Annotated in this window: 50 protein-coding genes (1 of these 50 only partly in view); 19 read left to right on the forward strand and 31 right to left on the reverse strand. The window is 72.8% G+C overall.

All coding sequences use genetic code 11. The features are described 5' to 3' along the window. Positions 1-1,058, forward strand: the 3' portion of a protein-coding gene (locus ACFYXE_RS15470; protein WP_389312660.1) for a threonine aldolase family protein. The gene continues 136 nt to the left of window position 1, outside the view; the window shows 1,058 of its 1,194 coding nt (coding positions 137-1,194); its start codon lies beyond the left edge, outside the window; it ends in the stop codon at positions 1,056-1,058. Here the strand turns inward: ACFYXE_RS15470 and ACFYXE_RS15475 are convergent. Beyond that, positions 1,015-1,260 carry a hypothetical protein gene (locus ACFYXE_RS15475; RefSeq protein WP_361171081.1) on the reverse strand — a complete coding sequence of 82 codons (246 nt, stop codon included), beginning with the start codon at positions 1,258-1,260 and terminating at the stop codon, positions 1,015-1,017. The genes ACFYXE_RS15470 and ACFYXE_RS15475 overlap by 44 nt on opposite strands. Before the next feature lie 341 nt (positions 1,261-1,601). On the opposite strand from ACFYXE_RS15475, the gene ACFYXE_RS15480 reads away from it, so the two are divergent. Then, positions 1,602-2,708, forward strand: coding sequence for a DUF5937 family protein (locus tag ACFYXE_RS15480; RefSeq protein WP_389312661.1), 1,107 nt, complete (start codon positions 1,602-1,604; stop codon positions 2,706-2,708). A gap of 35 nt (positions 2,709-2,743) precedes the next feature. Here the strand turns inward: ACFYXE_RS15480 and ACFYXE_RS15485 are convergent, their stop codons facing one another. Together ACFYXE_RS15485 and ACFYXE_RS15490 are read right to left on the reverse strand one after the other, a co-directional pair. Then, positions 2,744-3,415 carry a response regulator transcription factor gene (locus tag ACFYXE_RS15485; RefSeq protein WP_361171087.1) on the reverse strand — a complete coding sequence of 224 codons (672 nt, stop codon included), beginning with the start codon at positions 3,413-3,415 and terminating at the stop codon, positions 2,744-2,746. Between the two features lie 53 nt (positions 3,416-3,468). Further along, complete coding sequence (locus tag ACFYXE_RS15490) at positions 3,469-4,671, reverse strand: sensor histidine kinase (protein WP_361171090.1); 1,203 nt, start codon at positions 4,669-4,671, stop codon at positions 3,469-3,471. A 106-nt stretch (positions 4,672-4,777) separates the two neighbouring features. Between ACFYXE_RS15490 and ACFYXE_RS15495 the strand changes: the two genes are divergently transcribed. Next, positions 4,778-5,788, forward strand: a complete 1,011-nt coding sequence (locus tag ACFYXE_RS15495; protein ID WP_389312663.1) for an SAM-dependent methyltransferase — start codon at positions 4,778-4,780, stop codon at positions 5,786-5,788. 21 nt (positions 5,789-5,809) lie between these two features. Here ACFYXE_RS15495 and ACFYXE_RS15500 read toward each other — a convergent pair whose 3' ends face one another. After that, complete coding sequence (locus ACFYXE_RS15500) at positions 5,810-6,973, reverse strand: NADH-quinone oxidoreductase subunit D (RefSeq protein WP_361171096.1); 1,164 nt, start codon at positions 6,971-6,973, stop codon at positions 5,810-5,812. Positions 6,974-7,060: 87 nt separating this feature from the next. Here ACFYXE_RS15500 and ACFYXE_RS15505 point away from each other — a divergent pair, with 87 nt between their 5' ends. Beyond that, positions 7,061-7,570 carry a PH domain-containing protein gene (locus ACFYXE_RS15505; RefSeq protein WP_389312665.1) on the forward strand — a complete coding sequence of 170 codons (510 nt, stop codon included), beginning with the start codon at positions 7,061-7,063 and terminating at the stop codon, positions 7,568-7,570. Next, positions 7,567-9,006, forward strand: a complete 1,440-nt coding sequence (locus ACFYXE_RS15510; protein WP_389312667.1) for a PH domain-containing protein — start codon at positions 7,567-7,569, stop codon at positions 9,004-9,006. Before ACFYXE_RS15505 ends, ACFYXE_RS15510 begins: the two co-directional genes overlap by 4 nt. 95 nt (positions 9,007-9,101) lie before the next feature. Here the strand turns inward: ACFYXE_RS15510 and ACFYXE_RS15515 are convergent, their stop codons facing one another. The 4 genes from ACFYXE_RS15515 to ACFYXE_RS15530 all read right to left on the reverse strand — a co-directional run bounded on the left by ACFYXE_RS15515 (position 9,102) and on the right by ACFYXE_RS15530 (position 12,948). Continuing rightward, positions 9,102-10,280, reverse strand: a complete 1,179-nt coding sequence (locus ACFYXE_RS15515; protein ID WP_389312669.1) for a hypothetical protein — start codon at positions 10,278-10,280, stop codon at positions 9,102-9,104. A 163-nt stretch (positions 10,281-10,443) separates the two neighbouring features. Continuing rightward, a complete protein-coding gene (locus tag ACFYXE_RS15520; protein WP_389312671.1) occupies positions 10,444-11,415 on the reverse strand; it encodes an ABC transporter substrate-binding protein in 972 nt (323 codons plus the stop codon). A gap of 127 nt (positions 11,416-11,542) precedes the next feature. Further along, positions 11,543-12,223, reverse strand: a complete 681-nt coding sequence (locus ACFYXE_RS15525) for an ABC transporter permease (protein WP_389312673.1) — start codon at positions 12,221-12,223, stop codon at positions 11,543-11,545. Next, a complete protein-coding gene (locus ACFYXE_RS15530; protein WP_389312675.1) occupies positions 12,220-12,948 on the reverse strand; it encodes an ABC transporter permease in 729 nt (242 codons plus the stop codon). Before ACFYXE_RS15530 ends, ACFYXE_RS15525 begins: the two co-directional genes overlap by 4 nt. 158 nt (positions 12,949-13,106) lie before the next feature. On the opposite strand from ACFYXE_RS15530, the gene ACFYXE_RS15535 reads away from it, so the two are divergent. Further along, entirely contained in the window at positions 13,107-14,264 is a 1,158-nt protein-coding gene (locus tag ACFYXE_RS15535) for a betaine/proline/choline family ABC transporter ATP-binding protein (protein ID WP_361171114.1), read from the forward strand. A gap of 43 nt (positions 14,265-14,307) precedes the next feature. Here the strand turns inward: ACFYXE_RS15535 and ACFYXE_RS15540 are convergent, their stop codons facing one another. Continuing rightward, positions 14,308-15,426, reverse strand: a complete 1,119-nt coding sequence (locus tag ACFYXE_RS15540; protein ID WP_389312677.1) for an alpha/beta hydrolase — start codon at positions 15,424-15,426, stop codon at positions 14,308-14,310. 251 nt (positions 15,427-15,677) lie between these two features. On the opposite strand from ACFYXE_RS15540, the gene ACFYXE_RS15545 reads away from it, so the two are divergent. The 6 genes from ACFYXE_RS15545 (at position 15,678) to ACFYXE_RS15570 (ending at position 20,743) form a co-directional block, all read left to right on the forward strand. Next, complete coding sequence (locus tag ACFYXE_RS15545; protein ID WP_389312679.1) at positions 15,678-17,498, forward strand: phosphatidylglycerol lysyltransferase domain-containing protein; 1,821 nt, start codon at positions 15,678-15,680, stop codon at positions 17,496-17,498. A 30-nt stretch (positions 17,499-17,528) separates the two neighbouring features. Then, positions 17,529-18,401, forward strand: a complete 873-nt coding sequence (gene folP, locus ACFYXE_RS15550) for a dihydropteroate synthase (protein WP_389312681.1) — start codon at positions 17,529-17,531, stop codon at positions 18,399-18,401. Further along, entirely contained in the window at positions 18,398-18,985 is a 588-nt protein-coding gene (locus tag ACFYXE_RS15555) for a nuclear transport factor 2 family protein (protein ID WP_389312683.1), read from the forward strand. Before folP ends, ACFYXE_RS15555 begins: the two co-directional genes overlap by 4 nt. Positions 18,986-19,209: 224 nt before the next feature. Next, entirely contained in the window at positions 19,210-19,569 is a 360-nt protein-coding gene (gene folB / locus ACFYXE_RS15560) for a dihydroneopterin aldolase (protein WP_150217102.1), read from the forward strand. Continuing rightward, a complete protein-coding gene (gene folK / locus ACFYXE_RS15565) occupies positions 19,566-20,177 on the forward strand; it encodes a 2-amino-4-hydroxy-6-hydroxymethyldihydropteridine diphosphokinase (protein ID WP_389312686.1) in 612 nt (203 codons plus the stop codon). Before folB ends, folK begins: the two co-directional genes overlap by 4 nt. A gap of 77 nt (positions 20,178-20,254) precedes the next feature. Further along, positions 20,255-20,743 (forward strand): DUF3180 domain-containing protein, encoded by a 489-nt coding sequence (locus ACFYXE_RS15570; protein WP_361171132.1) that lies wholly within the window; start codon positions 20,255-20,257, stop codon positions 20,741-20,743. A 65-nt stretch (positions 20,744-20,808) separates the two neighbouring features. Here ACFYXE_RS15570 and ACFYXE_RS15575 read toward each other — a convergent pair whose 3' ends face one another. From ACFYXE_RS15575 to dacB, 7 genes are all read right to left on the reverse strand, one after another. Beyond that, a complete protein-coding gene (locus ACFYXE_RS15575) occupies positions 20,809-21,831 on the reverse strand; it encodes an aldo/keto reductase (RefSeq protein WP_389312689.1) in 1,023 nt (340 codons plus the stop codon). 115 nt (positions 21,832-21,946) lie between these two features. Continuing rightward, on the reverse strand, positions 21,947-22,552 hold the full coding sequence (gene folE, locus ACFYXE_RS15580) for a GTP cyclohydrolase I FolE (RefSeq protein WP_361171138.1): 606 nt from the start codon (positions 22,550-22,552) through the stop codon (positions 21,947-21,949). Between the two features lie 143 nt (positions 22,553-22,695). Further along, on the reverse strand, positions 22,696-24,717 hold the full coding sequence (ftsH, locus tag ACFYXE_RS15585) for an ATP-dependent zinc metalloprotease FtsH (RefSeq protein ID WP_361171141.1): 2,022 nt from the start codon (positions 24,715-24,717) through the stop codon (positions 22,696-22,698). A 184-nt stretch (positions 24,718-24,901) separates the two neighbouring features. Beyond that, a complete protein-coding gene (gene hpt, locus ACFYXE_RS15590) occupies positions 24,902-25,462 on the reverse strand; it encodes a hypoxanthine phosphoribosyltransferase (RefSeq protein WP_150175769.1) in 561 nt (186 codons plus the stop codon). Positions 25,463-25,516: 54 nt separating this feature from the next. Next, a complete protein-coding gene (gene tilS, locus ACFYXE_RS15595) occupies positions 25,517-26,554 on the reverse strand; it encodes a tRNA lysidine(34) synthetase TilS (protein ID WP_389312692.1) in 1,038 nt (345 codons plus the stop codon). A 234-nt stretch (positions 26,555-26,788) separates the two neighbouring features. Then, entirely contained in the window at positions 26,789-27,910 is a 1,122-nt protein-coding gene (locus ACFYXE_RS15600) for a zinc-dependent metalloprotease (protein WP_361171152.1), read from the reverse strand. 148 nt (positions 27,911-28,058) lie between these two features. Then, on the reverse strand, positions 28,059-29,546 hold the full coding sequence (gene dacB, locus ACFYXE_RS15605; protein ID WP_389313629.1) for a D-alanyl-D-alanine carboxypeptidase/D-alanyl-D-alanine-endopeptidase: 1,488 nt from the start codon (positions 29,544-29,546) through the stop codon (positions 28,059-28,061). Between the two features lie 133 nt (positions 29,547-29,679). Here dacB and ACFYXE_RS15610 point away from each other — a divergent pair, with 133 nt between their 5' ends. Then, positions 29,680-30,171: an inorganic diphosphatase gene (locus ACFYXE_RS15610; protein WP_361171204.1), complete on the forward strand. Its 492-nt coding sequence runs from the start codon at positions 29,680-29,682 to the stop codon at positions 30,169-30,171. Positions 30,172-30,292: 121 nt separating this feature from the next. After that, positions 30,293-31,966 carry a threonine/serine exporter ThrE family protein gene (locus tag ACFYXE_RS15615; protein ID WP_389313632.1) on the forward strand — a complete coding sequence of 558 codons (1,674 nt, stop codon included), beginning with the start codon at positions 30,293-30,295 and terminating at the stop codon, positions 31,964-31,966. Positions 31,967-31,995: 29 nt separating this feature from the next. Here the strand turns inward: ACFYXE_RS15615 and ACFYXE_RS15620 are convergent, their stop codons facing one another. After that, on the reverse strand, positions 31,996-32,688 hold the full coding sequence (locus tag ACFYXE_RS15620) for a DedA family protein (RefSeq protein ID WP_389312694.1): 693 nt from the start codon (positions 32,686-32,688) through the stop codon (positions 31,996-31,998). Positions 32,689-32,851: 163 nt separating this feature from the next. On the opposite strand from ACFYXE_RS15620, the gene ACFYXE_RS15625 reads away from it, so the two are divergent. Beyond that, on the forward strand, positions 32,852-33,217 hold the full coding sequence (locus tag ACFYXE_RS15625; RefSeq protein ID WP_361171158.1) for a YbjQ family protein: 366 nt from the start codon (positions 32,852-32,854) through the stop codon (positions 33,215-33,217). Between the two features lie 49 nt (positions 33,218-33,266). Here ACFYXE_RS15625 and ACFYXE_RS15630 read toward each other — a convergent pair whose 3' ends face one another. From ACFYXE_RS15630 to ACFYXE_RS15650, 5 genes are all read right to left on the reverse strand, one after another. Beyond that, positions 33,267-34,028: a MerR family transcriptional regulator gene (locus ACFYXE_RS15630; protein ID WP_389312696.1), complete on the reverse strand. Its 762-nt coding sequence runs from the start codon at positions 34,026-34,028 to the stop codon at positions 33,267-33,269. Between the two features lie 109 nt (positions 34,029-34,137). After that, on the reverse strand, positions 34,138-34,779 hold the full coding sequence (locus ACFYXE_RS15635) for a PadR family transcriptional regulator (protein WP_389312698.1): 642 nt from the start codon (positions 34,777-34,779) through the stop codon (positions 34,138-34,140). A gap of 71 nt (positions 34,780-34,850) precedes the next feature. Continuing rightward, the gene (locus ACFYXE_RS15640) at positions 34,851-35,399 is read right to left on the reverse strand and encodes a DinB family protein (protein ID WP_361171167.1); all 549 of its coding nucleotides are present in this window, start codon (positions 35,397-35,399) and stop codon (positions 34,851-34,853) included. A gap of 176 nt (positions 35,400-35,575) precedes the next feature. After that, positions 35,576-37,033, reverse strand: coding sequence for an aldehyde dehydrogenase family protein (locus ACFYXE_RS15645; RefSeq protein WP_389312700.1), 1,458 nt, complete (start codon positions 37,031-37,033; stop codon positions 35,576-35,578). Positions 37,034-37,108: 75 nt separating this feature from the next. After that, positions 37,109-37,972 (reverse strand): helix-turn-helix domain-containing protein, encoded by an 864-nt coding sequence (locus ACFYXE_RS15650; protein WP_389312702.1) that lies wholly within the window; start codon positions 37,970-37,972, stop codon positions 37,109-37,111. A gap of 303 nt (positions 37,973-38,275) precedes the next feature. Here ACFYXE_RS15650 and ACFYXE_RS15655 point away from each other — a divergent pair, with 303 nt between their 5' ends. Beyond that, entirely contained in the window at positions 38,276-38,764 is a 489-nt protein-coding gene (locus ACFYXE_RS15655) for an ATP-binding protein (RefSeq protein WP_389312704.1), read from the forward strand. A 64-nt stretch (positions 38,765-38,828) separates the two neighbouring features. Here ACFYXE_RS15655 and ACFYXE_RS15660 read toward each other — a convergent pair whose 3' ends face one another. The 4 genes from ACFYXE_RS15660 to rpmG all read right to left on the reverse strand — a co-directional run bounded on the left by ACFYXE_RS15660 (position 38,829) and on the right by rpmG (position 41,251). Continuing rightward, positions 38,829-39,068, reverse strand: coding sequence for a DUF397 domain-containing protein (locus tag ACFYXE_RS15660; protein WP_223775964.1), 240 nt, complete (start codon positions 39,066-39,068; stop codon positions 38,829-38,831). Positions 39,069-39,522: 454 nt separating this feature from the next. Then, positions 39,523-40,707 carry a GTP-binding protein gene (locus tag ACFYXE_RS15665; RefSeq protein ID WP_389313634.1) on the reverse strand — a complete coding sequence of 395 codons (1,185 nt, stop codon included), beginning with the start codon at positions 40,705-40,707 and terminating at the stop codon, positions 39,523-39,525. Positions 40,708-40,763: 56 nt separating this feature from the next. Next, positions 40,764-41,081: a type B 50S ribosomal protein L31 gene (locus ACFYXE_RS15670; RefSeq protein WP_389312707.1), complete on the reverse strand. Its 318-nt coding sequence runs from the start codon at positions 41,079-41,081 to the stop codon at positions 40,764-40,766. A 5-nt stretch (positions 41,082-41,086) separates the two neighbouring features. Further along, positions 41,087-41,251, reverse strand: a complete 165-nt coding sequence (rpmG, locus tag ACFYXE_RS15675; RefSeq protein WP_361171182.1) for a 50S ribosomal protein L33 — start codon at positions 41,249-41,251, stop codon at positions 41,087-41,089. 331 nt (positions 41,252-41,582) lie between these two features. Here rpmG and ACFYXE_RS15680 point away from each other — a divergent pair, with 331 nt between their 5' ends. Then, positions 41,583-42,053: a hypothetical protein gene (locus ACFYXE_RS15680; RefSeq protein ID WP_389312709.1), complete on the forward strand. Its 471-nt coding sequence runs from the start codon at positions 41,583-41,585 to the stop codon at positions 42,051-42,053. Positions 42,054-42,231: 178 nt separating this feature from the next. On the opposite strand, the gene ACFYXE_RS15685 is transcribed toward ACFYXE_RS15680, so the two are convergent. From ACFYXE_RS15685 to ACFYXE_RS15695, 3 genes are all read right to left on the reverse strand, one after another. Further along, positions 42,232-45,036 carry an FUSC family protein gene (locus ACFYXE_RS15685; RefSeq protein ID WP_389312711.1) on the reverse strand — a complete coding sequence of 935 codons (2,805 nt, stop codon included), beginning with the start codon at positions 45,034-45,036 and terminating at the stop codon, positions 42,232-42,234. A gap of 100 nt (positions 45,037-45,136) precedes the next feature. Next, entirely contained in the window at positions 45,137-46,294 is a 1,158-nt protein-coding gene (locus ACFYXE_RS15690) for a DUF2786 domain-containing protein (RefSeq protein WP_389312713.1), read from the reverse strand. Between the two features lie 408 nt (positions 46,295-46,702). After that, positions 46,703-47,683: a DMT family transporter gene (locus ACFYXE_RS15695; RefSeq protein WP_389312715.1), complete on the reverse strand. Its 981-nt coding sequence runs from the start codon at positions 47,681-47,683 to the stop codon at positions 46,703-46,705. Positions 47,684-47,722: 39 nt separating this feature from the next. Here ACFYXE_RS15695 and ACFYXE_RS15700 point away from each other — a divergent pair, with 39 nt between their 5' ends. Further along, positions 47,723-48,253 (forward strand): MarR family winged helix-turn-helix transcriptional regulator, encoded by a 531-nt coding sequence (locus ACFYXE_RS15700; protein WP_389312717.1) that lies wholly within the window; start codon positions 47,723-47,725, stop codon positions 48,251-48,253. Positions 48,254-48,283: 30 nt separating this feature from the next. Here ACFYXE_RS15700 and ACFYXE_RS15705 read toward each other — a convergent pair whose 3' ends face one another. After that, positions 48,284-49,126 (reverse strand): nitrilase-related carbon-nitrogen hydrolase, encoded by an 843-nt coding sequence (locus ACFYXE_RS15705; protein WP_361171194.1) that lies wholly within the window; start codon positions 49,124-49,126, stop codon positions 48,284-48,286. Between the two features lie 883 nt (positions 49,127-50,009). On the opposite strand from ACFYXE_RS15705, the gene ACFYXE_RS15710 reads away from it, so the two are divergent. Beyond that, positions 50,010-51,731 (forward strand): bifunctional 3'-5' exonuclease/DNA polymerase, encoded by a 1,722-nt coding sequence (locus ACFYXE_RS15710; RefSeq protein ID WP_389312719.1) that lies wholly within the window; start codon positions 50,010-50,012, stop codon positions 51,729-51,731. Positions 51,732-51,860: 129 nt separating this feature from the next. Here ACFYXE_RS15710 and ACFYXE_RS15715 read toward each other — a convergent pair. Continuing rightward, the coding region (locus tag ACFYXE_RS15715; protein ID WP_389312721.1) for an AAA family ATPase at positions 51,861-54,310 on the reverse strand (2,450 nt) is incomplete at its 5' end.

Genomic DNA, 54,310 nt, shown 5'->3' on the forward strand with positions numbered 1-54,310 from the left:
TGCACGTGCCGCTCACCGAGCGCCTGTCGGCGCTGGCGGCCGCGGCCGGGCAGGTCGCGGGGCCGGACGACCCCTGCGACATCTACGGCGACGCCGTCGTGGCCGACCTGGAGGCGGAGGTCGCGCGGCTGCTCGGCAAGGAGGACGCGGCGTTCTTCCCGACCGGCACGATGGCGCAGCAGGTCGCGCTGCGCTGCTGGGCGGGCCGGACCGGTGACGCGACGGTGGCGCTGCATCCCAAGGCGCATCCGGAGGTGCACGAGGGGGGCGCGTTCTCGGTGGTGAGCGGGTTGCGGACGGTGCATCCCACGCGCGAGCCGCGGCTGCCCACGGCGGACGAGGTGCGGGACTTCGGGGAGCCGTTCGGGACGCTGATGCTGGAACTGCCGCTGCGGGACGCCGGGTTCGTCCTGCCCGAGTGGGCGGAGCTGGAGGCGGTGGTGGCGGCGGCCCGCGAGCGGGACGCGGTGGTGCACTTCGACGGCGCCCGGCTGTGGGAGTGCACGCCGCACTTCGGCCGCGGCCTCGCGGAGATCGCCGGGCTCGCCGACTCCGTGTACGTGTCGTTCTACAAGTCGCTCGCCGGGCTCGGCGGGGCCGCGCTGGCCGGGCCGCGCACGCTCGTGGAGGAGGCGCGGGTGTGGCGCCACCGCTACGGGGGCCAGGTGTTCCAGCAGTTCCCGACGGCGGTCTCCGCGCTGCTCGGCCTGAAGCACACGCTGCCCCGGCTGCCCGACTTCGTGGCCCACGCGCGCGTGGTCGCCGGGGCGCTGCGCGCGGGGTTCGAGGCGGCGGGGGTGCCCTGGGTGCGGGTGCACCCCGAGCGGCCGCACACCCATCAGTTCCAGGTGTGGCTGCCGTACGCGTCGGACGTGCTCGACGAGGCCGGTCTGGGGCAGGCCGAGGAGACCGGCACCCTGCTGTTCGGGCGCTGGTTCGCCGACGGTCCGCCGGGCCTCTCGGTCACGGAGGTCACGGTGACCGAGGAGGGCCTGGCGTGGACGGCCGAGGACGTCACCGCTGCGGTCGCGGAGTTCGTGCGGCGGATCCCCCGCTGAGGCTGCCGCCGCGGGCGAGCCGGGCCAGGGCGGCGCGGATCCGGCCGCGCGCGGGGCGTTCCTCGATGACGGCGCGGAAGCGCGGGTAGTCGCGGACCTCGCGGGCGGCCTGCCAGTCGTCCCGTCCGGGCGCGGGCGGGGTCGGCTCGCCGCGCTGAGCGGCGCGGTAGGTGTCGAGAAGGTACTGCTGGGTGACGCTCATGACGGATCGCCTCTCGGTATAAATGTTACTTAACGGACATGGGCGGTCTGGTGGTGCCGTGCGACGCCCGCCGGGAGTGCCGATCCGGGGGAAGCCGAAGGGGCGGGAAGGGAAGCAGACGGGGCGAACGGGCGGAGTGGAGGGCTACCTACGGGCCGTGGACGCGGCCCGGAAAGCCCGGGAACGGGCGGGAGCGGACGGCCCTGCCGTCGGTGACGGCGACGCTGCCGTGCCTCCCGATGACCACCACCCTGCTCCCGCCGCCCGCCCCGCGTCGCGTCGATTGACGAGCGCCGTCAATCAGCGGCCGTGCTGTCGGTGGCGCGGTGCACCATGGGGTCATGAGCGTGAGCATCGACATCAGCGGGCTCCCCCTGGAGCGGATCCACGTCGTGCCCTCGCCCCTGGCCGAGCTCGGCATGGCACTGCACGCCCTGTCCGAGACGGGCCACCACCCGGGGCTGCAGGGCTGGGCGACGGCGGTGAACGCACGCCTGGACCCCTGCCTCGCGGACCGCCTGTGCGAGGCCGACTTCCTCTGGCGCACCACGTTCTCGGACGTGTTCACGCCGTTCGCCGGCCTCCCCGGGCTGAACGAGATCCCGGGGGCCACCCTCGCCGAGGAGCTCGACCAGCTGGACAAGCTGACCGACGAGCAGTTCGTGGACGCGGCCCTGGAGTTCACCTGCCAGTCGACGTACGCGGAGCCGGACCGCAAGCTCCTGTCCGACCCCGCCGTGCAGCGCCGCGCGCTGGACCTGGCCGCCGCGCGCGGCCCGCACCAGGTGCGCTTCACCCAGCGGCTGCTCGACGACCCGCCGGTCGTCCGCGCGTGGTTCCGCACGCTCATGGAGGACTGCGACGAGGCCTTCTTCGCCGACACCTGGGCCCGCGTACGCCATCAGCTGGCCGCGGACGCCCGGCACAAGACGGAGCTGCTGCGCCGCAAGGGCCTCTCGGAGGCGCTCAAGGACGTCTCCGGAGCCGTCGGCGTGGACGAGGACGAGCGGCTCATCACCGTCGACAAGATGAGCGTGGGCCGCACCACCACCGGCGGCGGCGGCCTGGTGCTCGTCCCGACCAGCGTCGGCTGGCCGCACCTGTGGGTGCTGCACCGCAAGGGCTGGCAGGCGTCGATCACGTACCCCATCAGCAGCCCCGGCCTGATCGCCCCGCCCTCCGTGGAGCAGCTGACCCAGCGCATGGCCGCGCTCGCCCACCCGGTGCGCATGCGCCTGTGCCGCCACCTGGCGCGCGGGGCGTACACCACCAGCGAGCTGGCCGACGCGCACGGCATGACCGCGCCGGAGATATCCCGGCACGTGGGCGTCCTGAAGAAGGCCGGCCTGATCACCACGCGCCGCCGCGGACGCTATGTCCAGCACCAGCTGGACATCGGCGTCGTGTCCCGTCTGGGCAGCGACTTCATCGAGGGCGTGCTGCGCTAGACAGGCACCTGCCCCGGCTCCCCCGCGGACGTGGGCTACGCGCCGCCCCCGGCCCGCACGAGCCCCGTCTCGTACGCGAGGACGACGACCTGCACCCGGTCCCGCAGGTCCAGCTTGGTCAGGATGCGTCCGACGTGCGTCTTCACGGTCGCCTCCGAGAGGACCAGGCGGCTCGCGATCTCGCCGTTCGACAGGCCCTGGGCGACCAGCACCATCACCTCGCGCTCACGGCTCGTGAGCCGCTCCAGGTGCTGGTCCTGCGGCTGCCCGCCGGTCTGGGGCAGCATCGGCGCGAAGCGGTCGAGGAGCCGTCGTGTGGTGGACGGCGCGACCACCGCGTCGCCGCTGTGCACCGAGCGGATCGCGGCGAGCAGTTCGCCCGGCGGCACGTCCTTGAGCATGAAGCCGGACGCGCCCGCCTTCAGCCCCGAGAAGGCGTACTCGTCGAGGTCGAAGGTGGTCAGGATCAGCACCTTGGGGGGACGGGCGTCCTGGCAGATGCGGCGGGTCGTCTCGACCCCGTCCAGCTTCGGCATGCGGACGTCCATGAGCACCACGTCGACCTCGGTCGACCGCAGCACCTCCAGGGCCTCGACGCCGTCGCCCGCCTCGGCGACGACCTCCATGTCCGGCTGCGCGGCGAGCACCATCCGGAACCCGGTGCGCAGCAGCATCTGGTCGTCGACGAGCATCACGCGGATCGACATCTAGGAGTCCCTTCGGGGAGGTTCGGCGGCGGTGGGGCGTTCGGTGACAGGAGTCAGTGTGCAGGCTTGAGCGGCAGCAGCGCGCTGATCCGGAAGCCGCCGCCGGGGCGCGGACCCGCGTCCAGCGTGCCGCCGACCATGCCGACGCGCTCCCGCATGCCGATCAGCCCGTGCCCGCTGCCGTCGGCCCCGCCGTCCTCGTACAGCTCGTGCGGGGCGCCCTTGCCGTCGTCCTCGACGAGCAGCCCCAGGCCGTCGTCGAAGTAGACCAGGCGCACGCTCGCCCCGGCGTTCTCCCCGCCGTGCTTGCGGGTGTTGGTGAGCGCCTCCTGCACGATGCGGTACGCGGTGAGCTCCACGCCGCTGGGCAGGGGCCGCGGGGTGCCCTCCACCTTGAAGTCGACGGGCAGCCCGGCCGTGCGCACCTGCTCGATGAGCTCGTCGAGCTGCTCGACGTCGGGCTGCGGGACGTACTCCCCGCTCTCCTCGGGCTCACCGGTGCGCAGTACGCCGAGCAGCCTGCGCATCTCGGCCAGCGCCTGCCGGCCGGTGCCCGAGATGGTCTCCAGGGCCTTCTTGGCCTGGTCGGGCGCGGTGTCCATGACGTAGGCGGCGCCGTCGGCCTGGACGACCATCACCGAGACGTTGTGCGCGACGACGTCGTGCAGCTCGCGGGCGATACGGGCCCGCTCGGCCGCCACCGCGACCTTCGACTGCGCCTCGCGCTCGCGCTCCAGGCGGGCGGCGCGCTCCTCCAGCTGCGCGAGGTAGGCGCGGCGGGTGCGGATGGAGTCGCCGAGGACCCAGGCGAGCGCGAAGGGCACGATCTGGAAGATCGTGAAGAGGACGTTCCCGAAGGCGCTGGTGTTCTCCGAGGGCCAGCGCATCATGGCGAACGGCGCCGCGCACAGGCCGCCGACCAGCGCGAACCGCGAGGCCCACCGCTCACCGACCGCCGCCGCGGTGTAGATGATCACCAGCATCGCGAAGTTCGCCGGCATCGTCTCCACGTCGAGGACGAGCTGGAGGACGCCGAGCACCGCCGCGAGGACGAGCATCTTCTCGGGCATGCTGCGGCGCAGCGCCACCACCAGGGAGAGGCCCACGGCGACCGGGACCGCCGCGACCTTCGGGTCGCTCCCCACCCCCTCGTGCATGGCCACCAGACCGATCCCGGAGATCCCGAGGAGGACGAAGGCCCAGAAGCCGTCGACCCATGTCGGGTGTCTGCGGAGGAAGTCATAGAGGCGCTGCACGTAACCCAGCGTAGGCAGCCCGGCGGCGCCCTCGGGTCAACCGAAGGTCCGATCCGTAGGGAGCGCATGTACTCCCCAAGGTGGAGGCCCCCTTAGCCTGCGGGCTGTGACGAACGACTACGAAGAGGGCCGGTCCGGCCGCGTGCGCGGCTGGCGGGAGGCCACGGAGGCCGCCCTGTACGGCCCCGGGGGCTTCTACCGCCGCCCGGCGGGGCCCGCCGCGCACTTCCGCACCTCCGTGCACGCCTCGCCCCTGTACGCGAACGCCGTCGCCCGCCTCCTGTGCCGCCTGGACGCGGAGCTGGGTCACCCGGACGAGGTGGCGTTCGTGGACATGGGCGCGGGGCGCGGCGAGCTCACCACGGGCGTCCTGGCCGCGCTGCCCGCCGACGTGGCGGCACGCGTGCGCGCGTACGCGGTGGAGCGCGCGGAGCGCCCCGAGGGCCTGGACCCGCGCGTCGCGTGGCGGTCCGCGCCGCCGCCGGACGTCACCGGCCTGCTCTTCGCCAACGAATGGCTGGACAACGTCCCCGTGGACGTCGTCGAGGTGGCCGCCGACGGGACGCCGCGCCGCGTGCTCGTGGGCGACGACGGCACCGAGTCGCCGGGCGGGCCCGTCGAGGGACCCGACGCGCACTGGCTGGCCCGCTGGTGGCCGCTGGACCCCGAGCCGGGGCTGCGCGCGGAGGTCGGCAGGCCCCGCGACGAGGCCTGGGCGGCGGCCGTGGCGACGCTGACGCGCGGCCTCGCGGTCGCCGTCGACTACGCCCACACCCGGGACGCCCGACCGCCGTTCGGGACCCTCACGGGCTTCCGGGAAGGCCGCGAGACGGCTCCCGTGCCCGACGGCGAGAGCGACATCACCGCGCATGTGGCGCTGGACGCGTGCGCGCTCGCGGGGGCCCGGCTGCTCGGCCAGCGGGCGGCGCTCGGGGCGCTCGGGGTGAGCGGCGGCCGCCCGCCCCTCGCGCTCGCCTCCAGCGACCCGGCGGCGTACGTCCGCGCGCTCTCCCGCGCGGGCCAGGCGGCGGAGCTGACCGCGCCGGGCGGCCTCGGCGACTTCGGCTGGCTGCTGCAGCCCGTCGGCGTACGCCTGGAGTCCCTGCTGCCCGCGTGAGACCCGGCCGCCGGCCGAGCCCTACTTGTCGATGTCGCCGACCACGAAGAACAGCGACCCGAGGATCGCCACCATGTCCGCGACCAGCTGGCCCGGGAGCAGCTCGGCGAGCGCCTGGATGTTGTTGTACGAGGCCGAGCGCAGCTTCAGGCGGTACGGGGTCTTCTCGCCCTTGCTGACGAGGTAGTAGCCGTTGATGCCGAGGGGGTTCTCGGTCCACGCGTACGTGTGGCCCTCGGGGGCCTTGAGGACCTTGGGGAGCCGCTGGTTGATCGGGCCCTGCGGGAGCTCGGCGAGCCGGTCCAGGCAGGCGTCGGCGAGCGCGAGGGCGTTGTGCGTCTGCTCCAGGAGGCACTCGAAGCGGGCCAGGCAGTCGCCCTCCTCCCGCGTGACGACCTTCAGGGTGTCCTGCAGTTCGGCGTAGGCGAGATAGGGCTCGTCGCGGCGCAGGTCGAAGTCGACCCCGGAGGCGCGGGCGATGGGGCCGCTCACTCCGTAGGCGTGCACCGCCTCGGCCGACAGGACGCCGACACCGCGCGTACGGCCCCGGAAGATCTCGTTGCCGAGCACCAGACGGTCGTACACGTCCATGCGCGAACGCACCGAGGCGACCGCCGCACGCGCGCGTCCCGTCCAGCCGGCGGGCAGGTCCTCCTTGAGGCCGCCGACGCGGTTGAACATGTAGTGCATGCGGCCGCCGGAGATCTCCTCCATGACGTTCTGCAGCTCCTCGCGCTCACGGAACGCGTGGAACACCGGGGTGATGCCGCCCAGTTCGAGCGGGTAGGACCCGAGGAACATCAGGTGGTTGAGGACGCGGTTCAGCTCGGCGAGCAGCGTGCGCATCCACACGGCCCGTTCGGGGACCTCCATGCCGAGCATCCGCTCCACGCCCAGGACGACGCCGAGCTCGTTCGAGAACGCCGACAGCCAGTCGTGGCGGTTGGCGAGCATCACGATCTGCCGGTAGTCCCGGGCCTCGAAGAGCTTCTCGGCGCCGCGGTGCATGTAGCCGATGACCGGCTCCGCATGCTGGATGCGCTCGCCGTCGAGGACCAGGCGGAGGCGGAGCACACCGTGCGTGGACGGGTGCTGGGGGCCGATGTTGAGCACCATGTCGGTGCTCTCGGCCGCGCCGCCGATGCCGAGCGTGGTCTCCGTGGTGGTCTCCGTCGTGGGACTCATGGCCACAGTCTCTCGCACCCGCCGCCGCGCGGGGCCGCCCCGTTCGGTTCGCACGCGGCTGTCAGGGGGCGTACGTAGGCTTGAGGCATGGAAACGGGGACGGTGGGGCCCGCAGGACCGGCGGGGGCACGGGACGAGCCGGTGTGGACCGGGCTGCCGCGCGGGCTGCTGCGGATGCGGCGGCTCCTGCTGGTGGTCTGGCTGGTGCCGCTGGCGGCGGGCATCGGCGTGCTGCTCGGCCTGGTCGCGGGCCCGGCGTGGGCGGCCTTCGCGCTGCTGCCGCTGGCCGGCGTCGCCTGGGGCTGGCCGGTCCTCGGGCGCAACTGGCGCTCGTGGCGGTACGCGGAGCGCGCCGACGACCTCCTCATCAGCCGGGGCGTGCTCTGGCGCGAGGAGACCGTCGTGCCGTACGGCCGGATGCAGCTCGTCGAGGTGACGTCGGGTCCCGTGGAGCGGCGCTTCGGCCTCGCGGGCGTCCAGCTGCACACGGCCGCGGCGGCCACCGACGCGCGTATCCCCGGCCTGCTCCCCGAGGAGGCCGAGCGGCTGCGCGACCGCCTGACGGAGCTCGGCGAGGCCCGATCGGCGGGGCTGTGAGCGAGGTACGGGAGGCGCGGGACGAGGACCGCCCGGGAGCGGACGGCACGAATCCGGACGGTACGGGCCCGGACGGCGTGGGACCGGACGGTGCGGGCCCGGACGGTACGGGCGCGGGTCGGAGCGGCGTGCCCGCGGGAGACGTCGTGCCCGAGCGGCGGCTGCACCCCGTCACACCGCTGCGCCGCGCGTGGGCACCCTTCGCGATCCTGGTGGGCTGGGCCGTCCACGACCCGAACGGCACCCAGCAGCGCCTCTCCCAACTGACCGCCACCACGCTGCTCCTGGCCAGCGCCGCGGTGATCATCGGCGGCGCCGTCTACGGCTTCCTGAGCTGGTGGTTCACCCACTTCGGCGTCACCGACACCGAGCTGCGCATCCGCACCGGGCTGTTCTTCCGGCGCACCGCGCACATCCGCCTCGACCGGCTCCAGGCCGTCGACGTGACGCGCCCGCTGCTCGCCCGCATCGCGGGCGTCGCCAAGCTCAAGCTGGACGTCGTCGGCGCCGAGAAGAAGGACGAGCTGGCCTACCTCGGGGAGCGCGAGGCCGCCGAACTGCGCGCCGAACTGCTCGCGCGGGCGGCCGGTTTCGCCCCCGAGGAGGCCCGCGAGGTCGGCGAGGCCCCCGTGCGCGACCTGCTGCACGTGCGGCCGCGGCTGCTGGCCCTCTCCCTGCTGCTGACGGGCGCGCCCTGGGCGATGCTGCTCGCGGCGGTCGTGGTGCCCACGTTCCTGTGGTTCGCCACGCACAACCTGTGGACGGTCCTCGCGACGGCCCTGCCCATGCTGGGCGGCGCGTTCGCGAGCAGCGGCGGCCGTTTCATCACGGAGTACGACTGGACGGTCGGCGAGTCCCCCGACGGCATCCGCATCGACCACGGGCTGCTCGACAAGGCCCACGAGACGGTGCCGCCCGGCCGGGTGCAGACCGTGCACGTGGTGCAGCCGCTGCTGTGGCGGCGGTTCGGCTGGGTGCGGGTCGAGCTGGACGTGGCGGGCTCGGCCAACGGCGTCCTGGTGCCGGTCGCGCCCCGCGAGCAGGCCGAGGCGGTCATCGGCCGGGTCCTGCCGGGCGTACGGGTGCCGGACGCCGCCGAGCTCGCACGGCCGCCCGCGCGCGCGGCGTGGTGCGTGCCGTTCTGGTGGAAGGGGTACGGCCTCGCGATCACCGAGGAGGCCTTCGCGGCCCGGCACGGCCTCTTCCGGCGCCGCCTGTCCCTCGTCCCGCACGCCAAGGTCCAGAGCGTGCGGCTGTCCCAGGGCCCCTGGGAACGGTTCAAGGGCGTGGCGGACGTACGGGTGGACACGGGCGCCAACAAGACGGTGACGGCCCGCCTCCGCCCCACGGACGAGGCCTACGCCCTCCTCCACACCCAATCGGACCGCTCCCGCACCGGCCGCAACCAGGCCCGCCCGGACCGCTGGATGTCCTAGCCCCGACACCACCCCAGAACCACGCGCCGGGCGGTGCGCCCGGAGTGCTGCCAGTGCGGCTGCCCCAGAGGCGCGAGGAACGGCGCAGAACCCGCTCAACCCAGCAGCGCGCTCCGCAGACCCGCCACATCGATCCGCTCCGTCTCGTCATGCGCCGTCAGATCGATGACCTGCCCGACACCACGCGCCGCGTCCCCGGCGGGGGCGTCCTTGAACTCCCCCTCGCTCTCCGCCTTGTGGACCGCGAGAGCCTCCTCGCCCACCACGTCGGCGAGATCCTCGTTCTGCACGGACTCCAGCGCCGCCGGCCCCGCACCCTTCGTGCCGAAGAAGTCGAACCCGCCCTGGGGCCCGGGCCGTCGCGTCTGCGCGGGCGGCGCGACGGCGACCGCGCGCTCGTGCCCGCCGTATCCATCGGCCGCCCCGGGCTTCCCCCGCGACTCGTCCTCCGCGCCCGGCCCGTCCCCGGGCTCCGCTTGCGCGGGTGTCCGTGGGACCGCGCCCGTGGCCAGCCGGTCGAGCGCCGCGTTGGCCCGCAGGAACAGCGCGTCGTACGGACGCACACCGCCCCGCACCGAGCCCTCCGCACGCCCCGCCGCATGACTCTCCGCACGAGCCGACGGCACGGAGCCGACAGCACCCGCAGAACGTCCGGCCCCCGCGCCCCCCGAAGCCTTCGCAGAGTCCGCCGGGTCCGCCGAAGGCGAAGGCGTCACTCCCCGCCCGGGCGCCCCGCCCCGCACCGCGGGCACCAGATCCGCGGCACCGCCACCGGCACCGCCACCACCGGCGGCCGACGGCAGCGCGGGAGCCGGCGAGGCCGCCTCGATGGCGAGCAGCCGGCGCCCCTCCAGGGCGCTGGCCCGCTCCGTCTCCGCCGTGGCGTACCGCCGCAGGAGCGCCGCGTGTTCGTTGCGCAGGGCGGCCAGCTCCGCGCGCTTGGCGCGCAGCTTCGTCTCCAGCTTGGTCCGCATCTCGCGGGACTCTTCGAGGTCGGCCTCGGCCTCGGCCATGCGTTCCTCGTAACGCCACTCGTCGCTCGCGCGGGCCCGGCCCAGCTCGGCGACGCGCTTGCCCGCCGACTGGTCCCAGCGGCGCATGACGACGGAGCCCACGACGGCGGCGGCGGCCGCGGCGGCGACGAGCCCGCGGAGCACGATCGGTTCCGCGAACATCCAGGCGCCGCCGGCGCTGAGAACCGATACGCCTGCGACCGTCGAGGGGGGAAGCAGCCTGTGCAGGGGTGGGGAATGGCGGTGACGTCCACGTGGCATGGCCAGAAACTTACCGCGCGTAGGCGAAGTCTGGTGCCCCGCCCGCCAAAAAGGGGGATTCCCGATCACTTCTCGCCACAACTCCCCACCCCTGCTCCGCTTTGCTTCAGCGCTCAACTTCCGCTTCGACCACGGAACTTCCCGGGCGCCTTCTTGATCAACTTCAGATGAGGCCCTTCGCCTTCAGATACTCCTTGGCGACATCCGCTTCCTTCTGGCGCTCCTCGTCGACCTTCCGGTTCAGTTCGATGAGGTCATCCGTCGTCAGCGTCTTGGTCAGCTTCGCGAGCGCGGCGGCTATCTCCTTGCTGCCCGCCTCCTTCTCGTTCACCACCGGAAGGATGTTGTCCGCGTTCTGCAGCTTCTTGTCGTCCTCAAGGATGACGAGGTCGTAGTTCTTCAGCGTCGCGTCGGTCGTCGTGGTCAGCACCAACTGGTCCGTGCCGTTCTTCACGGCCTGCTTGGACTGGGTGGTGCCGACGCCCTTGGGGTCGATTCCGGTGACGTCGATGCCGTACTTCTTCTTCAGGCCCGGCGCGCAGAACGGCCGGGACTCGCATTCGTCACCCGCCGCGATCTTGACCTTCTCCCCCGACTTGCCGAGATCCGAGAGGGTCTTGAGCTTGTGCTCGGCGGCGTATTCCTTGGAGACCGCGAACGCGTTCTGGTCGACGGCCTCGCCGGCCGGGAGCACCTTGAGGCCCTGCGGCTGCGCGAGCTTCTCCAGCGCGCTCACCGTGGCGTCCAGATCACTGGAGGCGACGGTCTTCGCCTTCGGCCCGTTCTTCTCCAGGTTGAGGAATTCCGCGAGCGTCGCCGCGTATTCGGGAGCGACGTCGATCGTGCCCTTCTTCAGCTCGGGCTTGTAGATCTCGCGGTTCTGGACGGTCTTGACCTGCGTGTCGTAACCGGCGTCCGCGAGGACGCCCGCGTAGAGCTCGGCGAGCACCTTCTGTTCGGTGAAGCGCGCGGAACCCACCACGAGCGAGCCCTTCTTGTCGCCGCCCGCCTTGTCCGACCCCTTGCCGTCGTCCTCCAGGCTGTCCCCGCCGCACGCGGCGAGACCCGCGGTCAGCGCCACGACGGCCGCGGCCGCCCCTGCCATCCGTCGCGCGCGACGCGTTGTGCTGTTCATTGGGTGAACCACCATTTCGAAAGGAAGGAATCAGAACTCACTGCACCCGGACCGTGCCCGACGGCCCGCGCTCACCACACCGTGTCCGCCGGACCGTGCCCGACGGCCCGTGCTCACCGGCCCGCGCTCACCGCACCGTGCCGCTCTGCCGCCGCATCGGGTCGAAGAGCCGCCCGGCGAGCACCAGGACCCCCTCGACGAGCAGCGCGAGCAGCGCCACCAGGACGGCGCCCGCGACCACCTGCGGGGTGTTCTGCAGGTTGAAGCCGGCCGTGATGATGCGGCCGAGGCCGCCCTCGCCGGCCATCGCGGCGAGCGTGGCCGTCGCGACGACCTGCACACCGGCGGACCGGACGCCGGTCATGATCAGCGGATACGCGAGCGGCAGCTCGACCCGCGCGAACAGCTGGCCGCCGCTCATCCCCATCCCCCGGGCGGCCTCCACCACCGACCGGTCCACCTCGCGCATCCCGAGGTAGGCGTTGGTCAGCAGCGGCGGCACGGCGAAGAGCACCAGCGCGATCAGCGTCGGCGCGTCACCGTGCTCCCCGAGCGGGGTGAGCGTCAGCAGGATCAGCAGGGCGAGCGTGGGCACCGCCCGGCCGACGTTCGAGATGTTGACCGCGAGGGCGCCGCCCCTGCCGATGTGGCCGAGGTACAGCGCGAGGGGCAGCGCGATGACACAGGCGACGGCGAGGCAGACCCCGCTGAAGTACAGGTGCTCGGAGAGGCGGTGCCACACCCCCTTCTCGCCCTGCCAGTTGGCTCCCGTGGTCAGCCAGTCGTAGGCACCGGTGATCGCGTTCATGCGGGCTCCGCCACCTTGGCCACGGCCGCCTTGCGCGACGTCCGGTCGGTCTGTGTGCGAGCGGCTCTGGTCCACGGGGTCAGCCAGCGCTGCAGTCCGAGGAGCAGCAGGTCGGCGACGACGGCGAGGAGCACGCAGAGCACCGACGCCGTGAGCACCTGAGCCTTGAAGGTCGTGTCGAGGCCGTCGAGGATCAGCGTGCCGAGGCCGCCGTAGTCCACGATGGCGCCGACGGTCGTCAGGGCGACGGTGGAGACCGTGGTGATGCGCACGCCGGCCAGCAGCGCGGGCAGCGCGAGCGGCAGCTCCACCTCCCACAGCAGCCGCAGCGGGCCGTACCCCATCCCCTTGGCGGCGTCCCGCGCCTCGTCGGGAACGGCCCGCAGGCCCGCCAGGATGTTCCGCACGAGGACCGTCAGGGAGTACAGGACCAGGCCCGTGACGACCAGCGAGACGGAGAGCCCGAAGAAGGGCAGGAGCAGCGAGAACATCGCCAGCGAGGGGACCGAGTAGAGCACGGTCGTCACGCCGAGGATCGGCCCGGACAGAAAGCGCCAGCGCCGCGCCAGCAGCGCGAGCGGCAGCGAGACGGCGACGCCGATGGCCACGGACACGGCCGTGATCCCGACGTGCTGAAGGGTCGCGTCGATCAACTCCTGGCTTCGGCTGCGGAGATATTCCCCGCAGATCCAGTCGTTCGTCACCAGACAGTTCTGCTCGGCCACGCGCCCCACCTCCCCCGAATCCCCGGACGTATGCCGTACACACGTCCCCCCGTGTCTGGCGACCCTAACGCGAGGCACTGACAATCGCAGAGACTCGTTGTACTGCCGCAACATGGCCTTTACGCAAAGCCCGCCACTGCCCTCCACAATGGGGAACCATGATCCGGTTCGAGCACGTCACCAAGCGCTACGCGGACGGCACCACCGCCGTCGACGATCTGTCCTTCGAGGTCGCCGAGGGTGAACTGGTCACGCTCGTCGGCCCGTCGGGCTGTGGCAAGACGACCACGATGAAAATGGTGAACCGGCTCATCGAGCCGAGCGAAGGCCGGATATTCGTCGACGGCGACGACATATCCGGAATCGATCCCGTCCAACTCCGGCGCCGTATCGGCTATGTGATCCAGCAGGTCGGGCTGTTTCCGCACAAAACCGTCCTGGAGAACACGGCGACCGTCCCGCATCTCCTCGGCGTCAAGCGCGGCAAGGCCCGCGAGCGCGCCGCCGAGCTCCTCGACCTGGTCGGCCTCGACCCCGCCGTCTTCGGCGGGCGCTACCCCGAGCAGCTCTCCGGCGGCCAGCGCCAACGCGTCGGCGTGGCCCGCGCCCTGGCGGCCGACCCGCCGGTGCTCCTGATGGACGAGCCGTTCGGCGCGGTCGACCCGGTGGTCCGCGAGCACCTGCAGAACGAGTTCCTGCGCCTCCAGCAGGCCGTGCGCAAGACCGTGCTCTTCGTCACGCACGACATCGAGGAGGCGGTGCGCCTGGGCGACCGCATCGCCGTCTACGGCCAGGGCCGCATCGAGCAGTTCGACACCCCCTCGACGGTCCTCGGCGCGCCCGCGACCGACTACGTGGCGGACTTCGTCGGCGCGGACCGCGGCCTCAAGCGGCTCTCCGTGACCCCCATCGAGGAGGGCGACCTGGAGCAGCCGCCGGTCGTGCACCTCGACGACCCGCTGCCCAAGGAGCTCGACGCCCGCTGGGCGGTCGTCCTGGACGGCGAGAACAACCTGCACGGCTGGATCTCCGCCGAGCACGCGCGCGGGGGCGCCGGCACGGTCCGCGAGCACGCCCGCCGCATGGAGGCGTGGCTGCCGGTCGGCGCGAGCCTGAAGCAGGCCTTCGCGACGATGCTGCAGCACGACGCGGGCTGGATCGCGGTCATCGACAAGGACAGCGAGGGCCGCTTCCTCGGGGTGCTCACCCCGGCCCGGCTGCACGAGGCGCTGCGCCGCTCCACGGCGGCGGAGGCGCGGGACATCGCGCGCGCGGAGGTCGAGCTGGAGACGGTGACGGCCATCGGCACCGACTGACCGTCTCCGGGAGGCCCCCACCCGGGCCCCCCGGGGTGCGTCGTCAGTCGTCGCTCAGGCGGCCGCTCATCCACTGCAGCGTCGCCGGGATCTCCCTGCGCCAGGTGTTGAAGTTGTGCCCACCGCTGTCGAGCGTGATCGACGACACGCGCGTGGGCGGCTTCACCTTGTCGATGAACTTCAGGGTGTCGCGGTAGTTGTCCTCGCCCTTCTTGCTGCTGCTCACCAGGAGGGACGTCTTGGGCGCCGGCATGTGTTCGAGGTACCACATCAGGTCGGCGCGCCGCTGCAGGTCCTTGTCGCCGTGGAAGAGGTCACCGGTGGTGACGTCGATGGGCGCCTTGTAGTACGCGGACAGGCCCGCCCCCGCGCCGTACGTGCCGGGGTGGTGGATGGCGAGCTTCAGGGCGCAGTAGCCGCCCGTGGAGTCGCCGACGATGCCCCAGTTCTGCGCCTTGCGGCCGACCCTGTAGTGGTCGGACAGCGCCCCGGGCAGGTCCTTGGCGAAGAACGTCTCGGTCTGCGGCCCGCCGGGGATGTCCACGCACTCCGTGTCGCGCGGCGGCGCGACGGTGGGCCGCATCATGACCAGGATCATCGGCTGCATCTTGCCGTCGGCGGACAGCTTGTGGGCGGTCTGCGGGTAGTGCAGGCCCTTGATGAGCGCCTGGGCGGTGCCCGGGTAGCCGGTGAGCACGACGGCCGCGGGGAACTTGCGGTTCTTGTACTGCGGCTGGAAGTACTCGGGCGGCAGGTACACGTAGGCGGGGCTCGCTATGTCGGACTGCTTGCCGCCCACCTCGATCTTCTGGATCTGCCCCCCGGTGACGGGCCGGCCGCCGCCGGGCACGTTCACGGTCTGGGTGTCGACGACCTTGACGGGGCCGACCCCTTTGGCCGGGTCGTGGTCGACGACGACCCCGGGGGCCGTCTCCTGGCCGAAGAGGTCGGCCCATGTGGCGTAGAAGCCGAAGGCCTGGTTGGTCGCCAGGCCCACCGAGGCGAAGATCGCGACCTGGGTGGCGATGAGCAGCCCGACGCGGCCGGTGATCGCGCCCCAGCTGCGGCGGGCGAGCCGCGGCCAGAGCCAGATCGTGCCGACGAAGAGCAGTACGGCCAGCAAGACCGCAAGGGCGAGGACCTTGTTGCTCGTGAGACCCATGGGGTGTTCCTGCCTGCACTTTCTACCTGTGCCGGGCACCTGCCGCGGCGTGACCGGATCCGGACCCGGGCACCGCCGACGCGTGCCGGGGGCCTTGCCAGAGCTTTTCCATCGGTTTCCGGTCGGGAATGAACCCGTTTCCCAGAAGGACCGTCCTAGAGGGCGCAATGTTGCCGGATGCCGTTTTGGCACCGGAATCAAGGTCTCTCGCAGAACTACGGGATGCGATGTCTGTCAGGATAGATGGGGAAATGTCGGGCGGGGTTCCGGGCAGTGAGGAGCGCCACCGCGACGGCCGACTCCACCGGATGCTGCGCGGCCCGCGCCCGGAGGCCGTGCCGACCATCGTCGCCAGAGCGTGCACCCTGGTCGGCCTGCTGAACGTCGCGGCGGGCGTCTTCCCGCGCTTCCGGCACAGCCGCATGCACGCCATCGCCGAGGTCCTGCCCGGCGCGCTCGGCCCCTTCGCCGCCGCCCTCGCGCTCAGCACCGGCATCCTGCTGCTCCTGCTCGCGCACGGCCTGCGCCGCCACAAGCGGCGTGCCTGGCGGGCCGCCGTGGTGCTGCTGCCCGCGGGTGCCGTGGCGCAGTTCGCGTACCGGCACTCGATCATCGGCGTCGTCATCTCGCTCGCGCTTCTCGCGCTCCTGTTGCGCCATCGGAGTGAGTTCACCGCGCTGCCCGATCCGCGCAGCCGCTGGCGGGCGCTGGCCAACTTCGTCCTCCTCGGAGCAGGTTCGATCCTGCTGGGCCTGGTGATCGTCAGCGTCCACCCGGGCAAGGTCATCGGCGATCCGAGCATCACCGACCGCCTGGCGCACGTCCTGTACGGCCTGTTCGGCGTCGAGGGCCCGGTCGACTACTACGGACGCACGTCCTGGACGGTCGGTTTCTCCCTCGGCGCCCTCGGCATGCTGACCGCGCTCACCACCGTCTACCTGGCCTTCCGCCCCGAGCACCCGGCCGCACGCCTCACCGAGGACGACGAGACGAAGCTGCGCGCGCTGCTCGCCCGGCACGGCGGCCGCGACTCGCTCGGCCACTTCGCGCTCCGCCGCGACAAGGGCGTCGTCTTCTCGCCCAGCGGCAAGGCGGCCGTCACCTACCGCGTCGTCTCCGGCGTGATGCTCGCCAGCGGCGACCCGATCGGCGACGTCGAGGCCTGGCCCGGCGCCATCGAGCGCTTCATGGACGAGGCCAAGGCCCACTCCTGGACCCCCGCCGTCATGGGCTGCTCCGAGACCGGCGGCGAGGTCTGGACCCGCGAGACCGGCCTGGACGCCCTGGAGCTGGGCGACGAGGCGGTGGTGGACGTCGCGGATTTCTCCCTGTCCGGGCGTGCGATGCGCAACGTACGCCAGATGGTCAAGCGGATCGAGCGCAATGGCTACGAGACGCGCGTACGGCGCATCCGTGACCTCGGCGAGCAGGAGCTCAGCAGGATCCAGCGCGCCGCCGACGACTGGCGCGGCACCGACACCGAGCGCGGCTTCTCCATGGCCCTCGGCCGCATCGGCGACCCGGACGACGGCGACTGTCTGATCGCCACCGCCCACAAGGCCGACGCGGAGCCGGGCCCCTACGGCGACCTGAAGGCCGTCCTGCACTTCGTCCCCTGGGGCCAGGACGGTGTCTCCCTGGACCTCATGCGCCGCGACCGCGCGGCCGACCCCGGCATGAACGAGCTGCTCATCGTGGCCGCCCTGCAGGCCGCACCGAAGCTCGGCATCGCGCGCGTGTCCCTGAACTTCGCGATGTTCCGCGCGGCCCTGGCCCGCGGCGAGAAGATCGGCGCGGGCCCGGTGCTGCGCGCCTGGCGGGGGCTGCTCGTCTTCCTGTCCCGCTGGTTCCAGATCGAGTCGCTGTACAAGTTCAACGCGAAGTTCCGCCCCCGCTGGGAGCCCCGCTTCGTCGTCTACCGCTCCAGCAAGGACCTCCCCCGCATCGGCTTCGCCGCCATGCAGGCCGAGGGCTTCCTGGTGCTCGCGCTCCCCCGGTTCCTGCGCAGGGGCACCTCGCAGCGCCGGCCCTGCCCGCACCAGAGCACGGAACGGGAGATGCAGGCGGCGTGACCCGCGCCCGTCCGGGCCTAGGCTGGAGACATGAGTACGTTGCGCGGGCGGGGATCGGTCCAGGGGCTGCCGGAGTGGGACCGCTGTGCGGTCATGGGCGTGGTGAACGTGACGCCGGACTCCTTCTCCGACGGCGGCCGCTGGTTCGACACCACGGCCGCGGTCAAGCGCGGCATCGATCTGGTTGCCCAGGGCGCCGACCTCGTCGACGTCGGCGGTGAGTCCACCCGCCCCGGCGCCGCCCGCGTGGACGAGGACGAGGAGCTCAAGCGCGTCGTCCCCGTCGTGCGGGGCCTGGCCGCCGAGGGCGTCACGGTCTCCGTGGACACCATGCGCGCCACCGTCGCCGAGCAGTCCCTGGCCGCGGGCGCCGTCCTGGTCAACGACGTCAGCGGCGGCCTCGCCGACCCGCGCATGGTCCCCGCGGTCGCCGCCGCGGGCGCCCCCTTCGTGGTCATGCACTGGCGCGGCTTCCTCACCGACATCCACGCCGAGCCGGTCTACCGGGACGTGGTCGACGAGGTCGTCGACGAGCTCCACGCGCGCGTGGCGGCCGCCATCGAGGGCGGCATCGCCCCGGAGCGCATCGTGATCGACCCGGGCCTCGGCTTCTCCAAGAAGGCCGAGCACGACCTGGCGCTCATCGCCCGTCTCGACCGGCTGCGCGGGCTCGGCCACCCGATCCTGGTCGCCGCCTCCCGCAAGCGGTTCCTCGGCCGCGTCCTCGCCGGCCCCGAGGGCGCCCCTCCGCCCGCCCGCGAGCGCGACGCCGCCACCGCCGCCGTCTCCGCCATCGCCGCCCACCAGGGCGCCTGGGCGGTCCGCGTGCACGAGGTGCGGGCGACCGCCGACGCCGTCCGGGTCGCCCAGGCCGTGACAGGCGCGGCAGGCGGCGACCTGTGACCGCGGCAGACACCGACGTCGAGCAGGTCGAGCAGGCCAACACCGCCTTCTACGAAGCCCTGGAGCGCGGCGACTTCGACGAGGTGTCCGACCTGTGGCTGGATTCCGGCGACACCGACGACTCCGGTGATCCCGGTGACCTTGATTCCGGTGAGCCCGGTGATCCCGGTGGCCCCGGCCCCGGTGACTCCGGCGATCCCGACGAGCGCCCCGACGGCGGCCGGGAGACGGCCGCGGACGCCATCTCCTGCGTGCACCCCGGCTGGCCGGTGCTGCGCGGGCGCGGTGAGGTCCTCAGGTCGTACGCGCTGATCATGGCGAACACGGAGTACATCCAGTTCTTCCTCACCGACCTCAAGGTCGGCGTGGCCGGCGACACCGCCCTGGTGACGTGCACCGAGAACATCCTCAGCGGCGGACCGCCCCCGGAGGGCGGCGGCGAACTCGGACCCCTCGTGGGCCAGCTCGTGGTCGCCACGAACGTGTTCCGCCGCACCCCCGACGGCTGGAAGCTGTGGTCGCACCACGCCTCGCCCGTCCTGGCCGAAACCGACGACGAAGAGGGTGACGAGACACCCTCCTGAGTGGGTAGGCGCCAGGAAGTGGTTGGGATCACAAGCCGCCGGGTATGGGCGGCTACCAGCCAGGAGCCGCCGCGGAACGGCGGCTCGACCTGCCTGTACCGCGGCGTCCTACGGGCCCCGCGGGCGAGCGCTGTCGGTGCTCGCAGGTAGATTCGATCGAGGCTGGTGTGCCGACCGCACTCGGTGCAGGCCTGCCGATACCGACGATTGCAGGAGTGATTCGCGTGGATCGTGTCGCGCTGCGCGGCCTCAAGGCCCGCGGGCACCACGGTGTCTATCCGCGGGAGCGCGAAGAGGGCCAGACCTTCATCGTGGACCTGGTGCTTGGTCTGGACACGCGAGCGGCCGCGGCCGACGACGACCTGGCGAAGACCGTGCACTACGGGGTCGTGGCCGAGGAGGTCGTGGCCGTCGTCGAGGGCGAGCCGGTCGACCTCATCGAGACGCTCTCCGAGCGCATCGCCCAGGCGTGTCTGAAGCACGACGGAGTCCTGGAGGTCGAGGTGTGCGTCCACAAGCCGGACGCCCCGATCACCGTCCCCTTCGACGACGTGACCGTCACCATCACCCGGAGCCGAGTATGACTGCGCCCTTCAAAGCGGGTCAGAGCGACCCGACCGTCCAGCCGGTGCCCACCTCCGTGGTCGCACAGGTGGACGCCGCGGACAGCACCCTGTCCAACCCCAAGCGAGCCGTGATCTCCCTCGGCAGCAATCTCGGCAACCGCCTGGAGACCCTCCAGGGCGCCGTCGACGCCCTGGAGGACACCCCCGGCCTGCGGGTCAAGGCGGTCTCCCCGGTGTACGAGACGGAGCCGTGGGGCGTCGATCCCGGCAGCCAGCCCTCGTACTTCAACGCGGTCGTCGTGGTGAAGACGACGCTGCCGCCCGCCTCGCTCCTGGAGCGCGCGCAGGCGGTCGAGGAGGCCTTCCACCGCGTCCGCGACGAGCGCTGGGGCCCGCGCACGATCGACGTGGACATCGTGGCGTACGCGGACGTGATCTCCGACGACCCGGAGCTCACGCTGCCGCACCCGCGCGCGCACGAGCGGGCCTTCGTGCTCGCCCCCTGGCACGACGTGGAGCCCGAGGCCCAGCTGGCAGGACGCGGTCCGGTGGCGGAGCTCCTCGGCGCGGTCACCCGCGAGGGCGTGGCGCCCCGCGTGGACCTGGAACTCCGGCTGCCCGAGTAGTCGTTAGTAGTCGTTGACAGCCGTTGACAGTCGTCGCAGAGGGCGGTCGAGGCAAGCAAGCCGATGAAGGGTCATCCGTGAAGCAACTGCGTATCAGGACGCTGGTCGGCCTCTTCTTCGCGGCCGGAGTGCTGTCCTGGTCGGGCGCGCGCCTGTGGGACTCCGTGGGCACGCTGCCGCGCGTGCCGCTGGCCGCGCCGATCGTGCTCGCGGTCATCGCCGTCGTCCTGCTCGCCACGGCGCTCTCGATCCGCTCCCGCCTGCGCGCCCAGCGCGAGCGGCGGCCCGGCGCCAAGGGCGTCGAGCCGATGATGGCCGCCCGCGCCCTGGTCTTCGGCCAGGCCAGCGCCCTGGTCGCGGCCCTGGTCGCCGGGATGTACGGCGGGACGGGCGCGTTCCTGCTCGAGTTCCTCGACGTCCCGCCCCGCCGCGACCAGGCGATCTACGCGGGCCTTTCGGTCCTGATGGGCATCGCGGTGATAGCGGCCGCCTTCTTCATGGAGCGGGTCTGCAAGCTCCCCGAGGACGACGACGAACACGGCGGCACGGCCGCCCCCGCGGCCTAGGAGCCGCCGCACCGGCCCCCGACGGCCGCGGGCGCCACCCACAGCGGCACCCGCGGCAGCTCCCGCTACAGGAGCGTCCCGCCCTCCACCTGCGTCCCGGCCAGGATGCCGTCCAGGCGCGCCAGGACGTCCGCGTCCAGGCGTACGCGGGCGGCGGCGAGGTTCTCCTCGATGTGGGCCGGGGTGCGGCTGCCGGGGATCGGCACCACGTTCGGGTCCTGGTGCAGCAGCCAGGCCAGGGCCAGCTGGGCAGGGGTCAGGTCCAGCTCCCCGGCGAGGCCCCGCACGGGCGCGAAGCGGTCGTTGTTCGCCTTCAGGTTCGCCGCGTCGAAGCGCGGCGCGTTCTGCCGGAAGTCGCCCTCCCCGACCCGGCCGACCGTGCCGGTCAGGAACCCGGCGCCGAGCGGCGACCACGGCACGAGCCCGACCCCCAGCTCGCGTGCCGTCGCCAGGAGTTCCGGCTCGGCGGGCTTCCACATCGACCACTCGATCTGCACCGCCGCCACCGGGTGCACGGCATGCGCGGCACGCAGCTGTCCCGCGGTCACGTTCGAGAGCCCGAGGTGGCGCACGAGGCCGGCCTCCACCAGCTCGGCGACCGCGCCCACGGTGTCCTCCAGCGGCACCTGCGGGTCCGGGAAGTGCGGGTAGTACAGGTCGATGCGGTCCGTCTCCAGGCCGCGCAGGCTCGCCTCGGCGTAGCCGCGTACGTGCCGGGGGTCGCCGTTGACCGCGAGCTCCCCGAAGGCGTAGCCGATCGGGAAGGGGTGCGGCTCGACGCCCTCCGGCAGCCGGAAGCCGAACTTGGTGGCTATCGCGACCTCGTCGCGGCGGCCCCGCAGGGCCCGCCCGACGAGCTGTTCGTTGTGCCCGTCGGCGCCGTACCCGTCGGAGGTGTCGATGAGGGTGGCGCCCGCGTCCAGGGCCGCGCGGACCGCCCGCTCGCCGCGCTCGTCGTCGACCTCGCCGTACATGCCCGGGGACAGCGCCATGGCGCCGTAGCCGAGGGCCGAGACCTTCAGGCCGCCCAGGGTGCGGGTGGGCGGCGCGCGCCCGTGCTCCGGTGACCGCTCATGCGTGTTCGTCATACACGCAGTCTTTCGGCCACCGCGCCGCCCTGTCGACCCGTTTCGGTCACAACTCCCGCTCCCCACCGGCGAGTCGGGCGCATGTGCGGGGAAACGTCCCGCGGGCGGACCCGGCTCAGCGGGCCATGATCAGGCTCATCGCCTCGTTGCGCGTCGCCGGGTCGCGGAGCTGGCCGCGGACCGCGGAGGTGATGGTCTTGGCGCCCGGCTTGCGCACGCCTCGCATCGTCATGCACATGTGCTCGCACTCCACGACCACGATGACGCCACGCGGCTCCAGTATCTCCATCAGGGAGTCGGCGATCTGTGTCGTCAGGCGCTCCTGGACCTGCGGGCGGCGCGCGTACACGTCCACGAGCCTGGCGAGCTTCGACAGACCGGTGATCTTGCCGTCGCTGGAAGGGATGTAGCCGACGTGCGCCACCCCGACGAAGGGCACCAGATGGTGCTCGCAGGAGCTCATGACCTCGATGTCCTTCACCAGGACCATCTCGTCGTGCCCCAGGTCGAACGTCGTCGTCAGGACGTCCTCCGGCTTCTGCCACAGGCCCGCGAATATCTCCCTGTACGCCCGCGCCACGCGCGCCGGGGTCTCCAGGAGGCCTTCCCGGTCGGGGTCCTCCCCCACGGCGATCAGCAGCTCACGCACGGCGTTCTCGGCCCGCTTCTCGTCGAACTCACCGATCGAGCCCTCGCCGTCCAGCGTCACGGGGTCGGTCATCTGTGCCTCGTTCCTGTGCGTACCCGCGTCTGCCTGTCCACGGGTGTGAGGGTGCCAATGCGGGCGTACGAAAGAAGCCGCGCCCCCCAGGCTAGAACCAGGGGGGCGCGGCATCCATTCCGGGCCTGCTGAGGCAGGTGGGATCAGCTCTCGGGGCGGTCCTCCGGGGCCACCTCGAGGGGCTGCTCCGTGCCCGCGGTGACCGCGGGGGTGGCGCCGTTCGCACCGTTCGTCAGCGACAGCTCCTTGGGGGAGAGCACCGGCGGGCGGGTCGAGGGCGTGCGCCGCGAGGAGCCGGTCCACGCCGGGCGGGCCGGACGCTTCACGATCCCGGCGAAGACCTCGGCGATCTGCTCCTTGCCGAGGGTCTCCTTCTCCAGGAGCTGGAGGACCAGGTTGTCGAGAACGTCGCGGTTCTCGACGAGGATCTCCCAGGCCTCGTTGTGCGCGGTCTCGATGAGCTTCTTGACCTCTTCGTCGACCAGCGCGGCGACCTCTTCCGAGTAGTCCCGCTGGTGCGCCATCTCGCGCCCGAGGAACGGCTCGGTGTTGTCCCCGCCGAACTTGATCGCGCCGAGACGCTCGGTCATGCCGTACTGCGTGACCATCGCGCGTGCGGTGGTCGTGGCCTTCTCGATGTCGTTCGCCGCGCCCGTCGTCGGGTCGTGGAAGACGAGCTCCTCGGCCGCGCGCCCGCCCAGCATGTACGCCAGCTGGTCGAGCATCTCGTTGCGCGTGGTCGAGTACTTGTCCTCCTCGGGCAGGACCATGGTGTAACCCAGGGCCCGGCCTCTGGAGAGGATCGTGATCTTGTGGACCGGATCCGAGTTCGGTGAAGCGGCCGCGACCAGGGCGTGTCCGCCCTCGTGGTACGCGGTGATCTTCTTCTCCTTGTCGGACATGATCCTGGTCCGCTTCTGCGGGCCCGCCACGACGCGGTCGATCGCCTCGTCCAGCATGGAGTTGTCGATCAGCTTCTTGTCGCTGCGGGCGGTCAGCAGCGCGGCCTCATTGAGCACGTTGCTCAGGTCGGCGCCGGTGAAGCCCGGGGTGCGCCGCGCGACGGCCGACAGGTCGACGTCCGGGGCGACGGGCTTGCCCTTCTGGTGAACCTTGAGGATCTCCAGGCGGCCCTGCATGTCCGGGCGGTCGACGGCGATCTGCCGGTCGAAGCGGCCGGGGCGCAGCAGCGCCGGGTCGAGGATGTCGGGCCGGTTCGTGGCGGCGATCAGGATGACGCCGCCCTTCACGTCGAAGCCGTCCATCTCGACGAGCAGCTGGTTCAGCGTCTGCTCGCGCTCGTCGTGACCACCGCCGAGACCGGCACCGCGGTGGCGGCCCACCGCGTCGATCTCGTCGACGAAGACGATCGCCGGGGCGTTCGCCTTGGCCTGCTCGAAGAGGTCACGGACACGGGAGGCACCGACACCGACGAACATCTCGACGAAGTCGGAACCGGAGATCGAGTAGAACGGCACTCCGGCCTCGCCGGCGACGGCGCGCGCGAGCAGCGTCTTGCCCGTACCGGGCGGGCCGTAGAGGAGCACGCCCTTGGGGATCTTGGCGCCGACGGCCTGGAACTTCGCCGGCTCCTGGAGGAACTCCTTGATCTCGTGGAGCTCCTCGACGGCCTCGTCGGACCCCGCCACGTCGGCGAAGGTCGTCTTCGGGGTGTCCTTGGTGATGAGCTTGGCCTTGGACTTCCCGAAGTTCATGACCCGGGAGCCGCCGCCCTGCATCTGATTCATCAGGAACAGGAAGACGACGACGATGAGGACGAAGGGGAGCAGGGAGAGCAGGATGCCGACGAAGGGGTTCTGCTTCGACGGGGAGACGGTGTAACCGTCCGGGATGTCCTTGCTCTCGTACTTGGCCTGCAGGGACTTGGCGAGGTCGACGCCCTGGTCGCCGATGTAGCTCGCCTGGATCTTGCTGCTGTCCTTGACCTTCTGGCCGTCCTTGAGCTCGACCTTGATGATCTGCTCGTCACCGGTGGTGAGCTTGGCCGACTCGACCTGGTTCTTGTCGATCGCCTGGACGACCTGGCCGGTGTCCACCGTCTTGTAGCCACCGGACGAGCCGACGACCTGCATCAACACGACCACGGCAAGGACGGCCAGCACGATCCACATGACTGGCCCACGGAAGTATCGCTTCACGTCCATCCATACGGAGCGATGACGCCCCGTCCCTCCTGCCATAGTGAGTTTGATAAAGACTGTTCTTCGGACGGTACCCCAGCATTGTGACCCGAAGACGTCCGGGACTGCTGGCAATCCCGCCTTCGCATGCTTCAACGCGGGGAAACGGGTGAGGGTTCCCCGGTGTCATGCGCGGTCCTGCGGAACGTCAGCCGCCGTAGACGTGCGGGGCGAGCGTTCCGACGAACGGGAGGTTGCGGTATTTCTCGGCGAAGTCGAGGCCGTAACCGACCACGAACTCGTTGGGAATGTCGAAGCCGATCCACTTCACGTCGATGGCGACCTTCGCGGCCTCCGGCTTGCGCAGCAGCGTGCACACCTCGAGGGAGGCGGGCTCGCGCGAGCCGAGGTTCGACAGGAGCCAGGACAGCGTCAGACCGGAGTCGATGATGTCCTCGACGATCAGGACGTGCTTGCCCTTGATGTCGGTGTCCAGGTCCTTGAGGATCCGCACGACGCCGGAGGACTGGGTCCCCGCGCCGTACGAGGACACGGCCATCCAGTCCATCGTGACGGGGGTGGACAGCGCGCGCGCCAGGTCCGCCATGACCATCACGGCGCCCTTGAGGACCCCGACGATGAGCAGGTCCTTGCCCGCGTACTCCGCGTCGATCTTCGCGGCCAGCTCTGCCAGCTTCGCGTCGATCTCTTCCTTGGTGATGAGCACCGACTGAAGGTCGGTGCCCATGTCTTTCGCGTCCACCCGCATCACTTTCGGTCGTCCCACCGGCCGACGGGCCCCGCGGCGAACACGGGTCCCTCGTCAGCCTTGCCGGATCACCAGTCTGCCACCCTGCCGCTGGGCCACGACTTTGCCCGGGAGATTGATGGCTCCCTGGCCGCGCCAGCCGGTGATCAGGCGGTCGACCTCTTCGATGTGCCGGGCGAAGAGCGAGCCCGCGGGCGCCCCGGCGTCGATGGCGGCACGGCGCACGATGCGGCGGCGCACGGCGGGCGGCAGGGCGTAGAGCTTGGCGCACTCCAGGAGCCCGGCGGCGTCACGCACGGTCGTGTCGGCCTGCGCGGCCCAGGTGTCGAGGGCGTCGGCATCGTCCCGGGACAGTTGGGCCGTGCGGGCGAGTGCCTCGACGACACCTTTGCCGAGCGCCTTCTCCAGGGCGGGCAGGCCCTCGTGGCGCAGCCGGGAGCGGGTGTAGGCCGGGTCGGCGTTGTGCGGGTCGTCCCAGACGGGCAGCGACTGGACCATGCAGGCCTTGCGGGCGGTCTGCCGGTCGATGGGCAGGAAGGGGCGGCGGTAACGGCCGGCGACCCCCGAGGTCGCCGCCATTCCGGACAGCGAGCGGATCCCGGAGCCGCGGGCGAGGCCGAGCAGGACGGTCTCCGCCTGGTCGTCGCGGGTGTGGCCGAGCAGGACGGCAGCGGCCGAATGCCGTTCGGCGGCGGCATCCAGGGCTGCGTAGCGGGCGTCGCGGGCGGCGGCCTCGGGTCCGCCGTCGCGGCCCACGTCCACGGCGATCGCCTCGACCGGGGTCAGGCCGAGGGCGGTGAGGCGGACGACGACCTCGGCGGCGCGCAGGTCGGAGCCGGGCTGCAGGCCGTGGTCGACGGTGACGCCGCCGGCCCGGATGCCGAGCTTGGGGGCCTCGAAGGCGAGGGCGGAGGCGAGCGCCATGGAATCGGCGCCGCCGGAGCACGCGACGAGCACGAGCGGTTGCGGGGGCTGCTCGTGCGGGGGGTGCGGGGGGTCGTTCTCGGTGCTGCGCTGTACGTCGGTCAGTACGTCGTGGAGTACGCGGCGGACCGCCAGGCGTATCGCCGCGACCGCAGGATGGGGACCCATGTCCGGTTCCCTTCGTGAAGTTCGGGGGGTGAGCCTCGGATCAGTCACTCAGGACCCACCCGGGGGATCGGGACCCAGCGGAGTCCTTCTTCCCCTCGAGTTCGGTCACTCAGAGTGTGTCGATGGTGACAGAGCCGAGCCGTTCCCCGAGCATTGCACGCCTACCCATCCCCTACGGTCCCTCGGACGGGTGATTACGGGGGCGTTCTCCTGCCGTCGGCCTCATCCGGCCTCTCAGTCTCCCTTACGGTGCACCCGCGCGACCCAGTCCGCCGGTTTGGCGATCTCCGCCTTCGTGGGGAGCGTGTTCGGCGAAGTCCATACGCGGTTGAAGCCGTCCATGCCGACCTCGCCCACGACGGCGCGCACGAAGCGCTCGCCGTCCCGGTACTGCCGGAGCTTCGCGTCGAGGCCGAGGAGCTTGCGCAGCGCCTGGTCGAGGCGGCTCGCGCCGCGCGCCCTGCGCTCCTTGAACTTCTCGCGGATCTCGCCGACGGAGGGCACCACGTCCGGCCCCACGCCGTCCATCACGAAGTCCGCGTGGCCTTCCAGGAGGGACATCACGGCGGTGAGACGGGCGAGGATCTCGCGCTGGGCGGGGGTCTGCACCAGCTCGACGAGGGAACGGCCGCCCTCCTCCGCCTCGGCGTCCGGCTCGCCGCGGCCGCCCGCGAGCGACTGGGCGGCCTCCCTGATGCGCTCCAGGACCGTCATCGGGTCGACCTCGGTCTCGCCGAGGAAGGACTGGATCTCGCCTTCGAGGTGGTCGCGCAGCCAGGGCACGGCGGTGAACTGGGTGCGGTGCGTCTCCTCGTGGAGGCAGACCCACAGGCGGAAGTCGTGCGGGTCCACGTCCAGCTCGCGCTCGACCTGCACGATGTTCGGCGCGACGAGGAGGAGCCTGCCGCCGCCGTTCGCCCCGGCGGGGAGCTCTCGGGTGGGCGGGGCGAAGGTCTCGTACTGGCCGAGGACGCGGGAGGCGAGGAAGGACAGGAGCATGCCCAGCTCCACGCCCGTCACCTTGCCGCCGACCGCGCCGAGGACGGCGCCGCCGGGGCCGCGCCGGTCCTGCATCTTGTCCAGGAGGGGCTTGAGGATCTCCCGGAAACCCGCCACGTTGGCCCGGACCCAGCCTGCGCGGTCCACCACCAGGACCGGGGTGTCGTGGGTGTCCTCCGTGCCGAGGCCCGTGAAGGAACGGACGTGCTCCTCCGAGGACTTCGCATGCCGGCGCAGCTCGGCGACGACGGCTCGCGCCTCGTCGCGGCTCACCTCTGGGCCCGGCCGTACGAGCCGGGTCGCGGTCGCCACCGCGAGATTCCAGTCGACCATCTCCGCACCACCGATGCTCGTCATGCGTCAACGGTACGTGCTGACTCCCTCCGGCGGAGGGGGTTGGCCCCCTGCCTTGCCCCGGAGCGGGCCCCTAGGGGCTCCCGGGGCGCCGGTTCCCCGCACCCCTGGACGGGCGCTTCGCGCCTCGCCCCCCCCTCCGGGGCCGGGGTCAGCGGCAGCCGCAGTTGGCCACCGTCGAGGCCATGTGGTCCAGGGCCTTCTGGGCGCCCTGCGGGTCGGTGGTGCCGGTGGTCATGAAGGCGAAGACCAGGAGGCGGCCGTCCGCGTCGACCACCGTGCCCGCCAGGCTGTTCACGCCGGTCAGCGTGCCGGTCTTGGCGCGGACGACGCCGGTGCCCGGCGACTCCTTGGGGTAGCGGTCGACGAGCGTGCCGGTGAAGCCCGCCACGGGCAGGCCCGTCACGATCGGGCGCAGTTCGGGGCGGGCCGGGTCGGCGGCGCGGTCCAGGAGCGCGGCGAGCAGCTCGGCGGAGATCCGGTCGGCCCGGTCGAGGCCGCTGCCGTCGGCGAACTTCGCTCCGGAGAGCGGCAGTTCCAGCTTCGCGAGCTGGGCGCGGACCGCCCGGTCGGCGCCGTCGAAGCTGACCGGCTCCTTCGCCGCGACGGCGGCCTGCCGGGCGAGGGCCTCGGCGATGTCGTTGTCGCTGTGCGTCAGCATCCGCTCGACCAGCGCGGCCAGCGGCGGCGACTCGACCTTGGCGAGGGACTCCGCGCGGCCGGACGCCTTGGACGGACCGGGGTCGGCCTTGGTCTCGACGCCGTGGTCCTTCAGGAAGCCCGCGAACTTCTTCGCCGCGTCGACCGCCGGGTCCCCCGACCGCGGGGCGGGCCCGCTGGAGGAGTCGTCGAGCCGGCCCTCGTCGGCCATCAGGGCGCTGACCAGCGTGAGGTTCTCGTTGGGGCCGATCGGGTGCTGTGCGGGCCCGGAGTACAGCGACGTGTCGTACGAGAGGGTCACCTCGTCGATGCCGCGGCTCTTCAGGGCGCGGGCGGTGTCCTCGGCGAGCGTGCGCAGGCTGGCCGCGGTGTCGGTGTAGCGGCCGTCCTTGCGGGCGGTGAGCGTGGGGTCGCCGCCGCCGACCAGGACGACGTCCGGACGGTCGGAGGAGCCGGGCTCGACGACGGTCTTCGTGGCGATGCGGTGGTCGGGGCCCGCGGCCGACAGCGCCGCGGCCGCCGTGGCGATCTTGATGGTCGACGCGGGCGTCAGGCCGTCCCCGGTGGCCTTGCCGTAGACCCGTTTGCCGGAGGCCGCGTCCAGGACGACGGCCGAACGCTCCGGGCCGAGCGCGGGGTCCTTCAGGAGCGGATCGAGCACCTCCGCGAGGGCGCCGTCCGTCGGCGAGGGCGCGGTGCCCGCGGGCGCGCCGAGCCCGGCGAGCACGGAAGGGGCGCTCGGGGCCGACCGGGGGACGCCGCCGGCCGCGCGACCGGCGTGATCTGCGCCACCCCAGGCCTCCTGGGAAGCGGCCCGGTCCCGCTCCGCCGTACGCTGACCGGAGGAGTCCCACGGGCCGGCCGCGGCCACCGCCCCGGCCGCGATGACCAGGCCGAAGGCGGCGGCACCAGCCGTGAGCTGCAAGGTCGTGAGCTTTCCGGAGAACCCGGAGAGCTTGTCGGCGGAAGGCTTGGACAGCTGTCTCAAAAGCTGTGCAGGCCGCTGCCAAGGCTTGAGCTCCGGCACGACGACCAGCCCCTTTCGCGATCACACATCTGCGTGAGGGACACTTAATCACCCGAAGTATGTGCTGATCATGGAGGAGCCACCCGTGGAGTTCGACGTCACCATCGAGATTCCGAAGGGTTCGCGGAACAAGTACGAGGTGGACCACGAGACCGGCCGGATCCGTCTGGACCGTCGCCTCTTCACGTCGACCAGCTACCCCGCGGACTACGGCTTCGTCGAGAACACCCTCGGCGAGGACGGTGACCCGCTGGACGCCCTGGTCATCCTGGACGAGCCGACCTTCCCGGGCTGCCTCATCAAGTGCCGCGCGATCGGCATGTTCCGGATGACCGACGAGGCGGGCGGCGACGACAAGCTGCTCTGCGTCCCGGCCTCCGACCCCCGTGTGGAGCACCTGCGCGACATCCACCACGTCTCCGAGTTCGACCGCCTGGAGATCCAGCACTTCTTCGAGGTCTACAAGGACCTGGAGCCCGGCAAGTCCGTCGAGGGCGCCGACTGGGTCGGCCGCGCGGACGCCGAGTCCGAGATCGAGCGTTCCTACAAGCGTTTCAAGGACGAGGGCGGCCACTGAGCCACCCCGCCCCGGACGGGCCGCGTGACCCAACGGGGGTCGCGCGGCCCGTTCGTGTATCTGTGCCCATACTGGCCATACGGAGGGTGCGTAAAGAGTCGTATGAGAAGTGAGGGCATCAGTGGCCGAGCAGGAGGCCGAGGACCGAAAGCCTCAGTCGGACGAGGCCCGCAGCGCCTTCGTGCAGCCCAGCGGGGTGGTGGCGCAGCCACCGGCTCCTGAGGACGAGTCCCAGACGACATCCGAGTTCGCCATCCCGACCGGTCTCGCGACACCGTCCTCGACGACCCAGGAGACCGAGAAGTCGGCGTTCACCACGCCGCACACCTACAGCTCCCGCAACGCCCCGCAGGCCTTCACGCCCGCGCAGGGCATCCCCCTGGTGAAGCTCACCAAGGAGGTGCCGTGGCAGGACCAGATGCGCACGATGCTGCGCATGCCGGTGGCGGAGCGGCCCGCTCCGGAGGCGGCGCAGAAGCAGGAGGACGAGACCGGTCCCGCCGTGCCGCGCGTGCTCGACCTGACGCTGCGTATCGGCGAGCTGCTGCTCGCGGGCGGCGAGGGCGCCGAGGACGTGGAGGCGGCGATGTTCGCCGTCTGCCGCTCGTACGGCCTGGACCGCTGCGAGCCGAACGTGACGTTCACGCTCCTGTCCATCTCGCACCAGCCCTCGCTGGTGGACGACCCCGTCACGGCCTCCAGGACGGTGCGCCGCCGGGGCACCGACTACACCCGTCTGGCGGCCGTCTTCCACCTGGTGGACGACATCAGCGACCCGGACATCGAGGTCTCCCTGGAGGAGGCCTACCGCCGCCTGGCGGGCATCCGGCGCAACCGTCACCCCTACCCCGGCTGGGCGCTCACGGCGTCCAGCGGGCTGCTCGCGGGCTCCGCGTCCGTGCTCGTCGGCGGTGGCGCGCTGGTCTTCCTGGTGGCCGCGGTCGGCGCGATGCTCGGCGACCGGCTCGCGTGGCTGTGCGCGGGGCGCGGACTGCCGGAGTTCTACCAGTTCGTGGGCGCCGCGATGCCGCCCGCCCTGATGGGTGTGGCGCTCAGCTTCGTCCACACGGAGGCGTCGATGGCCTCCGCGGTCATCACCGGTGGGCTCTTCGCGCTGATCCCGGGGCGGGCCCTGGTGGCGGGCGTGCAGGACGGTCTGACGGGCTACTACATCACCGCGGCCGCGCGCCTCTTGGAAGTCATGTACCTCATCGTGGGCATCGTCTGCGGCGTGCTGCTCGTGCTGTCGCTCGGCGTGATGCTCGACGCGACGAACCTGACCCCGGAGACGAAGTTCGGCGTGACGTCGTCGCGGCCGGTCATCCAGATCCTGGCGTCCATGGCGCTGAGCCTCGCCTTCGCGATCCTGCTCCAGCAGGAACGCAACACCGTGCTGATCGTGACCCTGAACGGCGGTATCGCCTGGATCATGTTCGGCGCCCTCGCGCAGACCCCGCTCGCGCTCTCGCCGGTCGCGGCGACGGCCATCGCGGCCGGCCTCGTGGGGCTGTTCGGCCAGCTCTTCTCGCGCTACCGCTTCGCGTCCTCACTGCCGTACGTGACAGCCGCGATCGGCCCGCTGCTGCCCGGTAGCGCCACGTACTTCGGGCTGCTCGCGCTGGCGCAGAACGACCTGAACACGGGCATCAACTCGCTCACCAAGGCGGTCGCGACGGCCCTGGCGATCGCGATCGGCGTGAACCTGGGGAGCGAGGTCTCCCGGCTGATCCTGAAGGTGCCGGGCGCCACCTCGGCGGTGAACCGCCGCGCGGCCAAGCGGACGCGCGGCTTCTAGGCGGCCGGGGCGGTCGGCCGGGGCGGTCGTCAGCGCTTGGCGTGGCGGCCGCGCTGCTGCGCCGGGGGCGTGCCCGGGGCAGCGTCCTCGGCCGCGGCCTTCTTGGACTTGCTGCGCGCCCGCAGGAACTCGATGGCGATCGGCACCACCGAGACGAGGACGATCAGGATGAGGATGGCCTCGATGTTCTTGTGGACGAACTCGATGTTGCCGAGCCAGGCGCCGAGCAGCGTGACGCCCGCGCCCCACATGACGCCGCCGATGATGTTGAACGTGATGAACGAGCGGTACCGCATGCCCGAGACACCGGCGATGATCGGCGTGAACGTCCGCACGATCGGCACGAAGCGGGCCAGGACCAGGGACTTCGGCCCGTACTTCTCGAAGAAGTCGTGGGCCTTGACCACGTTCTCCTGCTTGAAGAGCTTGGAGTCCGGGCGGTTGAAGAGCGAGGGGCCGACCTTCTTGCCGAAGAGGTAGCCCGCCTGGTCGCCGAGGATCGCGGCGAGACAGATCAGCACGCAGGCCAGCCACAGCGGGGTGTCCAGCTTGTTCGTGGTGATCAGCAGGCCGGTGGTGAACAGGAGCGAGTCACCGGGCAGGAAGAAGCCGATGAGCAGGCCCGACTCGGCGAAGACGATCAGCAGCAGGCCCCACAGGCCGAACTGGTTCAGCAGGTAATCCGGATCCAGCCAGCTTGGTCCGAGCGCAAGCGTCGTCACGGTTCCGGGCTCCTGAAGGGTGAGGGGGCGGTGCGGCGGCGGGTGCAGCCGCCCAAAGTTATCAACGCGAAGTCCCCCGGGCAGGTTCCACCTTCCCCCTCCCCGGGCGCACCGCGCACTTCCCAGGGTGCACTCCACGCCAACCAGGACAAAGCTGTGGGGCATGGGTATCGAAGATTTCGGCGGCGGCCTCGATCCGCAGTCCGACGTCCTGGTCGTGACGACCAACGACGTGCCCGGCCACCGGGTGCAGCAGGTCATCGGGGAGGTGTTCGGCCTCACCGTCCGCTCCCGGCACCTGGGCAGCCAGATCGGCGCGGGTCTGAAGTCGATGATCGGCGGCGAGCTGAAGGGGCTGACCAAGACGCTCGTGGAGACCAGGAACCAGGCCATGGACCGCCTCGTCGAGCAGGCACGCGCGCGGGGCGCCAACGCCGTGCTGATGTTCCGCTTCGACGTGACGGAGGCGCTGGACGGGGCCGCCGAGGTCTGCGCGTACGGCACGGCGGTGGTCCTGGCCCCGGAGTGAGCCGGGGCCAGGAGGGGCGGGGCGGACCCGGACCGCGCCGGGGGCCCGGTCAGGACCGGGCGCGCGCCGCGTTCGCCAGGATCGCGTCCCGCAGGTACACCGCCAGGCCGGGCCGGATCGCCTCGTAGAACGCGGTGAAGCGCTCGTCGTCGACGTACATCTCGCCCAGGCAGGTGTGCAGGTCGTGCGAGCACGTGTAGTGGTTCGCCGAGATGAAGCGGCGGTGCTCCTCCGCCGCGTCCATGGCCTGCGGGGAGCCGGCCGGGACGCCCCGGGCCAGCAGGTCGCCCACGCGCGCGTGGACCGCGGCCATCTCGTCGTTGATCCGCTTCCAGTCGTCCTTGGTGTACGCGGCGGACCTGCGCCGCGACTCCCGGTAGGCCTCGGTGTCGCCCCAGCGCCGGCGGACCTCCTCCTGGTACTGCTCGGGATCGTGGTCCCCGAAGACCTCGAACTTCTCCTCGGGCGTGAGGTTGATGCCCATCTTCTTCGCCTCCATGGCGGTCTCGACGGCGGCGGCCATCTCCTGGAGCCGTCGGATGCGGCCGGTCAGCAGCTCGTGCTGACGGCGCAGGTGGTCCCTGGGGTCCGTGTCCGGGTCGTCCAGGAGCGCCGCCACCGCGTCGAGGGGGAAGCCGAGCTCCCGGTAGAACAGGATCTGCTGCAGCCGGTCCAGGTCGGCGTCGTCGTAGCGCCGGTGCCCCGCGCCGCTGCGCCCGCCCGGCACGAGCAGGCCGATCTCGTCGTAGTGGTGCAGCGTGCGCACGGTCACCCCGGCGAAACCGGCGACCTGTCCCACGGGGTAGCTCATGGCCTCCGCCCTTCTTCCTGCGGTACGCGGTCCAGCCTGGGTCCTCACGTCACGTGAGGTGCAAGCCCCTCCCGCGGCCCGGGCGCCGCCCGCCGCGCGCCCGGCCCGCTCAGCGGCCGTCCTGGGGGTGCCGCTCCCCCGTGGCGTACGGGTTCTCCTCGCCGTCGGCCAGGATGCCCACGAAGGGGTCGCCCTCCCCGGCGAAGGTGTACGCGCCGCCCTCGATGCGGGCGATCAGGCCCCGGGTCCACTCGGAGCCCGTGTCGGCCGAGTGCACCCAGTAGTTCATGATCTCGCCGATGTGGCCCAGCTGCCCGGGGCCTTCCTCGGGCGTGTAGTAGTCGGTGACGGAGGCCCGCCACTCCTTGATGCGGCGCACCCGCTCCTGGAGGAGGTCCACGACCTCGCCGCGCGGCAGGTCCACCATCAGGCCGATGCCCGACGTCAGGACGTCGGGCCGCTGGTCGTACGTGGTCAGGGCCTCCCGGAGCAGGGAGAGGTACTCCTCGGTGCCCTGCCCGGTGATCTCGTACTCCGTGCGCGGCGGGCCGCCCGCGGTGGACGGGGCGATCTCGTGGGCGCGCAGCAGTCCCTGCTTCGCCAGCTGCTTCAGGGCGTGGTAGATCGAGCCGGGCTTGGCGTTGGACCACTCGTGGGCGCCCCAGTACTCCAGGTCGTTGCGGACCTGATAGCCGTGGGCGCGGCCGTGCTGGCGCACGGCCCCCAGAACCAGCAGCCGGATCGCTGACATGTACCGCGCCCTTCCCTCGCCCCCCGGTCATCAACTTTGACTAGGGTACGGGGGCACGGCGCCCGGGGCCGTCAGCCCCAGGTCTCGCCGCGCTCCAGCGCCACCAGCTCGAAGGCCGTCTTCCCGTCCAGGGACTCGCGGACGATGTCGGCGTGGCCCGCGTGCCGGCCGATCTCCTCCACCAGGTGCAGCATCAGCCATCGCATCGACACCTGGGCGTCCTGGGGGAACCACGGCGCCGGGGGGAGCGGGAAGGTGTCGTCGAGGCTCGGGACGGCGCGGATGAACTCCTCCGTCTCGCGGGCGACCCCGTCCCAGAAGGCGAGCGTCGCCTCGACGGTCTCGCCCTCCGTCAGCCGGAAGCCGTCGCCCCAGGTCTCCTCGGTGCGGGCCCGCTCGTTGGGCTTCTGCTGGGCCATCCGCAGCCAGTTCAGCTCCACCTCGGCGACGTGCTTGACCAGGCCGCCGAGGGTCAGTTCGCTGGCGCTCGGGCGGGACCTCGCCTGCTCGTCGGTCAGGCCGATGACGGAGCGCCGGACGCCGCCCCGCTGGGCCTCGACGAAGGCGATGAGGGCGCCGCGCTCGTCGCCGTGGGCTTCCGCGCTGACGTGGGTGACCATGGTGTCCGCCTTCCGTGGCTCTCTGCGGCCCGCCGGTGCGGGCTGCCGCGCCGGGGCTTCCCGACACCACGGACGTTACGGAGCCTTGCGGTCAGGTTCTGTCCGCAAGGCTCCGGTGGCGGCGCGTTTTCACCATGGGGGCGGATCGTGCGCGGGGTCAGGACGCGCGGGGTCCGTCAGAAGGGGAAGCGCGACCTGCCGTGCTGCACCGAGATCCACTTCTGGGTGGTGAAGGCGTCCACGGTCGCCTCGCCGTTCAGCCGGCCGATGCCGGAGCTCTTCTCGCCGCCGAACGGCACGATCGCCTCGTCGTGCACCGTGCCGTCGTTCACGTGGATCATGCCGGTGCGCACCCGCTGGGCGACGCGCACGCCGCGCTCGACGTCACCGGTGTGCACCGCGCCGCTCAGGCCGTACGGGGTGTCGTTGGCGATGCGGACCGCCTCGTCCTCGCCGTCGAAGGGCAGCAGCAGGGCGACCGGGCCGAAGATCTCCTGGCGCAGGACCGGGGAGTCGGCGGGCAGGTCGGTGAGGACCGAGGGGGCGACGAGATTGCCGTCCACGGACCCGTGCAGCAGGGCCTTCGCACCGGCCGCGACGGCCTGGTCGACGAGGGTCGAAACGGCCTCCGCCTGCGAGGAGTTGATCAGCGGGCCGATGTGGGTGGCCGGGTCGGCCGGGTCGCCGACGGTGAGGCCCGCGACCTTGGCGACGAACTTCTCGGTGAACTCGTCCCGCACGGAACGGTCCACGAGGATGCGGTTGGCGGCCATGCAGACCTGGCCCTGGTGCACGAAGCGGCTGAAGACGGCCGCGTCCACGGCGTAGTCGAGGTCGGCGTCGTCCAGGACGATCAGCGCGCTGTTGCCGCCCATCTCCAGGATCGAGCGCTTGAAGTGCGAGGCGCAGACCGTGGCGACATGGCGGCCCACCCGGTCGGAGCCGGTGAAGGAGATGACGCTCGGCACGGGGTTCTCCAGGAACGCGTCGCCTATCTCGGCGATGTCCGTGATCACCACGTTGAGCAGGCCGGGCGGCAGACCCGCCTCCTCGAAGACCTTCGCGACCAGGCTGCCGCCGAGCACCGGGGCGTTCTGGTGCGGCTTGAGCACCACGGCGTTGCCGAGGGCCAGGGCCGGGGCGACGCTCTTGACGGACAGCAGGAAGGGGAAGTTGAACGGGCTGATGACGCCCACCACGCCGACCGGGACCCGGTACAGGCGGTTCTCCTTGCCCTCGTCCGGCGAGGGCAGCACGCGGCCCTCGGGACGCAGCGCGACATGCACCGCCTCGCGCAGGAACTCCTTGGTGAGGTGCAGCTCGAAGGCGGCCTTCAGGCGGGTGCCGCCCAGCTCGGCGACGATCGCCTCGGTGATCTCCTCCTCGCGGTCCTCGACGACCCGCAGGGCCCGCTCCAGGACCGCCCGCCGGGCGTAGGCGTTGGTCTCGGCCCACTCCCGCTGGGCGCGCTCGGCGGCGCGGTAGGCCTGGTCGACCTCGTCCGCCGTCGCCACGGTGATGGACGCCAGCTTCTCCCCGTCGTACGGATTGAAGTCGATGATGTCCCAGGAGCCCGACCCGGCCTTCCACTCCCCGTCGATGTACTGGTGAGCCAGGTCAGTGAAGAAGGACATGAGACGGACCCCTTGCCGCGGCAGCAGCCGGCCGCATACGGAAGACACCTGATGTCACGTCATAGTACTTACGTTTCAGATGAGTTGGAGTAGACCACGGAGAAGATCCCGGCTGCCGACCGGATCCGGACTGTCCTTGTGCAGCTGCGCCACCACCCGCTCGTACTGGGCGACCTCCTCGGCCTTGTCGAGGTAGAGCGCGCCGGTGAGCTGCTCCACGTACACGACGTCGGAGAGGTCGGACTCCGGGAAGCTCAGCATGGTGAACGCGCCGCTCTCGCCCGCGTGCCCGCCGAAGCTGAACGGCATCACCTGGAGCGTGACGTTGGGCCGCTCGGAGATCTCGATGAGGTGCTGTATCTGGCCCCTCATCACTTCCCGGTCGCCGTACGGGCGCCGCAGCGCCGCCTCGTCCAGGACGCAGTGGAAGCGGGGCGCGTGCTCGGAGATCAGGAGCTTCTGGCGCTCCAGGCGCAGCGCGACCCGCCGGTCGATCTCGGCGGCGCTCGCGCCCTTCATGCCGCGCGCCACGACGGCGTGGGCGTACGCCTCGGTCTGCAACAGGCCGTTGACGAACTGGACTTCGTAGACGCGGATGAGCGAGGCCGCGCCCTCCAGGCCGATGTATGTCTGGAACCAGCCGGGCAGGACGTCCGAGTAACTGTGCCACCAGCCGGTGAGATTGGCTTCCTTGGCCAGCGAGAGGAGTGCGCCGCGCTCGGCCTCGTCCGTGACGCCGTACAGCGTCAGGAGGTCCTCGACATCCCTGGACTTGAAGCTCACCCGTCCCAACTCCATGCGGCTGATCTTCGATTCGGAGGCGCGGATCGAGTATCCGGCCGCTTCACGGGTGATGCCTCGGGACTCTCTGAGCCGCCTCAGCTGTGAGCCCAGCAGGATGCGCCGTACCACCGAGCCGCTCGACTCCCCTGCGGTCACTTCGCTCAATCCTCCCCATCGACTGGAAGCCAGCAGTCTGCCATTAAACGCTCCGGGCCGTACACGTCCGGTTACAGAAACGGAAAGCCTTCGAAAGTGCGCCAGAAGAAGTCCTGGGAAGAAATGGGCGAGAAGTGGCACGTGAACGGCCAAGTCCGGCGCGTGCACGTGCATCTGCCCTTGCATCTGCTGTACGCATTCGGAACCATGGTCCGCGCGCCACCGCTGCACCGACCGCACCATCGGCGACCGACCGCGCCACCGCTCCATCGCTACGTACCGCGAAACCGGGGAGTGCCTCGCATGGGGACGAATGGATCGACCATGCTCGAGCCGTTACGGCAGGGGCTCCCTCCGATCGACCCCTCCGCGGTCTCCGACGCGGCCTCCGTCGCCCTCCCCGCCCGCTACGAAGCGGTGGGCAGCGCACGGCAGTTCACCCGGAACACGCTCTGCCGGTGGGAGCTCGACGAGAGATTCGACGACATCGCGCTGGTCGTCTCGGAGCTCGTGACCAACGCGCTGCGGCACGCGCTGCCCGCGGACACCCCGCGCGACCGGCAGGAGCAGCCCGTGCGGCTGCACCTGATGCACTGGGCGTCCCGTCTGGTGTGCGCGGTGCGCGACCCCAGCGACGACAGTCCGGTCACCCGCGACACGGACGACGACTTCTCGGCGGAGTCGGGCCGGGGCCTGTTCCTGGTCGACTCCTTCAGCGACAGCTGGGGCTGGCACCCGCTGGCCGGCGCACTGCGCGGCAAGGTGGTCTGGGCGCTCTTCCGCCTGGGCTGAGCGAAGCGGCCGCGACCCGTCGGGCGCGGCCCACCGGGCACCGCCGGGACCTGATGCGGCCCGGCTAGCCGCCTATCAGGTGGTCGAACTCCCCGTCCTTCATCCCCAGCAGCATCGCCTCGATCTCCGCGCGCGTGTAGACGAGCGCGGGACCGTCCGGGAAGCGCGAGTTGCGCACGGCGACGTCGCCGCCCGGCAGCTTCGCGAACTCCACGCACGAGCCCTGCGAGTTGCTGTGCCTGCTCTTCTGCCAGACCACACCGTGAAGCTCCGTGGCCGCCATGCCGTTAAACGCGTGGTGCACAGATCGCTCCCCGGTAATGCAGTGCCATGAGTGGCTCTAGATGCAATGGTCAACTGTCCCGGATCATAGCTGTGTTCACATGCAGATGCATGGGCAGATGCACGTGCACGCGCGGTGGCCCTTTGGTTACAGGCTTGTCGGCATCCACCCGGCATCCCTGTTAGAAACCGGCCGTACCACCGGCGGCAGCCCTCGCGGCCGGGCCGTCACCCGTGCCGCGCCCCGGCCCGGACCCGCCCCACGGATCTGCCCGCACCTGCCCCAAAGCCCGTATGACATGCGAACGTCAGCCCCCGTCCATGATCCTCCGAGCCGTGTGCCGCGCGGGATCGGCCGGATCGCATCCCTCGCGCACACGCTCGTGTACAAGAGAGAGACGCGTACCGGGCCCTTCCTGTTCCAGGGTTCACCTATTGGTCCGGTCGGCAAAGTTGGCCGGATCGGGGTGCCGCGGTCAGACCCTCAGGAAGGCGTCGAAGGCCGGGGGCAGCTTCTTCCAGGCGGCCCGCCCGGCGGCGTACTCCTCGTCGGTCAACAGGCACGAGTCCAGGAGCCGTTCGAGCCCGTCACGGTCCAGGCCCGGCGAGGTGAAGACCAGGTGGTTGCAGCAGTCGCCGTGCTCCGGGTGCCAGTCGACGGCGGCGGCCGCGCGGCGCACGGGCGGCACCAGCTCCCAGGCGGCGTCCGGCAGCGAGGCCAGCCACGGCCCGGCGCTCTCGACGCACAGCGCCCCGCCCGCCGCGTCCCAGCCGATCAGCGTGTCCGGGTGCCCCGCGAGCCAGAAACGGCCCCGGCTGCGCGCGGCCGCGCAGGTCAGGTCCTCCAGGGCGGCATACAGCCGCCCGGGGTGGAACGGCCGCTCGCGGTGCCATACGAAGGTGGCGACCCCGCACGCGTCGGCCTCGGCGGGCAGCAGCGCGGACGCGGGATGCTGGGCCGCCGCGGCGGCCTCGACGTCGAACCCGGCGAACCCCGAGAACCCCGAGAACCCCGAGAACCCTACGAACCCGGCGAGCGCAGCCGCGGCCGGACCGCCGCCCGCGCGGCCGCCGACGACCACCTGCCGTGCCGTCGGGTGGAGTTGGGCGAGCAGGGCCCGGTCCTCGTCGTCGGCCTCCGCGGAGTCCGCGACGGCGAGCACGGGCGCGTACTCCAGCTGGCGCGCCCAGGTGTCGGCGACGGTGCGCCGGTCGGCGGGGGCGGTGGCGAGACCCACGTCGATCAGGTCGTCGCCGTTGCCGAGGCAGGGCAGCACGAGGGCCGGGTCGACGGCGGTGACGACCCCGCCGAGCACCAGCCCCGCTCCCCCGTGCGCGGCGACCGCCTCGGCCATCGCCCTGGGCTCGACCGAGTCCCACAGCTCGACGACCGCGAGCCGGGTCGGGCCCGCGCCCGCGAGGCGCCGCAGCTCGGGCAGCAGGTCCTCGCGCAGCGCGCAGCACGCGCAGTCGTCGACCAGCGGCGCCTCCCCGGTGGAGAGCACACCGCCGGCGTCGCGGACGGTACGCAGGACCGTGCCCCGCACGGCGGTCGACAGGTCGTGGTGCAGGGCAACGCTGCCGGGAACGGTGGTGAGCAGCTCGTCGACGGCCGCGGCACGCACGGCGGCGTGGAGCCCGCCGACGATCACCACGCGCATGCGGGGGTCGTCGGCGGGGGCGGGCGGGCCGGGGTCCGGGTGATCCGGAGCTCCCATCAGTGCCCGTTTCCGTTTCCGTTTCCGTTTCCGTTTCCGCTTCCGTCTCCATGGCCGTATCCGCGTCCGCGTCCGCGTCCGCCGAAGCGGCGCTCGAAGCGCTCGACGCGGCCCGCCGTGTCCAGCACGCGGGCCGTCCCCGTGTAGAAGGGGTGGCTCGCGGACGAGACCTCGACGTCGACGACGGGGTACGTACGGCCGTCCTCCCACTCGACCGTCCTCGCACTGGTGGCGGTCGAGCGGGTGAGGAAGGCGAAGCCCGCGGCCTTGTCGCGGAAGACGACGGGGGCGTACGGCGGGTGGATGTCCTTGCGCATGGTGATCAGCGCTCCTCTCGGAAGTCGACGTGGCGTCCGGCCCTCGGGTCGAACTTGCGCAGCGTGAGGCGGTCGGGGTCGTTGCGGCGGTTCTTGCGGGTCACGTACGTGAAGCCGGTACCGGCGGTGGACCGGAGCTTCACGACGGGACGGAGTTCGTTGCGAGCCATGTGCCCAGTATATGAAAATGACTCCCGTTTTCAATAGGGAGCCCGGTCCGCCGCCCGAGACGTGCGTCACCCTGTCCGTACCTGTCCGCCCCTGTCCGTACCTGTCCGCCCACGAGCGGCTGCGGCTCGCGCGGCGCCCGCGCGGACGTGGGGGCGCAGGTCCAGGTCCAGGTCCTCCTGGTAGCTTGACGGGCAATTTGGCCGGGGCACTCCGCTCCGGCCAACGTCTGTCTTTCCAGGGGGACTTCAAGTGCGTACGAATGTCCGTGGTGCCCGTGCCCGTGGCGCCCGTCGTGTTCGTTCCGGCCCGCGTCTGCGCGCCGGGGCCGCCGTGGTGGGGCTCGCCGCGGTGCTCGCGCTGAGCGGGTGCGGCGGTGACGGTGACGACGGCGGGAGCGGGGGCGGCGGCAAGAAGGACCGCGGGGCGGCGGCCTCGGGCGGGTCCGGCTCGTCGGACGAGGGCGGGCCGACTGAGGGCTCCGACGGCCCGGACGGCTCCGGGGGCGGCGGCCTGGAGGGCACCTGGGTCGCGACGGCCGACGGCAAGCCGCTGGCCCTCGCGGTCACCGGCAGGACGGCGACGCTCCTCGGCGAGGACGTGCTGTGCAACGGCACGGCAAGCGCGCGGGCGATCGACCTCACCTGCCCCCGGGGGAACGGGGACCGCACGAAGGGGAAGGTCGAGTCCGTCGACGGCAAGGCGCTGAAGGTCGCCTGGGAGGGCGCGGGCACGGACGAGTTCCTGAAGACGAAGGGCGGCAAGCTGCCGGACGGCCTGCCGACGGGTGTGCCGCAGGCCTGAGGGGCGAGGGGGGCCTCCGGGGCAGGGAGCCTCCCAGGCGGGGAGAGCCTCCCAGGCGGGGAGAGCCTCCCAGGCGGGGAGAGCCTCCCGGGCAGGGCGGCCCGCCTAGCTCATCCCTCCCCCCGGCTATCCCTCCCCCCGGCTTCTCCGCGGCGCGCTCTCCGCCGCCGCGCCGGCCTCAACGGGCGCCGGGGTCCTCGGGGTTGCGCGGGTCGGGGGTGTCGCGCGGGTCGGGGGCCGGTGCCGGTTCCGGCCGCGTCGCCGCGGGGCCCGGCGCGGGGGCGGTTCCGGAATCCGCCGTCGGCGTGGTCGTGGCCGAGGTGCCCGTGGACGTGTTCGCCGAGGAACCCGTGGACGTGGTCGCCGAGGTCGCGGCGGAGCCGTCCACCAGCAACGGCGCGGGGGCCGTGTCCAGCGCGTCGGACAGTTCGTCGAGGGTCTCCAGGAGGAGGCCCGCGCCCCGGCGGACCACCCGGTCGGGGACGCCCTCGCCGTCCCACTCCGCCAGCGCCGTGCGGACCGCCTCCCAGCGCGGCACCCGGCGTTCGCGTACCGCCTTCGCGCCCTGTTCGGTCGACTTGCGCAGCGCCTCCGCGAGCCGGGCGGCGGCGGGCACGGGGGTGGCGCCGCGCTCCGGCAGGTGGGCCTCCATCAGCATCGCGACACGGCCGAGCTGGGCGAGCACCTCCTCCGCGTCGGCGGCGGCGGCGCGGGAGACACCGCGGTGGCGCACCGGTTCGTTCTTGGCCCGGCTCGCCGCCTCCTGCCAGGCGACACGGGCGTCCCTGGCCTCCAGCAGCGCCTCGCGCACGTCGGGGCAGGCCTTGCCCGCCGGGTGGGCGTAGTGGTCGACGACCGCGGCGGCGTACCGGCCGTCCGCGATCAGCCAGTCGGCGAGGCGGGTGCGCAGGCGCGGCGTCTCCCAGGCGGGATACACGGCGTACGCGATCATCGCGAGCACCCCGCCCGCGAGCGTCAGGACGACGCGCTCCGGGACGGTCTGCGTCCACTGCTGGCCGCCCATGCCGAGCAGGAACACGACGTACGCGGCCACGCAGGCCTGCGCCGCGACCTGGCCGGTGCGCATCAGCAGGTACATGAGCCCCGCGCAGATCACGGCGAGGACCGCGGAGAGCCCCGTGCCGGGGTGGGCGAGCTGGACCAGGCCGGTGGCGAGGGCGACCCCGACGAGGGTGCCGCCGAAGCGGGCCACGGCACGGGAGTACGTCTGGGAGAAGTCGGGCCGCATCACCATGACCGAGGCCATGGGCGCCCAGTACCCGTGCCCGAGCGGCAGCCAGGTCCCGATCAGATACCCGGCGGCGGCCACGGCGGTGACCCGGATCGCGTGCCGCGTGACGGGCGAATCGTGCCGGAAATCGGCCCGCACGGCCCGCGCCGCGGCGGGCGCGAGCGCGAAGAGGGTGGGCCGGAGAAGAGGAATGGGCTGCGTGTCGGACTGGGTGCGGGGCCCGGGGCGGGGGCCGTCGGGCGCGGGGCCGGCGTGGGGGGCGACGGGCGCGGGGCCGGGGGCGTCGGGCGCGGGGCCGGGGCGGGAATCCGGGGCGGAGACCGGTGTGGGGGCGTCGGTGGATGTGGGTGCGTGGGTCGACGTGGGTGCGTCGGTGGGTGTGGGTGTGGGTGCGTCGGTGGGCGTGGGTGCGCCGGTAGACGTAGGTGCGTCGGCGGACGCGGATGCGCCAGGGGGTGAGGGTGCGTCGGTCGACATGGACGCGTCGGCGGACGTGGACGCGTCGGCGGACGTGGACGCGTCGGCGGACGTGGACGCGTCGGCGGACGTGGACGCGCCAGTGGGCGTGGGCGCGTTGGTCGACGTGGATGCACCCGTGGGTGGGGGTGCGTCGGTCGACGTGGATGCGTCGGCGGACGTGGACGCGCCAGTGGGCGTAGGCGCGTCGGTGGACGTGGGTGGGGTGAGGGAGGTCGGTGGGAGGTCGGGGCCCGTGGGGGAAGCCGTGTCGTGGGTCGGGGCGGACTGCGTGTTGCCCGCCGTTTCCAGGACGTCCCTCAGGAGCGCGCCGAGGCGGGTCGCCGCCCGGTACGCGGGGCCCGTGAGGATCGCGCCCGTGTCGGGCGTCTTCAGCGCGGCCAGCGCCGCCGGGGGGATCTTGACCGGCTCCCCGTGCCGGACGGCCCGCGCCGCGGCGTCCAGGACCGAACCCGCGGCCCCGAGGAGTTCCCGTACGCGGTCCCGTTCCGGTCCCTCCTCGGGGACGCCCACCGCCGGGTCGGCCAGGGAGGCGAGCACCGGGCGGATCCGTTCGGCGATCCCCCGCGCGCCGTGCAGCTCCGCCGGGCGCCTGCGGGCCTGGCGCGGGGTGATCGTCGCCGCGTCGCGCGCCGCCATCAGGGGCTCGGGGTCGAAGGGCGCCACCGGGTCGTGCCGGAGCCTGCGCGCGTAGTCCGCCTCGGCCGCCAGGGCGTCGGCCAGCGCGTCCCGGTGGGCGCCCCATCTGCGTACCGGAAACAGGATCACCAGCGCCGCCTGCACGCAGCCGCCGACGACCATCATCGCGGCGTGGCCCGCCGCCGCGGCGACCGACGTGGGGAGCGTGACCGTCACCAGCATGATCGCGACGTTGGACGACGCGATGATGCCGACGGTCGGGCCCGCCGCCCAGCTGAGGCCCGCCATGAAGGTCCACAGGCAGAGGAGGGCCAGGAAGAGGAGCAGGTGGGAGCCGGTGAGGTAGCCGAGGAAGGTCGACACGGCGAGGCTCGTGCCGGAGGCGAGCGCCAGCTCGGGGCGGGGCCGCCAGCTGCGCTGGAACGTGGCGATGGCCGCCTGGAACGCGCCGAACGCCGAGCTGGCGGCCACCGCGGGCCCGAAGAGGCTGAGGCTGACGCCGATGATGATCGCGAGACCGGCGGCGCCGCGCAGGGCGACCAGGGGTTCCAGCCGTTTGCGCTCGACGGTCAGTCCCGCGCGAGCCGTCTCTCTCAGCGCGCGGAGCCAGGTCACTCTGTGATGATACGGGGCATATCGGGCCCGGTGACGGCAAGGGGCCGGCGGGTGCGGCAGGCGGACGCCGCCGTCGGGCGGGGCGGGACGGCCCCGCGGGTCACGGCAGGGCCGGGCCGCGGTCGCGGGGGGCGACCCGGGCGCGGTCCGCCGCCGCGGTGCCGTGGGCCCAGCCCTCGCCGTCCGTCACGCCCCGCACCCGGGTCGTGGTCGTCTCGGGGAACATCTCCTCGGCCCGGCCCGTCACCGCGACCTCGCGCGCGGCCAGCACCGGCAGCAGCGCGGCCGCGTCCCGCGTCTCCCGCTCCGCCTCCGTCACGGCGTGCTCGCCGGCCTCGGCGAGACGTCCGCCGATGCGGTGCGCGTACGCCATCAGGAACGCCTGCCGGAACGTCTTGGTGCGCTTGCGGCCCGCCGCCCGCTGCCCCGCCTCCGCCGTCGTCATGGCCGCCGTGCCCTGCACGAGCAGGGAGGTGTGCAGGAGCTCGACGGACTCCAGGTCGGCCTCGAAACCGACCACGGTGGAGAAGCCGAACGCCTCGTTCCACACCGCGCGGCAGTGGTTCGCGGCGGCGACGGCGTCGAGCAGCATCGCCTTGGCGGTCTCGTACGGGGCGTCCACGCCGATGCGGCAGGCGCCCGGGGCGTCCTTGGCGTGCGTGCGGGCCGCGAGCAGCGCCTCGTCGAGCGAGTGCCGGGCCATCAGCTCCTGCGCCTTGGCGGTGAGCACCTCGGCCTCCTCCGGGTAGCCGGTCGCCTCGGCCTTGGCGAGCAGGGCGCGGATGCGGGTGAGCGTGCGGGGCTCGCCCTCGGCCGGGGCCGGCAGGGCGTCGCCGGGCGGCGGGCCGACCGGTTCGAGCGCGGGGAGGCGCAGGAGGAGCCGGTACAGCTGGAGGTGGGTGGTCGCCCGGGTGAAACGGTCCTGACCCCGGTCGCGCGCGGGCGCCTCCGCGGGCCCGAGCTCCGCGAGCTGGGCGGCCCAGCGGGGCGGCAGGTGGGCGTAACCGCCGGTCTCCGTCCGGATCAGGTCGGCGGCCAGGCGTACGTGCGGCTCGTCCAGGTCGCGGCGGACGAGCCGGACCACGTCGGCGGGCTGCCAGCCGCGCCGCCAGGCCCGGCCCAGGTACTCCTCGCCGCGCCGCCGCAGCTCGGCGTCCGCGTCGGGGGCGGCGGCCAGGAGGGAGGCGCCGGTGTCCAGGCCGTCGTCACCGTCGCTGTACAGCGCCGCCGCGAACGCCTTGTCGATCACCGATTCCATGGGGCCAAGGGTATGAGGTCCGGCCCCGGGACGGCCGGGGCCCCGAAGCCGCGCACTCATCCACACCCTGTGGATATCGAACGGCTGCGCTAGCCCGGAGGGCTCGGCCGGGTGCGGCTGGACGGGAACGTGGAACGTGGAACACGCGGGGCGCCGGCAGCGGTCGGATCCGGCCGGCGGCGGCCGGGAGGCGCACGATGAGCATCGCGGAAGGCGTCGACGGGCGTCACGGCAGCCGTCGACGGGCATCGCGGAAGGCGTCGACGGGCGTCACGGAAGGCGCGGCAGGCGCTGTGCCGGGAACTAGGGGCGACGCGGGGAGCGGCAGTAGCGACGCGGGGAGCGGTCGGAACGACGTGGGCGCTTCCGGGCGCGATAGGCGCACTGCCGGGACTCGCCGCACGGCGGTCAGTCCGGGCGGTCTGTCGGCCGGTCCGGCCCCCTGCCCGGCCCCGGCGGGGGCGTCGGCGCCAGGGGGCGCGCCCGGGGCGGGTGCGGGGGTGTCGGCAGCGGGGTCGGCGGGCGGGTGCCGGACCGCGGCCGCCCGAGCAGGATCCCGCCCAACACCAGCGCGAGGCCGAGAAGTTGGCGCAAGGAGAGAGACTCGGCGGCCAGCAGGGTCCCGAGCAGCACACCGGTCACGGGATTGAGGAGGCCGACCAGACCCACGGTCCCGGCGGTGAGGTGCCGCAGACCCGCGAACCAGGCGGCGAAGGCGAGGCCGGTGCACACGACGGAGACGTACGCGAAGGCGAGCACTCCGGAGGTGTCGAGGTCGGGCGGCGCCCCGTCGAACCCCACGGCGAAGGGGATCAACACCACTCCCCCCGCGACGAGTTGCCACGCCGTGGAGGCGAGCACCGGCACGTCGGAGCTCCAGCGCTTGGCGAGGACGTACCCGAGGGACGACATGAGCATCGCGGCGGCGGAGGCGAGGACGCCGATGAGGTCGGCCGAGGCGGTACCGGCGAGGAGCATGAGGCAGACGCCGCCGAGCCCCGCACCCGCTCCGGCGAGATGCGCGGGGCGGGGCCGCTCGCCGAGCAGCGGTCCGGCGATCACCATCATGACCAGGGGCGCGATCGCCATGACGGTCGACGCCAGGCTCGTGGGGAGCCGTTGGGCGGCGACGTAGACGAGCGCGAAGAAGCCGCCCATGTTCAGGACGCCGAGCACGAGGGACTTCCACCACCACGAGCCGCGGGGCAGCCGTCGGGCGAGGGCGAGCAGGAGCAGTCCGGCGGGCAGCGCCCGGATCGCCGCGCCGTACAGGGGGCTGTCGGCGGGCAGGAAGGCGTGCGTGACGTAGTAGTTCGTGCCCCAGGAGACGGGGGCGACCGCCGTGACGGCGACCCATCGCAGGGCGGGACCACGCGAAGTACCTTCCATGGAAAATACTATGCCTTCCACGGAAGCTAAAGTGAACCCATGACCGAGCCCGTCCCTCCCTCCCCCTCGCTCGACCACGTGGCGCGCATCCAGGCCGAATGGGCCCGGGAGCGGCCGGACGTCGACGTGACCCCGCAGGGAGCCATCGGCCGGCTGCACCGGCTGGGCGCGCTGCTGACCGAGCAGCTGTGCGTGGTCTACCGCCGATTCGGCCTGAGCGAGGGCGAGTTCGACGTCCTCGCGGCGCTGCGGCGGGCGGGCGCGCCCTACGAGCGGGCGCCCGGCGAACTGGCCGCGCACACCATGGTCACGACCGGCGCGATGACCAAGCGCGTCGACCGGCTCGAACACGCGGGCCTCGTCACGCGCCGCCGCGCGACCGGCGACGGACGCGGCCGGGTCGTCGGCCTCACCCCGGCGGGCCGTGAACTGATCGACCGGGCCTTCACGGAACACATGCGCAACGAACGCCGCCTGCTCGACGCGCTGTCACCCCAAGAGGCGGAGCGGATCGAGGAGTTGCTGACGACGTGGCTGGCCCGGATGGAGGGCCCGCGACCCGGTTCGTGACCGTGACCGTGACCGGCGCGGGGCGCGCTCTCAGCTGTCGCCGCCCTCGTCGATGAGGCGCCGCACCTCGCGGTCGACCAGGCCGAGGCGGGCCTCGGCGACCAGCGGCACCGAGCGGCGCTGACGGCGCGCCTCGTGCACGTCGATGTCGACCGTCACGAGCCCCGGCTCCCACTTCGGCGCCTGCGCGACGACCGTGCCGCGCGGGTCGACGACACGTGAACCGCCCCAGAACGAGGCGCCGTTCTCGTTGCCGACCCGGTTCACGAAGACGACCCAGCACTGCAGCATGCGGGCGGTGTACGACAGCAGCGTGTCCCAGTACAGGCCGGTGTCCATGGCCTCCGGGTCCAGGCTCGCCGCGCTGTTCGTCGGTACGACGATGACCTCGGCCCCGTCCTGCACGGCGAGCCAGGGCAGCACCGGCTGCCAGGCGTCGTTGCAGATGAGGGTGGCGGCCCGGCCGTGCCCGCCGGGCAGGTCGTACGCGCGCAGGTGCTGGCCCGGGCTGACGTGCTTGCGTTCCTCCCACGCCAGGTAGTTGGGGAGGTACAGCTTGCGGTGGGCGTGCAGGAGCCGGCCGTTCGCGAAGTACGCGGCGGTGTTGTACGCGCGCAGGCTGGTGTGTTCGTGAAGGCCGACGACGACGTCGGGCCCGCCGGGCGCCGTGAGCGCGAGCAGCCGGGGGTCGTCGCTCGTGATCGAGGTGTCCCGCTTCAGGCCGCCCAGGTGGTACCCGTGCAGGCTCAGCTCCGGGAAGACGACGAGGTCGGCGCCCTGGGTCGCGGCCTGGGCGATCTGGTCCCTCGCGGTCTCCAGGTTCTGCCCCACCTCGCCGAGGGCGCAGTCGGTCTGCGCCAGAGCCACTCGCATGTCGCCGACCCTGCCAGCGTGCTGTCGTCCCCGCACGCGGGGTGATCCATCCGGGCGCCGGGGGCCGGTGGGGGGCCTCCCCGGTCCCCGCCTGCAGGCTCCGACAGCCCCGCCGCTCCGCGGCGGAAACCTCCCACCCACCCACCCGTTCACCCTGCGCCGTGCGGCGGGAGTAGGGGCAGGTGAGTCCCGCCTCGCGCCGGGCGGGGGGTGGGGAACTCCCCCGCGGCGGGAGCGGGGACGGGTGGGTCCCGATGCGCGCCGGGGGGGCAGGTGGGTGGGTCTCGCCTTCGCGGGGGGGGCAGGTGGGCGAGTCCCACCCTCGCGGCGGGCGAGGGCAGGTGAGCGAGTCCCACCCTCGCGGCGGGGGCAGAGACGGTGAGTCCCGCTTCGCGCCGGGCGGGGGCGGGTGGGTGGTCTCGCCCTCGCTGCGGGGGCAGAGACGGGTGCGCCCCGCCCCCGCGGCGCGAGCAGGGACAGGTGCGCCCCGCCCCCGCGGCGTGAGCAGGGACGGGTGAGTCTCGCCTCGCGCCGGGTGGGGGCGGGTGGGCGAGTCCCGCTCGCGGGGGGGAGTAGGGGCGGGTGAGTCCCGCCCCGGTGCCGGGTGGGGGCGGGTGGGTGGGGAAATTCCCTTACCTCTCCGGTCGAGGGGACTTACGGGGAACAGCCCCCGCCGGGCCGCACCCGCACACGAGACACGAGGGGACGTGGGGGTATGTGCGCACGGAGCACCGAGGAAGCCATAGCGCCTTTGTTCGTGCAGCGGGGCGCAGGGATAGCGAGTACGCACATACCCCCGCGGCCCCGCCCCACCACGAAACCCGAGGCGAGACCCACCCAAGGCCCAGGGGCCAGTGTCAGTGGGGCGTGTGAGACTCCGAGCATGGGCACCAACAGGTGGATCATCACCCCCACCGAGGGCGACGGCGCAGAGCTCGCCCCCCTCGGGGACGACGGCCTGCCCACCGCCCCCGCCCACCACGAGCCCGACCTGGCCGAAGCCGTCCGCAGACGCCCGGACGCCACCCGCTGGATCTGGCGGTCGACCCCCGCCATCTACCCCCGCCTGCTCGCCGCAGGCGCCCGCGTGGACCGCTGCTACGACATCGAGGCGGCCGAGCTCCTCCTCCTGGGCCACGAGGGCCGCCTGGGCGAGCCCCGCTCGGCCGCCGCCGCCCTGGCCCGCCTCCGGAACACCCCCGTGCCCCCGGACCCCCGGCCCCGCGCCGCCGAGCCCGGCACCCAGGACTCCCTCTTCGAAGCACGCCCCGGCGGCACCGACGTCCCCCTCGCCGACCTCGTCGCCGTCCACGCCGAGCAGCAGCGACGACACGACGCCACCGCCCACCCCGGCCGCATGCGCCTGCTCACCGCCTCCGAGTCCGCGGGCATGCTCGTGGCCGCGGAGATGAACGCCGCGGGCCTGCCCTGGCGCGCCGACGTCCACCGCGGCCTCCTGACCGAACTGCTCGGCGAGCGGTACGCGGGCCGCGGCGAGCCCCGCCGGCTCGCCGAGCTGGCGGACGAGGTGTCGGCCGCGTTCGGGCGCCGGGTCCGCCCGGAGCTGTCCGCCGACGTGGTGAAGGCGTTCGCGCAGGCCGGCATCAAGGTGAAGTCGACGCGGCGCTGGGAGATCGAGGGGATCGACCACCCCGCGGTGAAGCCCCTGATCGAGCACAAGAGGCTGTACCGCATCTGGACGGCCCACGGCTGGAGCTGGCTCCAGGACTGGGTGCGCGACGGCCGCTTCCGCCCCGAGTACACCCCGGGCGGCACGGTCAGCGGCCGCTGGACGACCAACGGCGGCGGCGCCCTGCAGATCCCCAAGGTGATCCGCAGGGCCGTCGTGGCCGACCCCGGCTGGCGGCTCGTGGTCGCGGACGCCGACCAGATGGAGCCGAGGGTGCTCGCCGCGATCTCGCGCGACCGGGGCCTGATGGAGGTCGCGGGCAGCGAGGAGGACCTCTACACCCGCCTGTCCGACCGCGCGTTCTCCGGCGACCGCGAGCACGCGAAGCTCGCGCTGCTCGGCGCGGTGTACGGACAGACGTCGGGCGACGGCCTGAAGAACCTCGCGGCGCTGCGCCGCCGCTTCCCGCTGGCCGTGGCGTACGTGGACGACGCGGCGAAGGCGGGCGAGGAGGGCAGGCTCGTACGGACGTGGCTGGGCCGGACGAGTCCGCCCGCCGTGGGGGCGGGCGAGGACGACGAGGCGGGCATCCCCCAGGACGCCCCGCCGCCGGCCCCCGACGGGACGGAACTCCCCTCGTCCGGGAGCGAGTTCATTCCGGGCTACGCGTCGACGAACGCCCGCGCGCGAGGCAGGTTCACGCGCAACTTCGTGGTGCAGGGCAGCGCGGCGGACTGGGCGCTGCTGATGCTGGCCGCCCTGCGGCGGTCGATCGCGGAGGGCGGCCTGCGGGCCCAGCTCGTCTTCTTCCAGCACGACGAGGTGATCGTGCACTGTCCTGCGGAGGAGGCGGAGACGGTGGCGCGCGCGGTGCGCGAGGCGGGTGACCTGGCGGGCCGGATCGCGTTCGGGGAGACGCCGGTCCGCTTCCCGTTCACAACGGCGATCGTGAAGTGCTACGCAGACGCAAAATAACCCACGCCCCACGCCCCACGCCCCACGCCCCACGCCCCACGCCCCACGCCCCACGCCCCACGCCCCACGCCCCACGCCCCACGCCCCACGCCCCAACAGGCCAAAGCCCACCCGCCCGGAACGTAACGCCTAAGACCGCACGCCCTGCCCCCGCACGCCCTGCCCCCGCGCGCCCCGCCCCCGCTCGTCGAGCAGCCCCCGCAATTCCCCCACCACCTTGCTGTCCGTGCCGTCCAGCGCCCGCAGCGCCGCCCGCCACTGCTCGTACGCCTCCTCCTCGCGCCCCGCCGCGCGGAGGAGCAGCCCGCGCTGATGGCCGGCCAGGCCGGTCATGTGGGAGTCGCCGCGCTGTTCGGCGCGGTCGAGGAGGGCCGCGCACTCACGGGCCGCGTCCCCGTCCCTGCCGAGGCCGCGCAGCGCGCGGACCAGGCCGAGGCGGGCCTGGGACGAGCCGTGCCAGTCCTCGTACTCGCCGTGCAGCCGCAGGCTCTCCTCGAAGTGGACGAGCGCGGCGGCGGGTTCGCCGAGGGTGAGGTGGGCGTAGCCGATGTTGCAGCGGGCGGACTGGCGGACGACGGCGTGGCCGAGGGTCTCGCCGATGGCGAGGCTGCGTTCGTGGTGGGCGATGGCGGCGCGGGCGTCGGTGTGTTCGTAGAGGTTGCCGAGGTGGCTGAGGGTGATCGCCTCGCTGAGCGGGTCGGCGAGCTCCTTGGCCAGGTCCAGGCTCTGGTGGAGGGCCTCGGCGGACTCGGCGTGGTGGCCGAGGCCTTCGAGGAGGAGGCCGCGGTTGTTGAGGCCGCGGCGTACGCAGGACACGATGCCGAGGACGCGCCAGAGGGCGAGGGCCTCGTCGTTGAGGGTGAGGGCCTCGCCGGAGCGGCCCGACATGAAGTGCAGCCCGGCGAGGTCGGTGAGGGCCTGGGCCTCGGCGGCGGTGTCGCCCTGGTGGCGGGCGGCGGCGAGGGCGCGGGCGCCGAGGACGGCGAGTTCGGCGAGGCGGCCGCGGCGCTGGAGGTACGGGAAGAGACAGCGGACCAGGACGGGCAGCAGTCCGGCGGGGTCGCCGTGCCGCCCGGTGAGGGCGAGGACGTTCGCGAGCTCGGTGTCGCCCCAGGCGAAGGCGGCCTCCGCGGACAGCGGCGGCCTGGCCCCGACGGGCCGGCCGGGGCGTGCGAGGCGGGCGGTGACACCGCGCAGGCGGTCCGTGCGGTCCAGGCCCTCGGGCAGGATCGCGAGGAGGGTGCGGCGGGCGGACTCCGCGTACCAGCGGAAGGCTTCCTCGACGAGGTCGACGGGGATACGGGCGCCGCCACCCCCACCGCGCTCGCCACCGCCACCGCCAGCGCCGCCACCGCCACCGCCACCGCCACCGCCACCGCCACCGGGAGCCTGCGCGGCGCCCTCCACCTGGCCCCCCACCTCGCCCTCCGCCACGTCCGCTGCCCCGCCCGCCGTCTCGCGTGCGAAGTCGCGCACGAGGTCGTGCGGGGTGTACCGGCCGTACGACGTCTCGTCGAGCAGGGCGACGTCGACGAGCCGGTCGAGGGCGGCCCCGGCGCGCCGTTCGTCGGTGCCCAACAGGCGGGCCAGCAGGGGCACTCCGTACGTGGGCAGGTCGAGCGCGCCGATCCCGGCGAGGGCGCGGGCGGCGTCGCGGTCGGCCCGGCGGTCCGAGGTGCGCAGGGCGTCGAGGGCGACGGCGAGGGATCGGCGCACACTCAGGTCGTCGTACTCCAGGTGGTGCAGGCGGCCGCCGCTGGCGGTGAGGAGTTCGGCGAGGGCGTCCGGGGTGAGGGCGCGGCGGGCCGCGAGCCGGGCAGCGACGATGCGCAGGGCGAGGGGAAGGCGCCCGGCGAGTTCGACCAGGGGGTGGTCCGCGTCGAGCCCGGCGCGGCCGGAGACGGCGCGCAGGAGGGCGGCGCTGTCCCCGTACGAGAGGGGTTCCAGCGGGTGGCGGGCGGCGCCGTCGAGGGCGGTGAGCGGCGAACGGCTGGTGACGACGACCGCGCAGCCGGGTCCGGCGGGGAGCAGGGGGCGTATCTGGGCGGCGGTCGCGGCGTCGTCCAGGACCAGGAGCGTGCGGGTGGGCGCGAGCAGCGAGCGGAGCAACGCGCTGGCCGCGGACGGGTCTTCGGGGTCCTCGCCGCCGGGGCGGGGTTCGGCACCGAGGTCCCGGAGGAGGGCGGCGAGGGCCTGGCCCGGGGTGAGCGGGGTCATGCCGGGGGTCGCGCCGCGCAGGTTGACGTAGAGCTGCCCGTCCGGGAACTCCTCCCGCAGCGCGTGCGCCACGTGGACGGCGAGGGCGCTCTTGCCGACGCCGGCCATCCCGGAGACGACGGCGACGCGGGTGCCTTCTCGCAGGGCTCGGCGCAGGGCGTGGACGGTGGCGTCGCGCCCGGTGAAGTGGGCGGGCGCGGGCGGCAGTTGAGCGGGCACCCCGGACGAGCTCCCCCGCACGCCGCCCCGACCCCCCTCCGAGCGGACGTCACCCCCGGAGCCCTCCGCGCCCTCCCCCTGCCCCTCGCCCCCGACCCGCCCGACACCTTCCGGACGCCCCGCACCCTCGCGCTGCCCCGCAC

Origin of the sequence: Streptomyces sp. NPDC002564, assembly GCF_042889645.1 — a bacterium.
In the GTDB taxonomy this organism is placed as follows: Bacteria; Actinomycetota; Actinomycetes; order Streptomycetales; family Streptomycetaceae; genus Streptomyces.

Excerpts from the sequence above, each read along its gene's own strand:
- ACFYXE_RS15475 (WP_361171081.1), bottom strand. The coding sequence starts at position 1,260 with ATGAGCGTCACCCAGCAGTACCTTCTCGACACCTACCGCGCCGCTCAG.
- ACFYXE_RS15480 (WP_389312661.1), top strand. The coding sequence starts at position 1,602 with ATGAGCGTGAGCATCGACATCAGCGGGCTCCCCCTGGAGCGGATCCAC.
- ACFYXE_RS15485 (WP_361171087.1), bottom strand. The coding sequence starts at position 3,415 with ATGTCGATCCGCGTGATGCTCGTCGACGACCAGATGCTGCTGCGCACC.
- ACFYXE_RS15500 (WP_361171096.1), bottom strand. The coding sequence starts at position 6,973 with ATGAGTCCCACGACGGAGACCACCACGGAGACCACGCTCGGCATCGGC.
- ACFYXE_RS15505 (WP_389312665.1), top strand. The coding sequence starts at position 7,061 with ATGGAAACGGGGACGGTGGGGCCCGCAGGACCGGCGGGGGCACGGGAC.
- ACFYXE_RS15515 (WP_389312669.1), bottom strand. The coding sequence starts at position 10,280 with ATGCCACGTGGACGTCACCGCCATTCCCCACCCCTGCACAGGCTGCTT.
- ACFYXE_RS15520 (WP_389312671.1), bottom strand. The coding sequence starts at position 11,415 with ATGAACAGCACAACGCGTCGCGCGCGACGGATGGCAGGGGCGGCCGCG.
- ACFYXE_RS15525 (WP_389312673.1), bottom strand. The coding sequence starts at position 12,223 with ATGAACGCGATCACCGGTGCCTACGACTGGCTGACCACGGGAGCCAAC.
- ACFYXE_RS15535 (WP_361171114.1), top strand. The coding sequence starts at position 13,107 with ATGATCCGGTTCGAGCACGTCACCAAGCGCTACGCGGACGGCACCACC.
- ACFYXE_RS15540 (WP_389312677.1), bottom strand. The coding sequence starts at position 15,426 with ATGGGTCTCACGAGCAACAAGGTCCTCGCCCTTGCGGTCTTGCTGGCC.
- ACFYXE_RS15545 (WP_389312679.1), top strand. The coding sequence starts at position 15,678 with ATGTCGGGCGGGGTTCCGGGCAGTGAGGAGCGCCACCGCGACGGCCGA.
- folP (WP_389312681.1), top strand. The coding sequence starts at position 17,529 with ATGAGTACGTTGCGCGGGCGGGGATCGGTCCAGGGGCTGCCGGAGTGG.
- folK (WP_389312686.1), top strand. The coding sequence starts at position 19,566 with ATGACTGCGCCCTTCAAAGCGGGTCAGAGCGACCCGACCGTCCAGCCG.
- ACFYXE_RS15575 (WP_389312689.1), bottom strand. The coding sequence starts at position 21,831 with ATGACGAACACGCATGAGCGGTCACCGGAGCACGGGCGCGCGCCGCCC.
- folE (WP_361171138.1), bottom strand. The coding sequence starts at position 22,552 with ATGACCGACCCCGTGACGCTGGACGGCGAGGGCTCGATCGGTGAGTTC.
- ftsH (WP_361171141.1), bottom strand. The coding sequence starts at position 24,717 with ATGGACGTGAAGCGATACTTCCGTGGGCCAGTCATGTGGATCGTGCTG.
- hpt (WP_150175769.1), bottom strand. The coding sequence starts at position 25,462 with ATGCGGGTGGACGCGAAAGACATGGGCACCGACCTTCAGTCGGTGCTC.
- tilS (WP_389312692.1), bottom strand. The coding sequence starts at position 26,554 with ATGGGTCCCCATCCTGCGGTCGCGGCGATACGCCTGGCGGTCCGCCGC.
- ACFYXE_RS15600 (WP_361171152.1), bottom strand. The coding sequence starts at position 27,910 with ATGACGAGCATCGGTGGTGCGGAGATGGTCGACTGGAATCTCGCGGTG.
- ACFYXE_RS15625 (WP_361171158.1), top strand. The coding sequence starts at position 32,852 with ATGGGTATCGAAGATTTCGGCGGCGGCCTCGATCCGCAGTCCGACGTC.
- ACFYXE_RS15630 (WP_389312696.1), bottom strand. The coding sequence starts at position 34,028 with ATGAGCTACCCCGTGGGACAGGTCGCCGGTTTCGCCGGGGTGACCGTG.
- ACFYXE_RS15635 (WP_389312698.1), bottom strand. The coding sequence starts at position 34,779 with ATGTCAGCGATCCGGCTGCTGGTTCTGGGGGCCGTGCGCCAGCACGGC.
- ACFYXE_RS15640 (WP_361171167.1), bottom strand. The coding sequence starts at position 35,399 with ATGGTCACCCACGTCAGCGCGGAAGCCCACGGCGACGAGCGCGGCGCC.
- ACFYXE_RS15645 (WP_389312700.1), bottom strand. The coding sequence starts at position 37,033 with ATGTCCTTCTTCACTGACCTGGCTCACCAGTACATCGACGGGGAGTGG.
- ACFYXE_RS15655 (WP_389312704.1), top strand. The coding sequence starts at position 38,276 with ATGGGGACGAATGGATCGACCATGCTCGAGCCGTTACGGCAGGGGCTC.
- ACFYXE_RS15665 (WP_389313634.1), bottom strand. The coding sequence starts at position 40,707 with ATGCGCGTGGTGATCGTCGGCGGGCTCCACGCCGCCGTGCGTGCCGCG.
- ACFYXE_RS15670 (WP_389312707.1), bottom strand. The coding sequence starts at position 41,081 with ATGCGCAAGGACATCCACCCGCCGTACGCCCCCGTCGTCTTCCGCGAC.
- rpmG (WP_361171182.1), bottom strand. The coding sequence starts at position 41,251 with ATGGCTCGCAACGAACTCCGTCCCGTCGTGAAGCTCCGGTCCACCGCC.
- ACFYXE_RS15690 (WP_389312713.1), bottom strand. The coding sequence starts at position 46,294 with ATGGAATCGGTGATCGACAAGGCGTTCGCGGCGGCGCTGTACAGCGAC.
- ACFYXE_RS15695 (WP_389312715.1), bottom strand. The coding sequence starts at position 47,683 with ATGGAAGGTACTTCGCGTGGTCCCGCCCTGCGATGGGTCGCCGTCACG.
- ACFYXE_RS15700 (WP_389312717.1), top strand. The coding sequence starts at position 47,723 with ATGACCGAGCCCGTCCCTCCCTCCCCCTCGCTCGACCACGTGGCGCGC.
- ACFYXE_RS15705 (WP_361171194.1), bottom strand. The coding sequence starts at position 49,126 with ATGCGAGTGGCTCTGGCGCAGACCGACTGCGCCCTCGGCGAGGTGGGG.
- ACFYXE_RS15710 (WP_389312719.1), top strand. The coding sequence starts at position 50,010 with ATGGGCACCAACAGGTGGATCATCACCCCCACCGAGGGCGACGGCGCA.